Annotated in this window: 65 protein-coding genes (1 of these 65 running past the window's edge); 2 read left to right on the plus strand and 63 right to left on the minus strand. The window is 27.5% G+C overall.

Annotated elements, in window-relative coordinates:
- Positions 1-218: 218 nt before the first annotated feature.
- From I4V51_RS07325 to I4V51_RS07355, 7 genes are all read right to left on the minus strand, one after another.
- Complete coding sequence (locus I4V51_RS07325) at positions 219-842, minus strand: hypothetical protein (protein ID WP_195987676.1); 624 nt, start codon at positions 840-842, stop codon at positions 219-221.
- Positions 843-936: 94 nt separating this feature from the next.
- Positions 937-2,151 carry a D-alanyl-D-alanine carboxypeptidase family protein gene (locus tag I4V51_RS07330; protein WP_195987677.1) on the minus strand — a complete coding sequence of 405 codons (1,215 nt, stop codon included), beginning with the start codon at positions 2,149-2,151 and terminating at the stop codon, positions 937-939.
- Positions 2,152-2,323: 172 nt separating this feature from the next.
- Positions 2,324-3,628 (minus strand): pyrimidine-nucleoside phosphorylase, encoded by a 1,305-nt coding sequence (locus I4V51_RS07335; protein ID WP_195987678.1) that lies wholly within the window; start codon positions 3,626-3,628, stop codon positions 2,324-2,326.
- Between the two features lie 18 nt (positions 3,629-3,646).
- Positions 3,647-4,819, minus strand: coding sequence for a phosphopentomutase (locus tag I4V51_RS07340; protein WP_195987679.1), 1,173 nt, complete (start codon positions 4,817-4,819; stop codon positions 3,647-3,649).
- Positions 4,820-4,862: 43 nt separating this feature from the next.
- Positions 4,863-5,741 carry a tyrosine-type recombinase/integrase gene (locus I4V51_RS07345; protein ID WP_195987680.1) on the minus strand — a complete coding sequence of 293 codons (879 nt, stop codon included), beginning with the start codon at positions 5,739-5,741 and terminating at the stop codon, positions 4,863-4,865.
- 74 nt (positions 5,742-5,815) lie between these two features.
- The gene (spoIIM, locus tag I4V51_RS07350) at positions 5,816-6,451 is read right to left on the minus strand and encodes a stage II sporulation protein M (RefSeq protein ID WP_195987681.1); all 636 of its coding nucleotides are present in this window, start codon (positions 6,449-6,451) and stop codon (positions 5,816-5,818) included.
- A gap of 85 nt (positions 6,452-6,536) precedes the next feature.
- The gene (locus I4V51_RS07355; protein WP_195987682.1) at positions 6,537-7,205 is read right to left on the minus strand and encodes an HD domain-containing protein; all 669 of its coding nucleotides are present in this window, start codon (positions 7,203-7,205) and stop codon (positions 6,537-6,539) included.
- A gap of 168 nt (positions 7,206-7,373) precedes the next feature.
- On the opposite strand from I4V51_RS07355, the gene I4V51_RS07360 reads away from it, so the two are divergent.
- Positions 7,374-7,709 (plus strand): DUF1622 domain-containing protein, encoded by a 336-nt coding sequence (locus I4V51_RS07360; RefSeq protein WP_243281438.1) that lies wholly within the window; start codon positions 7,374-7,376, stop codon positions 7,707-7,709.
- A gap of 40 nt (positions 7,710-7,749) precedes the next feature.
- Here the strand turns inward: I4V51_RS07360 and I4V51_RS07365 are convergent, their stop codons facing one another.
- The 41 genes from I4V51_RS07365 to dapF form a co-directional block, all read right to left on the minus strand.
- Entirely contained in the window at positions 7,750-9,756 is a 2,007-nt protein-coding gene (locus I4V51_RS07365) for a hypothetical protein (RefSeq protein WP_195987683.1), read from the minus strand.
- A gap of 273 nt (positions 9,757-10,029) precedes the next feature.
- Positions 10,030-10,227 carry a hypothetical protein gene (locus tag I4V51_RS07370; protein ID WP_195987684.1) on the minus strand — a complete coding sequence of 66 codons (198 nt, stop codon included), beginning with the start codon at positions 10,225-10,227 and terminating at the stop codon, positions 10,030-10,032.
- A gap of 135 nt (positions 10,228-10,362) precedes the next feature.
- Positions 10,363-12,144 (minus strand): HAMP domain-containing sensor histidine kinase, encoded by a 1,782-nt coding sequence (locus tag I4V51_RS07375; protein ID WP_195987685.1) that lies wholly within the window; start codon positions 12,142-12,144, stop codon positions 10,363-10,365.
- Positions 12,131-12,820, minus strand: coding sequence for a response regulator transcription factor (locus tag I4V51_RS07380; RefSeq protein WP_195987686.1), 690 nt, complete (start codon positions 12,818-12,820; stop codon positions 12,131-12,133). The genes I4V51_RS07375 and I4V51_RS07380 overlap by 14 nt, the downstream gene beginning before the upstream one ends.
- A 123-nt stretch (positions 12,821-12,943) precedes the next feature.
- Positions 12,944-14,800: an ABC transporter ATP-binding protein gene (locus I4V51_RS07385; RefSeq protein ID WP_195987687.1), complete on the minus strand. Its 1,857-nt coding sequence runs from the start codon at positions 14,798-14,800 to the stop codon at positions 12,944-12,946.
- A complete protein-coding gene (locus I4V51_RS07390; RefSeq protein ID WP_195987688.1) occupies positions 14,800-16,776 on the minus strand; it encodes an ABC transporter ATP-binding protein/permease in 1,977 nt (658 codons plus the stop codon). Before I4V51_RS07390 ends, I4V51_RS07385 begins: the two co-directional genes overlap by 1 nt.
- Positions 16,777-16,814: 38 nt before the next feature.
- The gene (locus I4V51_RS07395; RefSeq protein ID WP_195987689.1) at positions 16,815-17,180 is read right to left on the minus strand and encodes a hypothetical protein; all 366 of its coding nucleotides are present in this window, start codon (positions 17,178-17,180) and stop codon (positions 16,815-16,817) included.
- Positions 17,181-17,905: 725 nt separating this feature from the next.
- The gene (spo0A, locus tag I4V51_RS07400; protein WP_195987690.1) at positions 17,906-18,724 is read right to left on the minus strand and encodes a sporulation transcription factor Spo0A; all 819 of its coding nucleotides are present in this window, start codon (positions 18,722-18,724) and stop codon (positions 17,906-17,908) included.
- Between the two features lie 314 nt (positions 18,725-19,038).
- Positions 19,039-20,229 (minus strand): SpoIVB peptidase, encoded by a 1,191-nt coding sequence (spoIVB, locus tag I4V51_RS07405; protein ID WP_195987691.1) that lies wholly within the window; start codon positions 20,227-20,229, stop codon positions 19,039-19,041.
- Positions 20,230-20,412: 183 nt separating this feature from the next.
- Positions 20,413-22,107, minus strand: a complete 1,695-nt coding sequence (gene recN, locus I4V51_RS07410) for a DNA repair protein RecN (RefSeq protein WP_195987692.1) — start codon at positions 22,105-22,107, stop codon at positions 20,413-20,415.
- 21 nt (positions 22,108-22,128) lie between these two features.
- Positions 22,129-22,578, minus strand: coding sequence for an arginine repressor (locus I4V51_RS07415; RefSeq protein WP_195987693.1), 450 nt, complete (start codon positions 22,576-22,578; stop codon positions 22,129-22,131).
- 99 nt (positions 22,579-22,677) lie between these two features.
- Positions 22,678-23,508: an NAD(+)/NADH kinase gene (locus I4V51_RS07420; RefSeq protein WP_195987694.1), complete on the minus strand. Its 831-nt coding sequence runs from the start codon at positions 23,506-23,508 to the stop codon at positions 22,678-22,680.
- A 41-nt stretch (positions 23,509-23,549) separates the two neighbouring features.
- Entirely contained in the window at positions 23,550-24,359 is an 810-nt protein-coding gene (locus I4V51_RS07425) for a TlyA family RNA methyltransferase (RefSeq protein WP_195987695.1), read from the minus strand.
- Between the two features lie 11 nt (positions 24,360-24,370).
- Complete coding sequence (gene dxs / locus I4V51_RS07430; protein WP_195987696.1) at positions 24,371-26,230, minus strand: 1-deoxy-D-xylulose-5-phosphate synthase; 1,860 nt, start codon at positions 26,228-26,230, stop codon at positions 24,371-24,373.
- Between the two features lie 17 nt (positions 26,231-26,247).
- Positions 26,248-27,117, minus strand: a complete 870-nt coding sequence (locus I4V51_RS07435; protein WP_195987697.1) for a polyprenyl synthetase family protein — start codon at positions 27,115-27,117, stop codon at positions 26,248-26,250.
- A complete protein-coding gene (gene xseB / locus I4V51_RS07440) occupies positions 27,107-27,322 on the minus strand; it encodes an exodeoxyribonuclease VII small subunit (RefSeq protein WP_195987698.1) in 216 nt (71 codons plus the stop codon). Before xseB ends, I4V51_RS07435 begins: the two co-directional genes overlap by 11 nt.
- The gene (gene xseA, locus I4V51_RS07445) at positions 27,300-28,535 is read right to left on the minus strand and encodes an exodeoxyribonuclease VII large subunit (protein WP_195987810.1); all 1,236 of its coding nucleotides are present in this window, start codon (positions 28,533-28,535) and stop codon (positions 27,300-27,302) included. Before xseA ends, xseB begins: the two co-directional genes overlap by 23 nt.
- A complete protein-coding gene (locus I4V51_RS07450) occupies positions 28,525-29,379 on the minus strand; it encodes a tetrahydrofolate dehydrogenase/cyclohydrolase catalytic domain-containing protein (RefSeq protein WP_195987699.1) in 855 nt (284 codons plus the stop codon). The genes xseA and I4V51_RS07450 overlap by 11 nt, the downstream gene beginning before the upstream one ends.
- A gap of 40 nt (positions 29,380-29,419) precedes the next feature.
- A complete protein-coding gene (nusB, locus tag I4V51_RS07455; RefSeq protein WP_195987700.1) occupies positions 29,420-29,824 on the minus strand; it encodes a transcription antitermination factor NusB in 405 nt (134 codons plus the stop codon).
- 351 nt (positions 29,825-30,175) lie between these two features.
- Entirely contained in the window at positions 30,176-30,565 is a 390-nt protein-coding gene (locus I4V51_RS07460) for an Asp23/Gls24 family envelope stress response protein (RefSeq protein WP_195987701.1), read from the minus strand.
- An 83-nt stretch (positions 30,566-30,648) separates the two neighbouring features.
- Complete coding sequence (locus I4V51_RS07465; RefSeq protein ID WP_195987702.1) at positions 30,649-31,176, minus strand: SpoIIIAH-like family protein; 528 nt, start codon at positions 31,174-31,176, stop codon at positions 30,649-30,651.
- Positions 31,177-31,214: 38 nt separating this feature from the next.
- Positions 31,215-31,832 (minus strand): stage III sporulation protein AG, encoded by a 618-nt coding sequence (spoIIIAG, locus tag I4V51_RS07470; RefSeq protein WP_195987703.1) that lies wholly within the window; start codon positions 31,830-31,832, stop codon positions 31,215-31,217.
- Positions 31,833-31,858: 26 nt separating this feature from the next.
- Positions 31,859-32,443: a stage III sporulation protein AF gene (spoIIIAF, locus tag I4V51_RS07475; protein WP_195987704.1), complete on the minus strand. Its 585-nt coding sequence runs from the start codon at positions 32,441-32,443 to the stop codon at positions 31,859-31,861.
- A gap of 4 nt (positions 32,444-32,447) precedes the next feature.
- Entirely contained in the window at positions 32,448-33,641 is a 1,194-nt protein-coding gene (gene spoIIIAE / locus I4V51_RS07480; RefSeq protein WP_195987705.1) for a stage III sporulation protein AE, read from the minus strand.
- An 8-nt stretch (positions 33,642-33,649) separates the two neighbouring features.
- Positions 33,650-34,033: a stage III sporulation protein AD gene (gene spoIIIAD, locus I4V51_RS07485; protein ID WP_195987706.1), complete on the minus strand. Its 384-nt coding sequence runs from the start codon at positions 34,031-34,033 to the stop codon at positions 33,650-33,652.
- 9 nt (positions 34,034-34,042) lie between these two features.
- Complete coding sequence (spoIIIAC, locus tag I4V51_RS07490) at positions 34,043-34,240, minus strand: stage III sporulation protein AC (RefSeq protein ID WP_195987707.1); 198 nt, start codon at positions 34,238-34,240, stop codon at positions 34,043-34,045.
- Positions 34,241-34,258: 18 nt separating this feature from the next.
- A complete protein-coding gene (gene spoIIIAB / locus I4V51_RS07495; RefSeq protein WP_195987708.1) occupies positions 34,259-34,777 on the minus strand; it encodes a stage III sporulation protein SpoIIIAB in 519 nt (172 codons plus the stop codon).
- A complete protein-coding gene (gene spoIIIAA / locus I4V51_RS07500; protein WP_195987709.1) occupies positions 34,762-35,685 on the minus strand; it encodes a stage III sporulation protein AA in 924 nt (307 codons plus the stop codon). Before spoIIIAA ends, spoIIIAB begins: the two co-directional genes overlap by 16 nt.
- A gap of 249 nt (positions 35,686-35,934) precedes the next feature.
- Complete coding sequence (locus tag I4V51_RS07505) at positions 35,935-36,300, minus strand: CD1247 N-terminal domain-containing protein (RefSeq protein WP_195987710.1); 366 nt, start codon at positions 36,298-36,300, stop codon at positions 35,935-35,937.
- Positions 36,301-36,493: 193 nt separating this feature from the next.
- Complete coding sequence (gene efp / locus I4V51_RS07510) at positions 36,494-37,051, minus strand: elongation factor P (protein ID WP_195987711.1); 558 nt, start codon at positions 37,049-37,051, stop codon at positions 36,494-36,496.
- A gap of 164 nt (positions 37,052-37,215) precedes the next feature.
- Positions 37,216-37,587: a hypothetical protein gene (locus I4V51_RS07515; protein ID WP_195987712.1), complete on the minus strand. Its 372-nt coding sequence runs from the start codon at positions 37,585-37,587 to the stop codon at positions 37,216-37,218.
- Positions 37,580-37,972, minus strand: coding sequence for a hypothetical protein (locus I4V51_RS07520; protein WP_195987713.1), 393 nt, complete (start codon positions 37,970-37,972; stop codon positions 37,580-37,582). The genes I4V51_RS07515 and I4V51_RS07520 overlap by 8 nt, the downstream gene beginning before the upstream one ends.
- Entirely contained in the window at positions 37,950-38,582 is a 633-nt protein-coding gene (locus I4V51_RS07525; RefSeq protein WP_195987714.1) for a hypothetical protein, read from the minus strand. Before I4V51_RS07525 ends, I4V51_RS07520 begins: the two co-directional genes overlap by 23 nt.
- Before the next feature lie 13 nt (positions 38,583-38,595).
- On the minus strand, positions 38,596-39,039 hold the full coding sequence (locus I4V51_RS07530) for a hypothetical protein (RefSeq protein WP_195987715.1): 444 nt from the start codon (positions 39,037-39,039) through the stop codon (positions 38,596-38,598).
- Positions 39,036-39,527 carry a prepilin-type N-terminal cleavage/methylation domain-containing protein gene (locus I4V51_RS07535; protein WP_195987716.1) on the minus strand — a complete coding sequence of 164 codons (492 nt, stop codon included), beginning with the start codon at positions 39,525-39,527 and terminating at the stop codon, positions 39,036-39,038. The genes I4V51_RS07530 and I4V51_RS07535 overlap by 4 nt, the downstream gene beginning before the upstream one ends.
- Positions 39,520-39,948, minus strand: coding sequence for a hypothetical protein (locus tag I4V51_RS07540; protein ID WP_195987717.1), 429 nt, complete (start codon positions 39,946-39,948; stop codon positions 39,520-39,522). The genes I4V51_RS07535 and I4V51_RS07540 overlap by 8 nt, the downstream gene beginning before the upstream one ends.
- 9 nt (positions 39,949-39,957) lie before the next feature.
- Positions 39,958-40,395: a type II secretion system protein gene (locus tag I4V51_RS07545; RefSeq protein WP_195987718.1), complete on the minus strand. Its 438-nt coding sequence runs from the start codon at positions 40,393-40,395 to the stop codon at positions 39,958-39,960.
- A 9-nt stretch (positions 40,396-40,404) separates the two neighbouring features.
- Positions 40,405-41,430, minus strand: coding sequence for a type II secretion system F family protein (locus I4V51_RS07550; protein ID WP_195987719.1), 1,026 nt, complete (start codon positions 41,428-41,430; stop codon positions 40,405-40,407).
- Complete coding sequence (locus I4V51_RS07555) at positions 41,414-42,796, minus strand: GspE/PulE family protein (protein ID WP_347708648.1); 1,383 nt, start codon at positions 42,794-42,796, stop codon at positions 41,414-41,416. The genes I4V51_RS07550 and I4V51_RS07555 overlap by 17 nt, the downstream gene beginning before the upstream one ends.
- 148 nt (positions 42,797-42,944) lie before the next feature.
- A complete protein-coding gene (locus I4V51_RS07560; protein WP_195987720.1) occupies positions 42,945-43,940 on the minus strand; it encodes a hypothetical protein in 996 nt (331 codons plus the stop codon).
- 19 nt (positions 43,941-43,959) lie between these two features.
- Positions 43,960-44,781, minus strand: coding sequence for a diaminopimelate epimerase (dapF, locus tag I4V51_RS07565; protein WP_195987721.1), 822 nt, complete (start codon positions 44,779-44,781; stop codon positions 43,960-43,962).
- A 90-nt stretch (positions 44,782-44,871) separates the two neighbouring features.
- On the opposite strand from dapF, the gene I4V51_RS07570 reads away from it, so the two are divergent.
- On the plus strand, positions 44,872-46,611 hold the full coding sequence (locus tag I4V51_RS07570; RefSeq protein ID WP_195987722.1) for an NFACT RNA binding domain-containing protein: 1,740 nt from the start codon (positions 44,872-44,874) through the stop codon (positions 46,609-46,611).
- A gap of 79 nt (positions 46,612-46,690) precedes the next feature.
- Here I4V51_RS07570 and I4V51_RS07575 read toward each other — a convergent pair whose 3' ends face one another.
- The 15 genes from I4V51_RS07575 to murF form a co-directional block, all read right to left on the minus strand.
- Positions 46,691-47,848 (minus strand): class I SAM-dependent RNA methyltransferase, encoded by a 1,158-nt coding sequence (locus I4V51_RS07575; protein ID WP_195987723.1) that lies wholly within the window; start codon positions 47,846-47,848, stop codon positions 46,691-46,693.
- A gap of 16 nt (positions 47,849-47,864) precedes the next feature.
- A complete protein-coding gene (pyrR, locus tag I4V51_RS07580; RefSeq protein ID WP_195987724.1) occupies positions 47,865-48,401 on the minus strand; it encodes a bifunctional pyr operon transcriptional regulator/uracil phosphoribosyltransferase PyrR in 537 nt (178 codons plus the stop codon).
- 13 nt (positions 48,402-48,414) lie between these two features.
- A complete protein-coding gene (locus I4V51_RS07585; RefSeq protein WP_195987725.1) occupies positions 48,415-49,329 on the minus strand; it encodes an RluA family pseudouridine synthase in 915 nt (304 codons plus the stop codon).
- Positions 49,330-49,459: 130 nt separating this feature from the next.
- On the minus strand, positions 49,460-50,062 hold the full coding sequence (locus I4V51_RS07590; protein ID WP_195987726.1) for a DivIVA domain-containing protein: 603 nt from the start codon (positions 50,060-50,062) through the stop codon (positions 49,460-49,462).
- A 14-nt stretch (positions 50,063-50,076) separates the two neighbouring features.
- The gene (locus I4V51_RS07595) at positions 50,077-50,844 is read right to left on the minus strand and encodes a YlmH/Sll1252 family protein (protein WP_195987727.1); all 768 of its coding nucleotides are present in this window, start codon (positions 50,842-50,844) and stop codon (positions 50,077-50,079) included.
- Position 50,845: 1 nt separating this feature from the next.
- Entirely contained in the window at positions 50,846-51,106 is a 261-nt protein-coding gene (locus I4V51_RS21140) for a YggT family protein (protein ID WP_195987728.1), read from the minus strand.
- Between the two features lie 3 nt (positions 51,107-51,109).
- Complete coding sequence (gene sepF / locus I4V51_RS07605; RefSeq protein ID WP_195987729.1) at positions 51,110-51,559, minus strand: cell division protein SepF; 450 nt, start codon at positions 51,557-51,559, stop codon at positions 51,110-51,112.
- 14 nt (positions 51,560-51,573) lie between these two features.
- Positions 51,574-52,230, minus strand: a complete 657-nt coding sequence (locus I4V51_RS07610) for a YggS family pyridoxal phosphate-dependent enzyme (protein ID WP_195987812.1) — start codon at positions 52,228-52,230, stop codon at positions 51,574-51,576.
- A 127-nt stretch (positions 52,231-52,357) separates the two neighbouring features.
- A complete protein-coding gene (locus I4V51_RS21490) occupies positions 52,358-53,107 on the minus strand; it encodes a DUF881 domain-containing protein (RefSeq protein ID WP_195987730.1) in 750 nt (249 codons plus the stop codon).
- 1 nt (position 53,108) lies between these two features.
- Complete coding sequence (locus I4V51_RS07620; protein WP_195987731.1) at positions 53,109-53,459, minus strand: small basic family protein; 351 nt, start codon at positions 53,457-53,459, stop codon at positions 53,109-53,111.
- Positions 53,460-53,472: 13 nt separating this feature from the next.
- Positions 53,473-54,192, minus strand: a complete 720-nt coding sequence (locus I4V51_RS07625; RefSeq protein ID WP_195987732.1) for a DUF881 domain-containing protein — start codon at positions 54,190-54,192, stop codon at positions 53,473-53,475.
- Between the two features lie 31 nt (positions 54,193-54,223).
- The gene (locus tag I4V51_RS07630) at positions 54,224-55,048 is read right to left on the minus strand and encodes an FtsQ-type POTRA domain-containing protein (protein WP_195987733.1); all 825 of its coding nucleotides are present in this window, start codon (positions 55,046-55,048) and stop codon (positions 54,224-54,226) included.
- Positions 55,049-55,194: 146 nt separating this feature from the next.
- On the minus strand, positions 55,195-56,319 hold the full coding sequence (gene spoVE, locus I4V51_RS07635) for a stage V sporulation protein E (RefSeq protein ID WP_195987734.1): 1,125 nt from the start codon (positions 56,317-56,319) through the stop codon (positions 55,195-55,197).
- 22 nt (positions 56,320-56,341) lie between these two features.
- Complete coding sequence (gene mraY / locus I4V51_RS07640; RefSeq protein WP_195987735.1) at positions 56,342-57,328, minus strand: phospho-N-acetylmuramoyl-pentapeptide-transferase; 987 nt, start codon at positions 57,326-57,328, stop codon at positions 56,342-56,344.
- 40 nt (positions 57,329-57,368) lie between these two features.
- Positions 57,369-57,671, minus strand: the 3' portion of a protein-coding gene (gene murF, locus I4V51_RS07645; RefSeq protein WP_195987813.1) for a UDP-N-acetylmuramoyl-tripeptide--D-alanyl-D-alanine ligase. Its footprint extends 1,056 nt past the window's final position; the window shows 303 of its 1,359 coding nt (coding positions 1,057-1,359); its start codon lies off the right edge, out of view; the stop codon is at positions 57,369-57,371.

Raw genomic sequence — 57,671 nt, forward strand, 5'->3', positions numbered from 1 at the left:
CGATCTTATACTACGATATTTTTCTTTTTTAATAATCAATAATATTAAAGAAATAATTATTGGAAAAATGATTAAAAATAAAACTTTACCCATTGAACCACCTTCATTAAATATTTATTTGATTAAAATTTATATTTTCATTATAGCCTTTTCTACATATTTTAGCACATCTTTCAATATCATTTTTTATACAAAAAAGGAGCTATTTTTTATAGCTCCTATAATATTGATCCATATAATCTATCATCTTTTGTATATACTGTAATAGTAAAAGTACCTAATGGTCTAAAATTACCGTTAGTAGCTGATAAATATCCTCTAAACTCTAATGTTACTCTATCTTCTAACTTCTCTTGTAAAATTACTTTATCTACTTTAAAATAAACAGGATCATTTTCTCCTACTCCAAATTGCTCACCTAAAAAATATGCATTTTCCATACAATCTTCTTTTGCTTCTCCTGAAATAAGTTGAACCTCTTCACTTGTACTATCCCAGTCACTTACTATAAAATCATATACTCCTGGATTCTTACCTAAATATTCTGTTAGCAAATTTAATCCAAAATCTACTTCTTTATATTCACCTTCAACATATGGAATATCCCCATAATCATGATATATTAAATCTCCATCGTTTAGTGCATTTATATCTTTAGTAGATTCATATATTTTCCCCATCGCAGTAAATTGAGTATATACTTTAGGTTCTTCTACTGCCTCTTCTCCTTGTACAACTTCATTATTTGTATTTTCATTGCTATTTACATTACTATTATTATTAATTGAACAACCAGTTAATAATCCTAACATAATAATAGCGCATATTATTTTTTTCTTCAAAACACTCACCTTCCCACATTTACATTTTAATATAAAAAAAGAGATTAATCCATTATTAAAATGTTTTAATCTCTTTAAAAGATGTTAATTTTCTTTAAACACCTTTTTTAAATAAGTTTTTCATATTATCCTTTAAGTTATCTATGAAGCCACCCTTTTCTACATCTCTATCACAGTATAATTCAACTTCTCCAACCTTTTGATCATCTAGATATACTTCACATTTTCCTACTACTTCCCCTTCGGTGTAGCTATCCTTCATTTCATCTAGTATTATTTTGTTTATTGGTTCTCCATCGCTGCCTTTTAATGTAACTATAACTAAATCATCCTTTGCTTTTGCTACAAAGAATCTATCATTACTCTTACCTAAATAAACTGTTTCTACATCATCATCTTTATTGAATAACTTCTTTCCTTCATATTTAGAAAAACCATAATTCATAAGCATACTTGCATCACGATTTCTAACTTTATATGTTGGAGCTCCCATTATTACTGCAAGCATTCTAACATTATTTCTAACAGCAGTTGCGCTTATACAATACTTAGCTTCTTGTGTAAATCCTGTTTTTAATCCATCACAACCATCAAAAAAACGAACTAACTTATTGTGATTTACTAATTCTATTGGACTCTTTCTTCCTTCAGATATAGTTTCCATATATGTTCCACTATATTTTAATATTGTAGGATGTTTTAATAATTCCAATGACATTATAGAAATATCTCTTGCAGTTGTTACATGCCCTTCCTCTGGTAAACCATTACAGTTTTTGAAATTTGTATTAGTCATACCTAATTCTTTAGCACGCTCGTTCATAACTTTTACAAACTCATCAGTAGAGCCAGCTAAAAATTCTGCCATAGCTACAGCCGCATCATTTCCTGAAGCAATAGCTATGCCTTTTAATAATTCTTCTACTGTTCTAACTTCTCCAATATCAAGAAGCATAGTGCTTCCACCCATTTTCTTTGCATTTTCACTACAAACAACCTTGTCATCTAAAGTTATTTTTCCACTATCTACTGCTTCCATTGCAAGTAGCATAGTCATTATTTTAGTTACAGATGCTGGTGCAAATTTTTCATCTGGGTTTTTTTCATATAATACTGTACCACTTATAGGCTCGATAAGTAATGCAGATTTTGCATCTACATTCATTCCTTCCTCTAAGCATGCAGTATAGATTTCATTTGGATATCCTTCATCAGTATTTTCCTTAACTGCAGCAATTGGGATAACTGTATTTAAACATAATAAACATAAAAGAATAATAGAGATTTTGTTAAATATTTTCTTTTTCATTTGTTCTCCTCCTTTTACGCTTATTATTTCCTAAAAATAAAAAAATATGATAAAAAGAAATTTACATTCTTTTTATCATATTTTATAACTATTAAAATATCCTATAATTTATCAGAATCAAGGTATACTCTTCCAAGATCCTGATTTCTAAAATAAAAACAATTAATAAAAACTATCTCACTATATCATATATTAATGGAATATTTAAATCATAACTATCTTCGATAACTATATTTTCTAAGATGCTTTTTCTAGCCTTTTCAATTTTCTCTTCACTATTTGAATGTATGTATGCTAGAACATCTCCTTTATTAACTTTTTCGCCTCTCTTTTTATTTAACACTATTCCTACTGCTAAATCAATTTCACTTTCCTTAGTTGCACGACCTGCTCCTAATTCCATAGCTATAAGTCCAAATGCCTCAGCATTAATTTTTGTGATATAACCATCTACAGGTGAAGTAACTTTTTCTATATATTTTGCTTGTGGGAACTTGCTATAGTCATCAATTGGAGAAACATCTCCTCCTTGTGCCTTAACAAAATCTTTAAGCTTTTCTAAGCCTTTTCCATTTTCTATATTTTCCATAAGCATTTTTCTTGCTTCTTCAATACTTTCTGCTTTTTTAGCACAAAGTAACATATTTGAACCAATTGTTAATGTTAATTCTAGAAGATCTTTAGGTCCATTCCCTTTTAATAACTCTATTGCTTCTTTAACTTCTAAGCTATTTCCTATAGCATATCCTAAAGGTTGATCCATATCAGATATAACTCCAATAGTTTCTCTTCCTAAATGCTTTCCGATATCAACCATTTCTTGTGCTAATTCTTTAGCTGTTTCTGGTGTTTTCATAAATGCACCATCGCCAACTTTAACATCTAAAACTATTGCATCTGCACCTGAAGCTAATTTTTTACTCATTATACTCGATGCTATTAAAGACATATTATCTACTGTAGCAGTAACATCCCTTAATGCATATAGCTTCTTATCTGCTGGAACTAAGTTTCCACTTTGCCCCATTATAGCAATATTGATTTTATTAACATTTTCCATGAACTTTTCTTCTGTTAGCTCAACTGAAAAACCTTCAAATGTCTCTAGCTTATCAATAGTTCCTCCAGTATGACCAAGGCCTCTTCCTGACATTTTAGCAACTGGAATTCCTAATGATGCAACTAAAGGTGTTAAACAAATTGAAGTTTTATCTCCAACTCCACCTGTAGAATGTTTATCTACCTTTATTCCATTTATATTACTTAAATCTATTTTATCTCCTGATTCAACCATTGCATTAGTTAAATCTGCTGTTTCTCTCTTATTCATCTTATTAAAGAAAATTGCCATAAGCATAGCTGATGCTTGATAATCAGGAATTTCTCCTTTAGTAAATCCATCAACAAAAAAGTTAATTTCTTCTGTTGTTAGTTCTTCACCTTTTCTTTTCTTCATTATTAAATCATACATTCTCATAAGTCTTTCCTCCTCTAGCTATCTAACTATATCCTTCAAGAAACTTTTACCTACTAATTCATTTTCTACGTTAAAGAAATCTAATATAGTTTTTCCTATATCAGCAAATGTTTCTCTTGTACCAATATTAACTCCTGACTTAACATTTTTACCATATACAAGAACTGGTATGTGTTCTCTTGAGTGATCTGTACTGCTAGTAGTTGGATCGCAGCCGTGGTCTGCTGTAATTATAAGGATATCTTCCTCGCCCATTTTCCCATAGATTTCTTGTAATCTATTATCAAAATCTTCAAGTGCTTTTCCGTATCCTTGTGGGTCATTTCTGTGTCCATATAACATATCAAAGTCAACTAAATTTGTAAAGATAAGTCCTTCTTTTACAGTGTCCATGTATTCTAAAGTCTTATCTACACCATCCATATTGCTCTTAGTATGAACTGCACTTGTAATACCCTTTTGATTATAAATGTCTTCTATCTTACCAACAGCTGCAACTTCATAATTTGCATCTTTTAAATATTCAAGCATAGTTTTATTAAATGGATCTAATGCATAATCCCTTCTGTTAGAAGTTCTTTTAAAGTTTGGAGCTTCGCCAATAAAAGGTCTTGCAATAACTCTTCCTACTGCCCATTTATCAACAAGCATTTCTCTTGCTATTTCACACATTTTATATAATCTTTCTAATGGAATTACATCTTCATGTGCTGCAATTTGAAATACACTATCTGCTGAAGTATATATTATAGGATATCCTGTTTTTACATGTTCTTCTCCCAAATCCTCAATTATTTGAGTTCCTGAAGCTACTATATTACCTAAAATACCTTCAACATTTGCTCTCTTTTTAAACTCATTTATTATATCATCAGAGAATCCTTCTGGATAAGTATTTAAAGGTTCTTCAAGTATAACTCCACTTATCTCCCAATGCCCTGTTACAGTATCTTTTCCTTTAGATGCTTCTTCACATCTACCAAAAGCTCCTATAGCTTCATCACATTTTTTAGGAGCAGTTACACCTTCAATATTACCTATTCCTAATTTCTCTAATTCATTTATTTTAAGACCTTTACAAGTCCTATATACATTGTCTAATGTATGACTTCCTTCATCGCCATAACTTCTGGCATCTTTTAATTCTCCAACTCCAACACTATCTAATACTATTAATATAGCTTTCTTCATATTGTTTTCTCCTTTCGTATATAAAGCCCCTTTTTCAAAGCTCTTAAGCTCTTGGATGGGAGTTCTTATAAACTAAGTTTATTTTATCATTATTTATTATTTCATAGTAAGTATCCATATAGGTTAATACTTGATTTCCTAAAAGTTTTTGTACTGCTCTTACATTTGCACCATTTTGTAATAAATGTACAGCAAAAGAATGTCTAAAGGTATTTAAATTAACATCCTTATTTATTCCAGCTTTATGAGAATATTCTTTTACTATTCTCCAAACTCCTTGTCTAGTTAATTGATTTCCATTTAAATTCACAAATAAATTTGGTACTCCAGCTGAAGCAATTATATCTCTTATACCTAAATATTCTTTTAATGCTGATTCCGCACTTCTTCCTATTGGTATAAGTCTTTCATAATTTTTATTATCATGACATCTAACATAAAGTAAATCAAGGTTTACATCTTCTACTGATAAGTTAATTATTTCAGATACTTTCATACCAGTTGCATACATTAACTCTAATAAAGCATTGTCTCTTATCCCCTTATTACAGTCCTTATCAACAATTTTAATTATCTTATCCACTTCTTCGACAGTTAATATCTCTGGAAGCTTTTTAGATTGATCCGTACTCTTATAATATATCTTTGGTATATCTCTAATTATTTTTTGATCTTTTAAATAATTATAAAAACTTCTTAGACTAATTACTATTCTACTTATAGATCTTTCAGATTTTCCTTCTTCTAAAAGATGATCTATATAATTTTTAACAGTCTCATTATCAGTTTCGTCTAAATATATATCTTTACTATTTAGATATTTAATATATAAATTTACATCAGTTACATAAGCATAAACAGTATTATCACTTTTATGGCTTTGAAGTAATGATTCCCTATATTCATTTACTATCTCTTTCATAATTCTCCCCATTCCCACCTTATTTATTATTATTCGACACTTGCTTTTAATTTCCTTTTATAATTATCTATTTATTAAACAACTTTATAAACATTTGTTACTACGAACTTAATAATATTTGGACAAATATATGCTTCAATAAAAGTACCGATAATAAATACACATGCAAATACCCCTATCTTTAAAATTAGTTCTCTCTCTACTATTGTATTTACTTTACCTTTATTAAAGAACCTATCTTTAAGTTTTGTTGAAGAAAATTCAATTCCAACTATACTTAATGCAATAAAACAAGGAATATAAATAATATTCTGTGGTATTGTAGAGGCTAAAGCAAGCCATAATCCTTTCCCTTCAAAAGTTGAAATCAGAAAACTAAAGGTATATCCTAATGTAAATCCTTTTACAAGATCTACTAGTAAAATTACTGGTGTCCCAAATACGGTAAAGGACAAAGCTATTATTATTGTTATAAGTACTAAATTTTTCTTGAGTACATTTAATAATAAAACCTTATTATTTACTGGATCCTTAACAATACTTTCTGTAAATGTAGAAAAATAGCTTGTAAGATCAGTTACATCATTTGCATTCATATATTTTACTATATATGTACCCAATGCTATTCCAACACAGAAAAATATAAAAACCATTAAATAAAAAAATTTATTTTCCTTTTTATTTAAGTTTAATTTACTTATAATATTCACTGAAAACACCTCCATATTGTTATATCTTAATAATATGATGGGATTTTCAAGTATATTCATAAGTGAATATATGTAAATTATATTTTTATATATATTTTTTAATCTTTTCAATTTTTTCTTTAATTTCTTTTAAATCCAAACTATAATTTATCTCTAATATTTCTATAACCTTTTTAATATCTTCAATTTCATTTAGTTTTTTTTCTTTTTCAACTTGACCTCTTCCTAATCTATCACTTACAAACATTAAAATCATATCATTTAAATCTACCTCCTTTACTAAATTTTCTGTTTTAGCAAAAGGTAAGTTTTTAATTATATAAAGATGATGCATATGATACTTTACTAAATTTAATATTCTCTCTTTTTCATCATTTTTATAATCATAATATGTTAATATTTTATCTGCTATTTTTTCTCCTTCAGTATCATGATTGTAAGATATAAGCCTGCCTTGTTTATTTCTTTTAGTTGTTGTACTTTTACCTAAATCATGTAATAAAGCACCTAGCATAAACGTTCCCTTATCATTTGCAAAATCTTTAATTTTAGCTGCAGTATCAACTACTTGCTTTAAGTGATTCCATACATTTCCCTCTGGATGAAACTCTTTATTTTGCTCTATTGTCTCTAAAGTTGTTAATATTTCTAATGGTGTATTTTTAAGTGACTCTTTTATTTCCTCTAAATAAATTGATGGTCTTTCATAAATTAAAAGTTCATTTTGTATTTCTCTTAGTTTATTTTTCTCCATACTTCTCTCCTTTTTAACATTCTTTACTCTTAGTTTTCCTATATTTAATTATTTTAAAACAACATAATTATTCCTATTATTATATTAATATTAATTATCTAAAGATGTAATAATATATTTATTTTTAGGGTAATTTATATATATTATTTAGTTGAGGTGGTTTATATTTTGGAAGATTTATTTAATAAATTTTTACCTATACTTATTCATTTATTTGAACTTATGGGAATTTTAATATTAACTTTAGGAGTTTTTACAGCCTTTTTTCACTATATTCAGAAAAGATTTTTTAAGAAAGAGGTTAATATTAAATATGAATTTGCAGATATTATGATTACAACCTTAGATTTTAAATTAGCTGCTGAAATATTAAAAACTGTTACTATAAAAAGTATGGATGAACTTGTAATATTAGCTTCAGTTTTTATTATTAGAATAATTATGACATTTGTATTAGAAAAAGAAATGAAAATTGAGGAAAAAAAAGAAGACACCTCTCGTTAATATTAAATTGAGTAGGTGTCTAAAAAAATTCATTATATATCTATTTTTTTATTCCAAATAAATTTATCCCTCTTAATACGTTTGTACTACCTGAAAATACTAGTTCTACAGGTACATTATTCATAAGTGGAACTGTAAAATATTTTTCTCCTAAGCTATAGCTTCCATCTGTTGCTGTAAAAGCATAAGTACCTTCAGTAGCATAAAAATATACATACCCATCATTATCTGTCTTTGTATCAAGTCTAAGAGCACTATTTTTTCCTATTATTAAAGTTATAGGATTATTAGAATACGGTTGTCCCTTTAATAAAATTTTAATTTTAACAAGTACAGGATTATTCACGTTTTTAAAATTTGGATTTGAAAGTACTACATCCATAGGTCCATTAGGGCAGTGTCCACCTTTTCCAATGTCCTGTGGAGTATCTGGTACAATGCCTCCACCATTTACAGCTAATATCATTCCCCATCCTACTACAATTACAAGACCCCCACAGCCATAATCCCCACCGCCTATTCCTGCTCCATAATCTCCACCAGTAGCATCTATATTTATAGCTCCTACAACTCCTATACTGCTTGCATCTCCATTGAATCCACCACCAATTCCAGCTCCCTGATCTCCACCTCTGGCTTTTACATTTCCTGTTCCATATATTGTTATATTTCCAGCATCTCCTCCTATAATTCCATTACCACAACCTCCACCAATTCCAGCTCCTTGCTTTCCTCCCGTTGCAACTATCGTTCCTGGTGATGTAATATTTATAAATATACTTCCAGTTGTACCTAGATTTCCAGCTCCAATTCCAGCTCCACCATAACCTTGTCCAACCCCTGGATTTTCTCCACCTATTGCCTCTATTTTACCTGTTCCAATTATGCTTATATTTCCTGAATTTCCACCATAGGTTCCATTACTCGAACCAGAACCTATTCCTGCTCCAGCTCCATTAAAATTAACAGTTGTTGCCTTTATTAATCCAGGCTCTTCAATATTTATTGATATGGTTGTACTATTTCCGAAATTACCACTACCTATTCCTGCTGCACCTCTTCCTCCTATAGCTGTTATTAATCCTGTTCCACTTATACTTATATTCCTAGAATCTCCACCATAGGTTTCATTGCCATCTCCACCACCTATTCCAGCTCCACCATTTCCTGAAAATGTTCCAAAGTCACCACCAGTTGCTGTTATCTTTCCTGGATTGACTATTGATATTGTAATATTTAATGATTTACCTAAGTAACCACCACCTATTCCTGCTGCACCACCGCCACCTTTAGCAACTATCTTAGGAGAACCAGTTATAATAATATTTTCACTTCTTCCATTTTGTCCACCTCCTATTCCAGCTCCAAATCCATTATTTATTGCATTAACTTCAACAGTACCTTGAATTGTTATATTTTCAGCCACTCCCAAACTTCCTGAACCTATTGCAGCTCCATCTGCATCACTTGTAGCTGTAATTATTCCGTTTCCTTTTATTATTATATATCCCGAATTCCCGCCTATCACTTCATCGTCTACATATATGCCACCACCTCCACCTATTGCAGCGGCACTATATCCTGCTATTATATCTAAAGTCCCTTCTCCATCAATGGTTATATTACCTCCATTTTCTGCATAATTTCCACCTATTCCTGCTCCTGAATGATACCCTTGACATTTCAACTTAGAACTGGAATCCTGTGCTATTACTGTAAGTTTTGTTCCTTTTACTACCCTAATAGCATAATTTTTATTTGTCTCACCACTTGCACCTGAATTATTAATTATAACATTGTTTCCTGAATATATTAGCTTATTGTCTTGTAAATTATTATTTCCAAAGTCAATACATGCCTCTTGGTTTATTACATTTCCAAAATTCAAACCATTTATATTCATAGTAAGTGGTGTGGTTCTATTTGATTCTACTGTTATTGTTCCATATGCATCACTACCACCACTATTATCTACTATATTAGCTACCGTTTCTGTTATTGGAATAAATATATTATTTAATCCTGCATTTACTGTATAATTAGCCATAACTTCCTCTTAAAAATTCTTATTGATATATACTATTAATTTACTTATTTAGAAGTGTTATTTTTACTTATTTATTGATAGTAATTATATAAAAACATTTAAATTTTAATCTTTTTTACTACTTTTTATGCGTTTTTAGTGACTTTTTGACCACTTTTTTAATTCTCCTTTTAGTAATATAAAAAACTCTTATATGTACATCTAAATACAAGTAAGAGTTTTTATTTTCTAAATAATATATATGTAATAAAAGAATTCATTAAATTATATTTTCTACGTTTCTTTATTTTTTACTATAGATAATATAACTGCTCCTAATATACCAATAACTCCACCAAGTGCAAAAAATAAAATTATATTCTCACATATAGCACCTACTATTATTCCTATCCCAACTCCAAATGCTATTCCCTTAGTCAAATATTCATAATCATTTTCAGATAAAATTATATTTTCCCATAACTTTCTCATCTTCATAAAACCTCTCATAGTATTTATATTACTTTCTTATTAACATTTCTGATAATAGATTTTGAGAGTACATATTTATATTACAGCTTAAAGTCATTATTTAATTACTTTGATCACTATTTTAAATTAATTTACTCAATATGCCATACATTTTTGTATTGTAAAGTAAAACTTTACGCTGTTTTCTGTACTTTCTACTCCAAAATTACTATGATGTACTTCTAATATCCTTTTTACTATTGATAAACCAAGCCCTGTTCCTCCGAACCTTTTATTTCTTGATTGTTCTTTCCTATAAAATGGGTCCCATATCTTTTCTATCTCTTCTTTTGTTAATGTAACTCCAAAGTTCTCTATTTCAAATACACATTGGTCTTCTTCATTCAATTTTATTAATACATTTATTTTTCCACCATCTGGAGTATATTTAATTGCATTAGTTAAAAGATTAGTTACTACTTGATTTATTCTCTTTTCATCTCCAAAGGCTATTATTTCATCAAAATCATTACAATTTATAATTAAATTTTTCTCTTGAATCATCGATTTTAGCTTATCTTTTTCCTTTAAAAAAATGCTACCTAAATCAAAAGGTTCTTTATTTAAAATAAATGAATTAGATTCTAACTTTGATATCTCTAACATTTCCTTTACGAGCTCATTCATCTTATTTGTTTCTTCTAGGATATCTTCATACATATCTTCAGTATACATTCCGCTTTTAACACCATTTATACTTCCCTGTATTATAGTTATAGGTGTCTTAAGCTCATGAGAAATATTAGCTATAAGCTCCTTGCGTTTTTCTTCCTGAATATTCTTTATACCCATCTCTTTCTTAAGTTTTCCGTTTGCTTCTTGCAATTCACTTAAGCTTTTTTCTAAATTACTTGAAATTAAATTTAAAGAATTTCCTAACACCCCCATTTCATCTTCACTTTTAACATTATATTTATATTGAAAATCACATTCTGATATCTTCCTTGCTATATTACTCATCTCTACTAAAGGCTTAGTCATGAATCTAGAGTAAACTAATGAAACACTTATAACTACTAAAAATGCTACTGTAAAAATTATTAAATAGTAACTATTCATAGTCCCAAACACATCATTAACTTCAGTTAAAGGAGTTATAGCAATTAAATATCCATTTGATATTTTTTCACTAACAAGTAATATTTCACCTATGTTATTTAATGCATTAGCTTTAGTTGTATATTTACTCTTTGAAAATATGTTACTCCTAACTTCATAATCTAAAAATAAATCTGCATTACTTAAAATATAATATGAATTATCTTCAGGTATAACATACTCAATACTACCCTCAATATAATTATCTTCACCTATAGGTACTTCATAAGAAGGTAATGCCAAAATAGATTTTTGTGTATCTAATGTTTGACTTGGTATAATATTATAATATGGGGAAATAGTATTTCCATTTATCATAATAGATTCTGCAAAAAGGTATCCAAATTCATTTATTACACCATAAACTTGAACTGTATCTCCCTTTTTTATTTTAATTTTTGGAAACTGATCTCCTAATATAACTTTATACTCTTTATTATTTTCATAATCTTTAATTACAATTTGCCTTTGTCCCATATAAGTTTCTAAGGAAAATCCCTTTGTCAAACTTAAATCTCTATAAGATAAAGCTATATTATCACTTTTTTTCGTATCATTGATAAAATTTATAATCGCTTCATTTGTTCTAGGTATACTTAAAAATTCTTTAAAGCTACTTAATGATTTTTCTAATTTATTTTCTTTTTTCCCTATATAGTATTTTTCAAAATATAAAGCTTGAAATATCAATTGTGATCCTACAATACAAATTAAAATAACTAGATTCATTAAGAAAAATTTAGATGCAATACTTTTATTTATAACCTTAGTCAACTTCAAATTTATATCCAACTCCAAATACAGTTTTTATACAATAAGATTTATGCTTCAAACTCTTTCTAAGCTTCTTTATTTGTGCATCTACTACTCTAGTATTTCCGAAATAATCATATCCCCATTTAGCCTCTAAAAGTTTTTCTCTAGATATAACAATATTTTTATTTTCCATAAGATACTCTAGAATATCAAATTGTTTAGGCTCCAACTCGATTATTTCTCCATCTATATATGATTCCATCTTAAGCTTATCAATTTTTATTCCATTATAATCTAATATATTTTCTTTTATATTACTTTTAGTACTTTCTATTAAATCTATTCTATTTAATAATACTTTAGATTTTGCAACCAATATCTCCAAGTTAAAAGGCTTTGTAACATAATCATCTACCTTTAATTCATATCCCATTAAAATATCCTCATCGTCGCTTCTAGCTGTTAACATAATAACAGGCACATTAGATTTTTTTCTAATTCGTCTAAGAACTGTAAATCCATCTAACTTTGGTAACATAACATCTAAAATAACTAAATCTATATGGTAATTAAACTTTTCTACTGCTTCCATACCGTCAGAAGCACTTATTACACTAAAATCATTAAACTTAAAATAGTCACAAACCATCTTATTTATCTTTTCTTCATCCTCTACTACCAATACAATTTTATTCTTCATAATCCACCTCTTACAGTTCTCTATACTACGACTAAGTTAAAAAGTTTGCTTTCAGCAAAAATGAAAATATTACTTTATTCAACACTAAAAATACACTATCTAATTTTCACCTTTTGTGTTTACTTAAATTCTTAAGGCTTTTGCTGGCTCTGTCTTTATTAATTTAATATTTATTAAATTAGATAATCCCATAGTTAAAATAATATTTATTACTATTAATATCACAAATGATATTATATTTAATGATAAACCATAACCAAACTGCACTTTATATAATAATTCTAATAAAACTATAAATATAAATGATATTATTGTTGAAAGAGTTGCAAAATATATACTCTCCTTAAACATAATTCTATTTATATTTATCATCTTATATCCTAATGCTCCAAGAAGACCTACTTCCAAATATCTTTCTATAGAAACCTTATACAACATAACTGAACTTATTGCCATTGCTACTATTAAAATTATATAAGATAAAGCTGTATATAGTTTCATTAATTTAACAAAAGAATTTTGGAATGAATCAACTTCTTCTGCTCTTGTGTATACACCAATTCCAGAATCCTTTAACTCTTTATCTATCTTTGATATTTCTTCAAAGTTTTTTATATCAAAGGATATTGCTGCTACATTATCTTTATCGATATTAGTATTATTATAAATTTCCTTTTCAATATCTCTACTAATTATAAAATCTTGATATTGTGAATTAGTTAAACCACAAACCTTTAGTTTTACTTCTTCTATTTTACCATTTTTATCTGTATATTTAAGTTTTACTTCTTTACCTAATAGAGATTTTACATCTTGTGCTAACCTATTTGCTATATTTATTGCAATTGCTATTTCATTTTCTGTAGCTTTTGGCATTACTCCATATGCTAAGCTTTCTTTTGATAATACTGTAGGTATCTTATTTCCAATATTGATAGTATTATCACCATTTACTAACGTTATATTTCCCAAATCATATTGATAATATATACTTTCTATATCATTTCTACCTTTTAATATACTTAATATTTCTTCTGGAGTCTTCTCTGTCTTTTTATCTACAGGAGCTTGACCTATGTTATAAAAAAAATTCTTAGTTTTAAATTCTTCTATAACCCTTCTTGTTATTTTTTTCGAAGACAGTGCACCTACAAAGGCTGCAGATCCAAAAGCTATTATAAGTGCCGCTATTATAAACTTTAAAAAATGTATTTTAAAATTCTTTAAACTTAGGTTAGTTGAAACTTTCTTTGATAGTTTAGGCTCCTCTGACTTCTTTTTTTCATCTTCTCTTGTAACTGCAACTTCTTTACTATTTTCTACTGTTTTTTTTGTAACTATATTATAATCCTTAAGTTCTATAATCTCATCTGCATATTCAGCTACTTCTTCATCATGAGTTATTATAATAACTGTTTTCTCCTTAGCTATATCCTTTAGTATACTCATTATAGCTTTTGTAGCTTCGCTATCTAAAGCTCCTGTTGGCTCATCAGCTAATATTATTTTAGGATTATTCACTAAAGCTCTAGCTATTGCAACTCTTTGTTTCTGACCTCCACTTAGTGTTTCAACCTTCTGATTTCTTTTATCTTCAATACCTAGAGAGCTTAATAACTCTAAAGCCCTCTTTATCTTGTCTCCTTCAGTATCATTACTATTAAGATGAATTCCCATAAGCACATTTTCAAAAGCAGTATATCCCTTTAACAAATTGTAATTTTGAAATATAAAACCTATATTATTAAATCTATACTCACAAAGCTTGTCTAGAGATAAATCACTTAACTTTAGACCTTCAACTTCTATTTCTCCAGTATATTCAGTATCAAATCCTGCAATTAAATTTAATAGTGTAGTTTTCCCTGAGCCACTCGCCCCCAAAAAACAAGTTAATTTATTTTCTTTAAAATTATAGTTAACATCTTTATAGATTTCTATATCCTTAAAGCTTTTATTTAAATTTTTTAAACTAATCATTATCTATCACCACTCATTAAATTATTTGTTATATTAATATTAGCTGTTATAAATGCTGATATTATTCCCATAACTAATCCTAATACTAAAACTACAGCTAAACCTAATATTGTAGAATTAAAACCTGATACCGCCATATCTAAGATTGATTTTGACATATTATTTATAACTGGTAATGCAATTAAAAAAATAATAGCTGAGACTATTGAAATTAATAAATACTCCATAATATTAAGATTTATTATACTTCCCTTTGAATATCCATTTATCTTTAATATTGCAAACTCTGATTTTCTTAGATATCCATTTATTATAGTAACTGCTAATGTAACTACTATAGCTATAGCAGCTATTATTATAGTAAGTGAGCTTGATTGTTCTTTAGTTGAATCACTTATCCTTAATATATCTTGTACTGTTTCAAACTCTCCCATAGGAGTTAGTCCATCTTTATTTAGTTCTTCAACTATATCCATAATATCCTTAATATCCTTAACTCTTATAGTAAATGAAATATTATCTGAATTCTTTTTATTTTGTTCTCTAATTTCTCTAACAATATCTAAACTATATACAAATGAATCTTCTAATTCATCTATACTTTTTTCACCATATGGACTTACATATTCTACAGATGTATCTACTACTCCAACTACCAGTACATTTTCAAGCTTAATATCTACTAATTTAGGCTCACCTGTTGTCCAATCATATCCTTCTCCTAAAATTGAAATATTTTTCCCTATAATATCTTCTGGTTTTAAATTCAAATTTTTAACAAACAAATTACTTACTGCAACTTCTCTACCTTCTTCATTTGGCATTCTTCCTTCTATTACATTATTTACCCAAAGTGAAGTATTACTATTTTTAACACTATAATCTGTAATAACATCATCTATAGTAACTTTCATATTACTAATTATATCTAAAGGAATAAGATATTCTATTCTTTTATCATTCTTATATTTTTTTAATACTTGAGATACATCTTGCTCTATATCGAGTTTAGGTTGTATCTCACCCTCTTCATTCTCAATAGACGTTCCTCCCGCAGATACTACCTTAGTAATCAAACTTATATCTCTTAATGTATCTCCTTTCTCTTCTATAAGTTTATTTAAAATTTCTTGTTGTTCATTTACTACTGTGCCACTTAAACTTAATAATAAGAAATATGAAGCTAGCATTAATATAAGTGATGTTAAAACAAACTTCGTGAATAATCCTTTAAAATTCTTAACTCCTTGAGCAGCAGCTCTTCCTATTGATAGTGATGGTTTTACTTTTCTTATCTTTTCTAAAGACTCTTTTACCTTATTACCATCAGAAAGCTGACTTATTGTTCCATCTTTTAATAAAAAACAATTGCTATCCTCTGTTACTAAAGATTTATCATGAGTAACTACTATTACAGTTCTTTCTTTAGCTATTTTACTTAATGCATTCATCATTAAGTTAGATGTTTTTTTATCTAATGCGCCTGTAGGTTCGTCTGCAATTATTATTTCAGGGTCCTTCACTAGAGCTCTAGCAATAGCTACCCTTTGCTTTTGACCACCTGATAATGTAGATACGCTTTTCTTAGCTAATTTTTCAATTGATAATCTTATTAATATATTAGCTACCTTTCTTTCTTTTTCATCACTACTTAAATTTTCTAATTCTAGTACAACCTTTATATTATCCTCTACAGACAAGTGATTTATAAGCTGGAAGTTTTGCCATATAAAACCTACAGAGTTGTAATAATACGAATTCATCTCCTCATCATTAAAATTTTTAATAATTTTACCATTATAAGCTACTACTCCTTCATAATCATTATCCATACCACTTATTATTTTTAACAAAGTAGATTTTCCACTTCCTGAAGGTCCAACTATAAAATTTAATCCTCCTTTAATCTCTATATTTAAATTTTTTAATACTTGTACATTATCAAATCTTTTGCTAATATTTTTTAAAGTTATCATTATAATCTTTCTCCTTATATCTTTTATATGTTAACTCTCTATTCAAATTTCAATGCTGGCGTTGCTTCTTCACCAAACATCTCTTTTTCTTTATCATCATTTTTTTCTTTATTCTTATCATCTTCTTTTTCATGTACTTCATAAGAATTAAGCTCTTTATCATTCTTATCTTCAAACTTTATTCTATTATTATTGCTACATCCAATAGTAAATACTGATATAGAGATACTTGCTATCAAAGCAATCATAAATTTATTTTTTATTTTAACCTTTTTATTCGATGCACTTATAAACTCTTCTACAGTTATTTTATAATCTTGATCACTTATTTCCTCTCCAATTAAGCTCTTTGCATCTAATCTTCTCTCATCTTGTTCTTCAAACCTATCATTTTTGTTCCACATATTTTCCATCTCCTCTTTTATTTTTCTAATCTACAATTTATTAATTAGAAGTTCTATTAAAGAAATCTTATAAAATTGTAATTGTAATAGTATGGATTTCTTTAATATTATTAAAATTAAGTAATACTTCTTAAAACTAACTTTTTTCTTCTAATTATTTCTTGATAAACATATTATTTCATCAAATTATGATATATAAATGAATATTTTATGACTTTATTATGACTATCAAAATGTTAAATTAAAACTTACTTATAAAAAACATAAACACCTAGGAATTTTAAAATTACATAGATTTATCAGTATGAAAAAAATACAAAATTGGAGGTTATAGCAATTGAATTAAACTCTAGCTTAGTAGAAAGCTTCTCATCAATTTCTTTAGATAGGTTAAAAGAATTTAAAATTTTTTAGACTTAAAGTCAAATAGGAGAATCATTTTGACATTATTATTAGGAATATTAGTTCTGATAGGAATGTTAATAACATTAAAAGTAGAATCTCTATAAATAACATTTTGGTATTATTAAATTGGTATGTTTTTAGTTAGTATTGCAAAAAAAAGACACTTCTAAATTTGTTACTTAATAAGCAACAAATAGAATGTGTCTTTAATATTTTTAATTTAGTTTGTAGCTATAAAAATATGTTTGTAGCTATGCTTTATCTAATTGATAATTTATAACTCACTTGTTAAAACCTTGACATTTCTAGCTTATAACCAATTAAGATACTTTATTCTTTAATCTTAGCTTGTCTGCAATGATTGCAATGAATTCACTATTAGTAGGCTTGCCTTTATCATTGTGAACTGTGTATCCAAATAGCTTGTTAATTGCTTCAATTTGTCCTCTTCCCCAAGCAACTTCTATAGCATGTCTGATTGCTCTTTCAACTCTTGAAGCTGTAGTATTGTACTTCTTAGCTATTGAAGGATATAATTCTTTAGTTACAGCTGATAATAATTCCATATCATTAACAACCATTGTTATAGCCTCTCTTAAATACATATACCCTTTAATATGTGCTGGAACACCTATTTCATGAATTATGTTTGTAATTTCAGTTTCTAAATCAACAGGACCTCTAGTATTTGTATTTATTATTTCGCTTGTTGTCATTGCCACTTGTTTTTTAACAGGTTCATTATCCACTGCTAAAGTATCATTAAACATATCTCTTATACGTTTAGTGAAAATATCCATATCAAATGGTTTTACAACATAATAATCTGCACCTAAAGTTATAGCTCTTTGTGTTATCTTATCTTGTCCAACTGCAGATAATACAACTATTCTAGGGAATTTTTCTAAATTCATTGAATTTAATTTTTCTAAAACTCCTAATCCATCTAAATGAGGCATTATAATGTCTAAAACTACTAAATCAGGTTGTTTTTCCTCAATTAGTGTTAAAGCTTCTCTACCGTCCTTGGCAATTCCTGTTACTACGATGTCTCTTTGATTTAAAAGATAATCATTTAAAATACTGCAAAATTCTTTGTTATCATCAGCAATAATTACTGAAATCTTATTTCCATCCATCTTTTCTCTCCCTTTCTACCCACTAGAATATCTTATTTGAAAATTTTACATTTCCAATTTCCCACATAACTTATTTATTACGGTTACATTTTATATTTAAATTAAGTTATATTTAGTTGTTTTTTAACTTCATTGATTATATTATAACATAAATTTTAAAATAATAATAGTTTATTTTACATTATTTTGAAATTTTTTTAGGAAAATGTTAAGAAATTTTGTGTTGATTAATGTATAAGTTTTAAAACAACAAGATATAGCATTTTTTCCATGTTATTTTAGCTATATCTTGTTGATAATTTTCTAAATTTATTTTAATTTATAATCCCTGCTTCTTCAAGCATCCATTCGATATATATTCCATATCCAATATCAGGCTTATTAATTAAAACGTGAGTAACAGCACCGACAATTTTTCCATTTTGTATTATTGGACTACCACTCATTCCTTGAACTATTCCTCCTGTTTTACTTAGAAGTTCTTCATCTGTAACTCTAATTATCATACTCTTAGGTCCACACTTATCTTGTTGTAGTAACTTAACAATTTCTATGTCATATTCTTTTGGACCTTCTTCTCCTACAGTAGTTATTATAGTAGCAGGTCCTTCTACAACTTCATTTCTAAACCCTACAGACATTGGCTCACTAAAATTAGGATTTACTAAAGGTTTATTAGTACTTCCAAATATTCCTGAAGAAGAATTACTTTGAATTGTTCCTATAGCACTTTTCTCATTTACAAATAATCCCCTTAATTCACCAGGAACACCTTTTTCACCTTTACGCACACTTAATATTGATGCTGATAATAAATCGCCATCTTTAATTGTAAATGTAGTATTAGTATCTCCATCTGTAATAGGATGACCTAGTGCACCAAATGTATCGCTACCTTCATGATAGAAAGTTAATGTTCCTATACCTGCTGTTGAGTCTCTAACCCAAAGACCTAGTTTATAATTTTCACCTTCTTTAACAAGTTCAATATCTTTATTAAACTTACATCCTTGACGCATAAACTCTACATTTACTACGCTACTATCGCACTCTTTTATTAAAGTTCCTAATTGTTTAGATCCTTGAATTTCTTTTCCATCCACTTTAAGTAATACATCTCCTAATTGTAATCCTGCTACTTTTGCTGGACTACTTTCAGTTCCACCTCTAGTTTCAACTTCAGAAAAACCAACAACCAACACACCTTCAGTAGATAACTTTATTCCTACACTTGTTCCACCAGGATATAATTTTATATCATCTAGCTTCTGTACTGCAACTGATTTTATTGGAATCAGTCCTAAAAAATCAATGTTTACTTTATCCTTTGATAGTTTTACAGTATTAAGTACACCTTGATTATTAACAGATATATCTGATACTTCCATACTATCATTGATATATATTTTTTCTGGCAATTTCAAAACACTAAAATATGCTATTAATGCCAAAATAGCTATTGGAGCAGTAATCATACTAAAATACTTTAATATTTTTTTTAACATTTTATCTCCTCCCTTGCTTCTGACATTAATTTTCCCTGTATCGTTTTTTTATATGCTGTATTAACATTGTTAACACAGTCAAAAATTATTAAGTAAATACATTTTGTATAAAAAAAATAAAACCATGTTAATTTACCATGATTTTATTCTTTACCGTATTGCCTAGGCTTATGTATAATTTTCTTAAATATTTTTCATTTCTTTCTTTTTTATTTCGGCAAATTTCACCATTTCTGATGCATTTTCGATAGTAACATCACTTATTTCATCTCCACCAACCATTTTAGCAATCTCTCTAATTTTATCTTCTCTTGTTAACATTCTTATTCCTGTAAATGTCTTTCCATCCACAACATGTTTAGATACAAAATAATGATTATCAGAAAGTGCTGCAATTTGTGGTAAATGAGTTATACATAATACTTGATGCTTTATTGAAACTTCATACATTTTTTCTCCAACACGTTTTCCAATAGTTCCACTAATACCAGTGTCTATTTCATCAAAAATAAGCGTTGGTATTTTATCTTTATCTACAAAAACACATTTTAAAGCAAGCATTATTCTTGATAATTCACCACCTGATAATACCTTTTCTAATGGTTTTAAAGGTTCACCTGGATTTGCTGAAACTAAGAATTGAACTTCATCATAACCTCTTGAATTCATTTCATCAGTTAAATTAACTTCAATTTTTATTATTGCTTTTTCAAGTCCAACATAAGATAATTCTTTCTTAATATTAACTTCTAATATTTCAGCAGCCTCAACTCTTAATTCATGAAGTTTTTTACCTATTACTTTCATTTTTTCTTCTATAATAATAAGTTCTTCTTTTAACTTATTTATTATTTCTTCAGAGTTTATTAACTCATTATATTTTTCTTTTAAATTTTTTAAATTATCTAAAATCTCTTGTATTGAGTTTCCATATTTTTTCTTATATAAACTTATAGTATATATTCTTTCATTTATTTGTGCCAATCTATCTTCGTCATATTGTATTTCACTACCTATATCACGTATTTCTCTTGTCACTTCTTCTAAACTATAAAATGCTTCTTCTATTTGTGTTTTCTTTTCTCTTATTATTTCAGAGTGGTTTTCAACTAATGATAGTTCAGAAATAACTTTTGATAATCCTTCTAATACTGAAATCCCTTCATTAGATGAATTTAAATATCCATAAGATTTTACTAAACTATTTGATATTTTTTCAGCATTTGATAACATATTGAATTCATCTTTTAAATCTTCTTCTTCATTAACCTTTAAATTAGCCTTTTCTATATCTTCTATTTGAAATTTAATATAATCTGCTAATTTTTCTCCATTTTCATTTCCTGATAACTTATTTATCTTTTCAACATTTTCTAAATAAGTACTTCTTAATTTATCATATTCTTCAAGTAAGTCTTTTATTTTATCATAATAAAATTCATCAACATATAAAATATGAGTACCTTTATTTAATAAATTTTGATTTTGATGCTGACCATGAATATCTAATAGCTTTTCTCTTATCTTTTTTAATTGTGATAATACAATACTTCTATTATTAACTTTTATTAAGCTTTTACCATGTAATGTAGTTTCTCTACGTATTATTAGCATTTCATCCTTCTCTATACCTAATTCTTCTAATACGTCGTAAATTTCATCATTTTCAATTGAAAATACTGCTTCTACTATTGTTTTATCTTCTCCATATCTTATTTGATCCTTAGAAAATTTCCCACCTAATACATAGTCTATAGTATCTATAAGTATTGATTTACCTGCACCAGTTTCTCCTGATAATATATTAAATCCTGCACCAAACTCAACTGATAACTCTTGAATTAATGCGAAATTTTTAATACTTAATTCAATTAGCATTATACCCCACCTTTATAAACTCTAAGAAATCATCTTTCTTACTTTAGAAATTAGCTCTATAGCTTTTTCATCAGTTCTAACTAATACAAAAATAGTATTATCACCGGCTATTGTTCCAGCAACATCATTTGTATATAATGTATCAATTGCCTCTGCAGCAGCTGATGCAGCACCTGTTAATGTTTTTATAACAACAAATTTATCAACTTGCTCTACATCTATTGCTGCATTTTTTAAAATGCTATAAAGCTTATCATTTATATCACGCTCTTCCTTTGTTGCAGATATATATTTATATTTTCCTGATTCACCTTGAATTTTTACTAATTTCAATAATTTTATATCTCTAGATACCGTTGCTTGAGTTACATCATACCCTGCATATTTAAGCGCTTCTGCTAATTCTTCTTGTGTTTCTATATCATTATCATTAATAATTTCTAATATTTTACTATGTCTTTTTGACTTCATTTTTATCACCTTCTCAATTTGTTAATTAATGTACAATCATTAGTACAGGAATCCTATTTTATATCAAAGTTCTATTTAATTTAATTTAAAAATATTTTTTTAGTTATTTAATATTTTTTTTCTCAAAACATTAAAATAATCATAATTATCAAACAATAAAATTTTTGCAACATCTTTAGCCTTTTTAATTATTATAGATGTATTATCTTTAATTTTTCTAGCTTCTTGGCCATCAAATGTTAAATAAATTTCTCCATTATAATTTTCAGCATTAATTAAAATCTCACTACTACTTTTTAATACAATTGGCTGCATTCCTCTAGTATGAGGGCAAATAGGAGTTAATGTTATGACTTCAACATCTGGATATACAAAAGGTCCTCCTGCAGAAAATGAATATGCTGTAGACCCTGTAGGAGTTGAAACTATTAATCCATCTCCTTTAAAAGTATAATATAATTTTTTATCTATATACACTTCAAACTTTGCCATTCTTGACAATGTTCCCCTTGCTATTACAACATCATTTAAAGCTTTACTATTAATATCCTTACTTTCATCATCACTTTTACATTCTAAAAGAATTCTATTTTGAATATGATACTGTCCATTTTTTATCTTATTTAAAGCTTCGTCTAAATCTTGTATTTCTATACTTGACAAAAATCCTAAATTTCCTATATTTATTCCTAAAATAGGAACATCATATTTCCCATTAATATCTCTAGCTATACCCAGTAAAGTTCCGTCTCCCCCTAAAACTATAAGTAAATCTAAATTATTATCAAATTTATACTTATTTATTTCATAACTATTAAGTACAGTTACTTTAGAGTTTTTAAATATATTTGTAATTTTTTCAATAACTAAAGATAATATTTTTCCTTCAATATCTTTTGACGGATTCAATGCAATTACAATATTTTTCATATTATCTCCCTTTACTATACTTATATACCTATAGCCAGCTTTTAAAGCTGGCTATGAGATTCATTTACAATATCTTCAATTTGACTTAACTCGAAATTCCCCTCTTTTTCTTTATCCTTAGTAAAGTAAACAAGATATTCTCTATTTCCTTCTGGACCCTTAATTGGTGAGTAGCTTAATCCTAGTACATTTAATTGATTTTCTATTAAGAAGTTTATTATTCTATCGATAACCTCTAAATGTACTTCCTTATCTCTTACAACACCTTTCTTTCCAACTTTATCCCTTCCTGCTTCAAACTGTGGCTTTATTAACGCAACAACTTCACCTTTATCTCCTAGTAATGCCTTTACTGCAGGCATTATAGTTCTTAATGAAATAAATGATACATCTATTGATGCAAAATCTAAAGCTACACCAATGTCTTCTGGAGTAACATATCTAATATTAGTTTTCTCCATACAAACAACTCTTTCATCAGTTCTAAGCTTCCAAGCAAATTGCCCATATCCTACATCTACTGCAAAAACTTTAGATGCATTATTTTGAAGCATACAGTCTGTAAATCCACCTGTTGATGCTCCTATATCCATACAAACCTTATCTGTAAGATCAATTCCAAAAGTCTTCATTGCTTTTTCTAACTTTAAGCCTCCACGACTTACATATTTAAGTTTTTCCCCCTTAAATACTATATCAGCATCAACTTTAATTTTCTCTCCAGCCTTATCCACTCTTTGCCCATCAACAAATATAAGTCCTGCCATAATATTAGTTTTTGCTTTTTCTCTTGATTCACAAATTCCTTTTTCAACTAATAATATATCTAATCTTTCTTTCTTAGATGCCATATTTTTCTCCTTTATCCTAAAATGTTTATAACACATTTTTCTATAGCTTCTGCATCAAGCCCTGCATCTCTATATAGTAAATTAACATCACCATGTGGAACAAATTCATTATTAAATCCTAAACACTTAAATTTCCCATTAAAATTAAGCTTATTTAATTCCATTAATACATAGCTTCCAAATCCACCATTAATAACGTTATCTTCAATAGTTATAATGCTATATCCTTCATTAATCAGCTCTCTTAACATCTCAGTATCTATAGGTTTTACAAAAGTTGCTCCTATAATAGTAGGATTAATTCCCTTATTGACTAATAATTTTCTTGCAATCATAGCATGTTGTACCATCTTTCCTACTGCTATTATAGCGACTTTCTCTCCATTGATTATCTTTTCCCATTTTCCGTATTTTATTTCACTTATTGCAGATATATCTTCACAGCAATCAGCACCTCTTGGATATCTTATTGCAATAGGTCCATTTTGTTTTACAGCCCAATTTAACATTATAGCTAACTCTTCTAAATGCTTTGGTGCTAAAACTGTCATATTAGGTATTGCAGATAAATAAGATAAATCAAATACCCCTTGATGAGTTTCTCCATCATCACCTACAATTCCTGCTCTATCAATTGCAAAAACCACTGGTAAATTTTGAATACAAACATCATGTATAATTTGATCAAAAGCTCTTTGTAAAAATGTTGAATATACTGCAAAAACAGGTCTCAATCCAGCACTTGCCATACCAGCTGCAAGTGTAGTAGCATGTTCTTCTGCTATTCCAACATCAAAAAATCTATTACTATACTTTTTAGCAAACTCCTTTAAGCCTGTACCATCTGGCATGGCCGCAGTTATTGCAACTATATCACTATTTTTTTCTGCTAGCTCTAACATAGTATCTCCAAATACTTTAGAATATGTCTTTTTTGCTGGAATATAACTTTCACCACTTTCTAAATCAAATGGTGAAACTCCATGAAATTTATTTGGATTTTTTTCTGCAAATTCATAACCCTTTCCTTTTTGCGTTACTGTATGAATTATTACAGGTCCATTAATTTCTTTAGCCTTACTAAATACTTCATTCATTAATTCAATATCATGACCATCTATAGGTCCAATATATTTTACACCCATATTTTCAAATAACATTGATGGTACTAATAAATGTTTTAAACTGTCTTTTACTCTATGTAAATATTGGACTACTGTTTTACCAGCATTGCTATTACTTAAAGTAGAATTTATGTCTTCTTTTAATTTATTATAGCTATGGTCTAATCTTAATTTATTTAAATGATTAGATAATCCACCTACATTTTTAGAAATTGACATCTGATTATCATTTAAAACTATAATCATATTAGTTTTATTAAAACCAACATCATTAAGTGCTTCTAATGCCATACCTCCAGTTAATGCACCATCACCTATAACGGCAATAACATTATAATCTTCATGCTTAATATCTCTTGCTCTTGCTATGCCTAAAGCTGCTGATATTGATGTGCTACTATGACCAACACCAAATGAATCATACTTACTTTCACTTATCTTTGGAAATCCACATAAACCATTATATTTTCTCAATGTATCAAATTTTTCTTTACGTCCTGTTAATATCTTGTGAACGTAAGTTTGATGTCCAACATCCCATATTATTTTATCTCTTTCAAAGTTAAATGTTTTATATAAACTAAGTGTTAATTCAACAACACCTAAATTTGAAGATAAATGTCCTCCAGTTTTGGATACCTTTTCTATTAAAAATTCTCGTATTTCATCACTAAGCTTATAGAGTTCCTTATTAGTCAAAGTTTGCACATCTCGTGGATAATTTATATCCTCTAATAATTTTGACATATTTATCATTCCTTCATTTAGTTTTCTCTGTCTAAAAGTTCCTTAGTTAAAACCTTTAAAGCTTCAGTATCTACAGATAAACTATCTAATATCTCAATGCTTTCTTTTGTTAGCCTCTCGCATTCCTTAATGCAATACTCTAACCCATGCATTGTAATAAAGTTAGTTTTATTGCTTTCCTCATCACTCAAGACATTTTTTCCTAATTTTTCTGTGCTTCCTATAACATCTAAAATATCATCTTTTATTTGAAACGCTAAGCCTAAATTTTCACCAAACTTATCTAATTTAATAATATCTTCTTTTGATGCATCTCCAAGTATTGCCCCTGCTAATATAGAAACTTTAATAAGCGCCCCTGTCTTTTTCATATGCATATATTTAAGTTCATTTTCACTTATTTTTTTACCTTCATTAATTATATCTACTACTTGCCCGCCTATCATACCTTCTGGTCCTGCTGCAGATGCAATCATTTCTGCTGCCACTAATGCGTTTTTATCATTTTTCAAAGCAAACTTCATCATTAAATTCATAGCTTCATTTAAAAGCGCATCTCCCGCTAATACTGCTATATTTTCACCATATACTTTATGATTAGTAGGCTTTCCTCTTCTAAGATCATCATTATCCATACATGGTAAATCATCATGTATTAATGAATATGTATGAATCATTTCAATAGCTGAAGAAAATTCTAATATTTCTCTCCAGTTTTCTTTATACATACTATACGTTAAAAGCATTAATATAGGTCTTATTCTCTTACCTCCAATATTAATACTGTAGCTTGCTGAATCATAAATAACTTTATTGTAGTTCCCCTTATTCTTAAAATAATTTGCTAAAAATTTATTTATATCATTTTTCATTTCATTAAATATCATTTTCTTTCACCACTTCAGCATTTTCTTTAATTGTTAAGAATTTGCCCTCTAACGCATCTAATGTCTTATATAATTTATTAACGATTTTGCTTCCCTTTTCATATTCTTTCATAGCATCTTCTAAACTTAACTCTTCATTTTCTAATGTAGACAAAATAACTTCTAAATTATTTAACATATCATTATAGCTTTCCTTCTTTGCCATGACAAAATCCTCCTTTTTCTGTAGGAGTAAAATTTCCTTTTACATACCCATCTTCCATAGAAATTTTTATTTCGGTATCACCTTCAAAAAACTCTTTACTTTTAACTAATTTGCCATTTCCATCCTCTATTATAGCATAACCTTTTGCTAAAATATTTAAAGGATTATGGGCATTTAATATATTATTTAACGAGAATATCTTCTCTTTATTGCTCTTTATCTTAAACTCTAATATCTTTTCTATTTTTTCCTTTAAATTATCAATCTCTAAATATGCATTTACAATTCTATTGCTTGGTGAATTTAAACTTAAAATTTTCTCTAAACTTTTAACCTTTTGATTTTCTTCTTTAAGTCTATCACCTATTATAGTACTTAATCTATCTTCATAGTTACTAATCTGCTTATATTGATCTACTTCTAAAGGTACAACTACTTCAGCTGCTTGTGACGGAGTGGCTGCTCTAAAATCTGCTACAAAATCTGATATAGTAAAGTCAACTTCATGACCAACGGCTGATACAATAGGTATTGATGATTTAAAAATAACATATGCTAATGGCTCTTCGTTAAAGTTCCATAGTTCTTCCATGGATCCTCCACCTCTACCTATTATAATAACATCTACATTTTTCTTTTTATTAAAATACTCTATACCTTCAATTATAGTTTTATATGCTCCCTCCCCCTGTACTAAGGCAGGATAAAGAATAATATCAACTTTTGAATTTCTTCTTCTTATAACATTAATTATATCATGTATAGCAGCACCAGTTTCTGCCGTTACAATGCCTATCTTATATGGATTTTTAGGAAGGGGTTTTTTAAACTCTTCTTCAAAATACCCCTCCCTACTTAACTTTTCCTTTAACTTTTCAAATTTTATGTGAAGTTCCCCTAGACCTTCTTGTTCTATCCTATCACAATATATCTGAAATGTTCCATTTGCAGTATATACAGACGCTCTTCCTGATACTATTACAGCCATTCCTTCTTGTAATACTATATCTAAATCAAAGCTTTTACTTTTGAACATAATACAATTAATCTTACTATTCTCATCTTTTAATGAAAAATAAATATGCCCACTAGAATGATATTTTAAATTTGAAATTTCTCCTCTTACAGAAAGGTTATTTAATATGAAATCATTATCTAATACCTTTTTTATATAATTATTAACTTCTGATACTGTTAAAGTTTTAATTTTCATTTTCATACTTTTCTAAAGCCTCACATACATTCTTCATTAAAAGAGTTGTTGTAAGAGCCCCAACACCACCTGGAACAGGTGTAACAAAAGCAGCTTTATTTATAACTTTTTCAAAATCAACGTCACCAGTAATTTTTCCTTCTACAGAATTAGTTCCTACATCAATAACTATTGCACCATCTTTTACATAGCTATCATCTATAAACTTTGCTTTTCCTATAGCAACAATTAAAATATCTGCTCTCTTACATACTTCTTTTAATTCTTTAGTCCTTGAATGGCAAATTGTAACTGTACAATTTTCTTTAAGCATTAATGCTGATGCTGGCTTACCTACTATATTACTTCTTCCAACAACAACAACTTCCATTCCCTCTAAGTTTATATCTAAGCTCTTTAATATTGTTAATACTGATTTAGGAGTACATGGCATAAAAGTATCTTCTCCCATATACAATTTACCTTGATTAACAAATGTTAAGCAATCTATATCCTTCTCTGGAGATATTGATGATATTATTTTCTTTTCATCCATGTTTTTAGGTAAAGGTAACTGAAGTATTATTCCATTAATACTATTATCATTATTTAATTCTTCTATTTTTTTTACTAATTCAATTTCTGTTACTTCTTCACTTAAATGAATTCTCTCAAACTCTAATCCTAGTGAAACTGCCACCTTTTCTTGATTATTTAAATAAAATAATGATCCTCCATCATTCCCAACTAATATAGATGCAACCTTAGGAGTATTTATTCCTTTTAACTTTCTACTTTCTACAAAGTTTTTTATATCTTCCTTAACTCCTAAAGCTATAACTTTACCATCTATTCTATCACCCATGTTTTTGCCCCCTCTAACTCTCTCGAAAATAATTTTTCGTTTATAAACTTTTTAAGACTTTATCTAATACTCCGTTAACAAATGAACAGCTCTTTTCATCTGAATATTTTTTAGTTAATTCAACTGCCTCATTTATTGCTACGCTACCTGGAACATCCTCAACAAAAAGCATTTCTCCTACTGCTAATCTTAATATTGTAATGTTAACTTTAGAAATTCTATCTAATTTCCAATTTACTAAAGCATCTACTATCTTACCATTAATAACTTCTAAGTTATCAGTAACTGTTTTTACAACATTTTTTATATATTCTACGTCTATAGTATTTAAATCCATCTCATAATCTTCGATAAAATTTTCTATTGTTTCCTCATAACTATTTTTGCTAAGTTCCATGCTAAAAAGCAACTCCATTGCTTTTTCTCTTGATTTCTGTCTTTTCATAACTTCCTCCTGAGTATATATAATATACATTAATCTCTTTATTTGTATTATAAACTTATATTACATTAATTAAACATATGTATATTACAATATTATCTTATTTATGTCCATAAAAAATAACTTTTATGGCTCAACTTTTACTATTATAAATAATTTTTATAAAATTTACTATCTAAAAATTTTATTTGATAGTTAGTAGTTGTAAAATTTTCACCTATTTTAAGATGAAATACAACAAAAAATGGCCCCTAGATAAGAATTCCAACCTTCATCTTAAGAATTCAGTTTATGTAAACATTATATTTTTTCTATTACAATGAGAAACCCTCTGTTTAACAGAGGGTTTTTTTACTAAACTTCTAATGTTTCCTGTTGCTCCTGCTTTGGAACAAATATGTTTTGAACATTGACATTAACTTTGTCAACCTTTAATCCAGTCATAGCTTCAACAGTCTTTTTTACATTTTCTTGAACTGCACTTACTACCTCTGGAATTTTCATACCATACTCTACAGCTACATTTAATTCAATTATAGCCTTATCCTCTTCTAATGTAACTTTTACACTCTTCCCACTAGAAGACTTTTTACCTTTTAATATTTGTGATATGTTACTTGAAACTCCATGTGGAACTTCAACGATTCCTTGAATTTCATCTGCTGCTATTTCCGCTATAACACTTACTACCTCATCAGAAATTTTAACAATTCCTATAGTAGATTCATTGTTTACATTTTCCATGCCTTAACCTCCTTAAGGTTTATTATATAAACCTACTTTTCCTTATGTTTATTATAGCAAAAGAGCCTTTATATTACAACGAATTATTTCATTGATGTTATATCTACATCATTTAATGTAGTAATATCTTCAACAACTTTCTTAATTGAAGCTGAATTTTCTTCAGTTAAAACATCTTCTACTTTAACATAAACCTTAACTGTTTTATTCTCATTAATCATACAAAGAGCATCTTCATAACCTTTATTTCTAATTTCTGATTCAACCCTACTTTCTTGATCTTTCATCTTAGCCTTTTCAACTAATGCATTATTTGCTATATCCTTTGATTCTTGTGATGCATTAGCATCCTCTGTAATAGCCTTCATATCATCTACATACTTTTCATCTTGTTGCTCTTTAGTTAATCTCATGCTATAAAAATATTCTGTTGTACTTAAAGTTTCTTCTGTTGCTGAATCTGTTTTAGTATTGTCAGTATTTTGTTTTAATACAGCCTCTAAGCTTGTTGGATCGTTATATCCATTTTCATTTAGCTTCATAGATAGCACTCCAACACATACTATTAAAGCCATAAGTGTAAAAATAATCCCAAATTGTTTTTTTGTCATTTTTAATTCCTCCCATTCTTTTTATATAACATTATATGCTAGCTACCCATAGGATATACATTAACCTTATCTAAACTTAAATTATAGAAGCTTGATACAGCTTTTTGTATATCATAAGTTATCTTATTGCTCTTTGCTCCTTCTGCAACGATTATTATACCTGTAATCTGAGGCTTATAAGTTTTCGTTATAAAAGGTTCACTTGTATTTGAATCATTTTGCATTACAACTGTTGCACCCTCTGTTTCTTGCTTTGTTATCCTTGTTCCTCCATTATTATCTTCCTCTTGTGTTTCAGATGTTTGAGTATTTGAGTTTGTAGCTGGTACTAATACTTCACTGCTTTCAAAATAAATCTCAACTTCAACCTCACCCACGCCATCTATTTTAGAAAGTATACTTTTTAATTCTTGCTTTTTTTGTGTTTCATAATCTAATAGTTCTTTAGATGTTGTAATACCTTCATCTCCAGCAACTTCCTGTGCTCCACTAGGTGTGTTATCAACATTCCCCTTACTTAATCCAGCATCATCTCCCATAAAATTACTTACCGCTAGCCATAAAAATATAATTACAAGTAATACTATTAAGCAGTTAACAAACTTTTTATTTTGCATTAGTTTATTCATTTCACCATTAAATTTATCTTTATCCATACCTCTCTTCACCCTCCTATCTTTTTCTATTTTCCCATACTATATAACTTTATTTTTTCTGGTGGTATTTTAAAAACTTCTGATAAATAATTTTTTATTTCCTCTGCGTTTTCTACTTTTCCATCATTAGATACTGCTTCTTCACTTTCCTCATCTATATTAATTTTAATGCTGTCAACTATTTTTATTCCATTTTCCTTTACACCAACTTCTAGACTCTCTATGCTATATGTCATACTCTGTAAATTTATTTCACATTCAACATTAGATTTAAAATCTTTATTTGAAAATTCTTCCTTAAGTAAGCTATCACAATTGCTATTTAAATTATTTTTAAAAGATTCTATTTGATTTTTGCTTACATCCTTTTCATTTTCACTAGTAGTTCCTTCATAAAACATGCTTTCATAATTCTTTATTGTATTTACTAACTCTTGTTCTCCACCAGTAAAAAATTTTATAATTGGATTTATCATTACTGAAATCAATATAAGACCTAATACAAATTTTATATACTTCTTCATTGAATTATCTGGAGAAATTATATCTACTGCAGTCATAAATATCATAGTTGCAACTAATGTTATAACAAAATTATTTATATACTCCATCACCTTAACCTCCTATAACAAATTTACCTGCAGATATCATAATTGATATAAGAATAAAGAACATTATACTTACACTTACTACACAGGACATTATAAGCACTAATGATTCTCCTGCTGCAGCTATAGAGCTAGTAATTCTTTTATCTGTTATAGGTTCAAGTAATGCTGCTGAAAGCTTAAATATAAGTGATGATAATATTAATTTAATAATAGGATATAAAATTATTAATATTATAACTATTAATCCAATAGATCCAATGGCATTTTTTATAATCAATGAATATCCTGCTACAGATGCTATAGCATCTGAAAATGACTTTCCTACTATTGGTATAAAATTATCAACAGCAAATTTAGTTGTCTTTAAAGTAACTGCATCTATTGTTGAAGAGGTTATACCTCTAATTGTTAATACACCAATAAAAATTGTAAGAATAATTCCCTGAAGCCATACAGTAGATTTTTTTACCATTCCACATAAATTGGATAGTTTTGCTTCAGTTGAGATATTATTTGTAAACTGCAATACAAATGTTATTAATATTAATGGTATTATTACATTTATATATATTTTAGGAATTAATATTGTAGCTCCAAGTATTATTGGATCCATTGTAGCTGCTTGAGTTAATCCTCCAGCTGCTGCTAGCATCAATACTAATACTGGTAAAACCTTATCCATAAAATCTGCTATTTGAACAATGACATCCTTTGCTAGTGATATTGATATAATGAAAGTTTTTGATAGTAATATTATTAAAATTGCATAACAAGCATAAAAAGCTACTTGTGATACTCCCTCACTAGAAAAAGAAGATTGTATATTTTTAAACAATGAACATATTATTCCTATTGCAACAATTGAAAATGCTAATGCTAACACGGTTTTTACTTCTCTAAAAAACAAACTTATTACAGCATTTAAAACTGTTGAAAATGATATATTTCCTTCTCCTGTTTCTATATAACTTTGTATATAACTTATAGGGTCTAGTTCATTAACAAGTTCTACATCACTTTTCATTGTGTTTATATAATCATATAAGCTGTTAAGCTTTGATTCTACCTCTTCATCATTGGTTACAGTAGTAAGTTCTTCTGCATAAACAACTTTATTGGGAACTATAGAAATTCCACTAACTGTTAGAATACTGATAATTGTCAAAGACCAAATTATCTTTAAAATATAGTTTCTCATTTTCTCACCTACAATATCTGAAGAATTGAATTCAATACAGCCATTAAGATTGGAATAGCTAGTCCTAATATCATAATTTTCCCTGCAAATTCAACCTTAGTACCTATACTTCCTGCACCAGAATCCTTACATATTTCGCTGCAAAATGATGTTATATAAGCTATTGCAAGAATTTTTAATACAATACCAATATATACAGTGTCTATATTAGCTTTATTTGCAATTTCTTTAATAAAATCTATTACATCTCCTAACTGTCCTATCATATAAAGGAATATTCCTATTCCAGCTGCGAGAACTACAAACAATCCAACTTCTGATTTCTTATCTTTCAATAAAAGGAATATGAATAACGCAGTAAAAGCAAAAAATGCAACTTTAATTATCTCCATAAAGCCCACCTAAAAAGTAAACATAGTTTTCACAGTATCAAAAAGATTTGATATCATTCCGATAATAGTAATTAATATAATAACCATTCCTGCTAAATTAGCTAATACTGCAATTTCATCTTTCCCATTTCCTTTTAATACTTTTTCAATAACCATAAGTAAAATTCCCATTGCACCGATTTTAAATAATAAACTTACATCAAACATAATAAATTATATCCCCCCTTAGATAAAAAATATTGCTAGCATCGCACCAATAGACAATCCCAACGTTCTATATAATTTAATATTTTCTTTTTCAAACCTTCTAGCTTCCTTATAATTTACATCTATATTATCTAATGCTACTTTAAATATTTTGTCTTGTCCTGTTACTCCAGATGAACCAAGAGTTTTAAAAAAATCACTTATAATTTTATGATCATCTACACTTAAATTTACTTTTTCTGCTATTTTTGTATAAGCACTTTCAAAGCTCTCATATATGCTCCCCGTATAACCATTGTCAAGTGTAAATGCCATATCAGTAAATATCTCTGAAACTGGCTCTGAAACCTTTTTGCTAATTTCTAATAAGGCTTCTGGCAATGGAGTATTAGAATATATAATCTCATTACTTAACAATAATAAACTTTTTTGAAACTCCTTTAAATGTATACTTCTTCTTTTGTAATTTTCTCCATAAAAATAACCTACAAATGTACAAATTAGAAACATTAAAAAAATCATTACATTTCTAAGCATTGTAATTCCTTCCCCCTATTTACCTTATAAACTTTTTCTATAGTTCCAGCCCCCCTTCGATTGCTTAAGACTATAACTCTTTCTAGCACACAATTATCTATTAATTCTTTGAAAACTTTTCTATTATAAATATCATCTATATCATAACCATGTACTGTAACTATAATATTAACTCCTGAATTAAAAGCCATATTCAGTGCTTCTAAATCACCTTCTGTTCCTATTTCATCACATATTAATACTTCTGGAGAAAGACTTCTTATAGCCATAATCATTCCTGACTTCTTTAAACAATTATCTAAAATATCAGTTCTAATTCCTACATTCATTTGAGGAATCCCATTATAACAAGCAGCAATTTCACTTCTTTCATCTACTATTGTTACTTTTTTTCCTTTTAAATTTATTTGATACATTCCATTTGATAAATTTTTTGCTATATCTCGTAATATTGTTGTTTTCCCACATTTAGGAGGAGATACTATTAATGTATTATATACTCTATTATCATTTGTAATAAATCTCATTACTTTATTAGATGAACCTATAACCTCTTTACATATTCTTATATTCAATGATGAGATATTCTTTATAGTTCTAACTTCACCTTTTGATATTACGCACTCTCCAGCAAGTCCAACTCTATGTCCTCCTTTTAATGTAATATATCCTTGCTTAATCTCTTCTTCAAATGCATACAATGAATAATTAGAAATTTTAGTTATCATATACCTTAAATCTTCTCTCGTAGGAATATAATCTAACACTTTTTCTTGAAATGATAAATTTAATATTATTGGCTTTCCAACTTTAATTCTTATTTCCTGTATTCCATCCGCCATTAAAAATTCCTTGATACTATTTCCTATAGTTTCCGGAAGTATTTTATAAATTTCCTCGTATCTCATATCATCACTTCCTTAATTACCTTTCTCTTTAATTTTTATTTCACATAATAGCTAATTATTCATACTATAAAAAAAATATGTAAATTATTTCTTTAAAACATATGTAAAATAAATATCTATAATAATATATTTACTTAACTACTTATAAATTCCATAAATTTAATTAAAAAAACACAAGTTATTGTAAACTAGTTACAATAACTTGTGTTTTTGAAAATAAGTATATTTTATAAAAAAAATATATATGTATTATTCCTTAGCTATACCTCCACAAAATGGACAAGGAATAGCATTATTATTCTTTAATGCTTGCTGTTCTACAAATAAAGGTTTGCTACATTTTTCACATTGGATCTCAATATATTCATCTTCTAATTCATTTAAATCATCAAATGATACTTCCTCAAATAGTTCCTCTTGTATATCTGTTAAATCATTATCTATATATTCTATATTTTCTTCTAAATATTCTTGTCTTGAATTTAACTCCTCAACTTGTGAAGACAACTCTAACAATATATCACTTAAAGAATTAAATATATCAGCATATTTTTCATCTTTTATCTCATTTATTTTGGTTTTAACTTTATCTATTTTAGTATATATTTCTCTCATACTTTCACTTCCTTTGAAGAAATTATTTTATATATATAATTATACCCTTATTTAATAACTAAATCAAAGATTGATATCAAACACACTGCTCATTTCAATCGTAGGTGTAAGCTCGAATAACTAAATCAAAGATTTAGATTCTCGCTTATAAAAAAACAAATGCTAAGTTAAAAACCTAGCATTTACTTTAAGACTAAACTCTTTCCATGTATTCCCCAGTTCTAGTGTCTACTCTTATAGTATCACCTTCGTTAACGAACATTGGTACATTAACAACTGCTCCAGTTTCTAATGTAGCTGGTTTCATAGCGTTTGTAGCTGTGTTACCTTTTATTCCTGGGTCAGCTTGAGTTATTAATAATTCAACAAAGTTTGGTGCTTCAACTGAGAATGCATCACCTTTGTAGAATTTGATTACTGCAAACATATTTTCTTTGATGAACTTTATAGCATCTTCAACTTTTTCATAGTTTAATGGAATTTGCTCATAAGTTTCTTGATCCATGAAGTAGTATAACTCTCCATCAGAATAAAGATATTGCATTTCTTTTCTTTCGATTACTGCTTCTTGTAATTTTGTAGTTGGGTTGAAAGTAGTATCTGTAACCCCACCTGAAATAACGTTTCTTAACTTAGTTCTAACGAAAGCAGCTCCTTTACCTGGTTTAACGTGTAAAAAGTCTATTACTGTAAACACTTGTCCTTCATGCTCAAAAGTAGTACCTTTTCTTAAATCACCTGCTGATATCATAAAAAATTCCCTCCAAATCAATTGAATTCATAGTTATTATGACCTTTATTTTTAACAAATAATCATAATTATATATGTCGTTTAGTGACACAACAAAAATATTCTATCAAAATTACTAAAGAAATGCAATTATTTCATCAAGAACATGAAAATTTTTAATAAAATTAACTATATAACTCCAATATTACTGTTAAAATATTATCTTTTCCACTAATATCATAATTGTATATTTCAAATTTTTCCAAATTATTCATTAATTCTTCTATTTTTTCATTCTTCCCATTTATCATTATTTTAACAGACCATTTTTCACCTAAATCTTCTACTTCTAATATTTCAATATCTTCATCTATATTTATGTTATTATTTATCTCATTAAACGTTAATTTTCCCGAACTAACACACTTTACTGTTTCTATATTTTCTACTTTATTCTCTGTATTAAAATAATAAAACATAATTCCAATTTGAATAATAGTTATAACAACTAATATTTGTTGTTTGTACTGACTTAAATCTATATTTAATCTATTCATATGATATGTTCACTACCCTTTTATCATCATAATTAGTAACCTTTTTAATTTTTGCACCTAACTTTTCTATTTCTTTAATATTTTTATCTTTTTCATATGTTATTTCAGCAGTATTATTTAAAACTCTAAAATTAATGCTATCTTCATCATATAAACTTATCCATTTTAATATTTCTTCTTTTTCAATATAATTTTTATTAGCCTCTGGAATATATTCTTTTTCATCTCTTTGTTTATATATACTTTCAAGATTAAAAAGCAATAAAATTATATTTAATAACATTAATAACTTATATCCCTTTTTATTTTCTTCACTTTCTTTAGATTGTATTTTTTCAACAAACTCTTTAGGAATAAAATCTCTATACTTTAAATACTTTTTCATTTATTATTTCTCCTATGTCAAAGGATATAATATGTAGTCTATCTCTTAGCTCTTCCGGAATAATATTTTCATCTTTTTTACTGGTAATTAAAATATCTCCCTTTTTAATATTGCTTAATTCATTATAGAAATTAAAATCAACCTTATTTTTTATTAGACTTTTAACGATAAAATTTTTTTCTACATTTATTAAATATATAAGTTCCCTTAACTCAATTATTATAATGTAATCTTTTATCTTTTTTATTTTGGCTTCTACTATGCTCTTAATATAAAATTGAATTGGTTTTACTTTAATAACTTTTGCTTCAATAATTAGATTTTTTACTTTTCTTCCATTACCCATTGAATACAAATATAATTTTTTTCTTTTTTTGTCATGTTCATAATGAATTAAAATATCATTCTCATCACCATATTCCTCTTTTACTATTTTACCAACAATAGACTCCTTAACTTTCCTTATATTTTCGAACTCTTTAATTAATATATTTTCTTCAAAAATAAATAAATCAATTTCTTTTTTCACAACATTTTTAATTGTAATTTCATCATATAGTTTATTTTTAAATATAAAATCATCCTTAGTAGAAACTATAATATCTTTCATATTATTCTCCTTACTATACCATATAAAATATTTTATATAACTTAGGCCTAAAAATAATTTCTACCTCTTCCTTATCATTTTTAATAAATAAAATATCAATCTCTCTTATACTCTCTACTTTACCAGTAAATCTCTCTTTTAAATAAAGTTTTCCTTCTTCTATAATAAACCTAAAATTTTCATTTTTACTAAAAACATATTCATAGTTAATATTTAAGTCTTCCTTATATCCATATATAAAACCCTCTACTTCTTCATTATTCCCTATTAAACTTACTACCTCATTTAATAAACCATACTCTAAATCATTTACATAAAAAATATCTTCTTTTATTTCATAAAGATCGTACTTACTTAAATTAGATATTATAATCTTAGAATTATAAATTATTAATATAGTTAAAATATTTAATAATATTAATACCTCTAGCATTATTACACCTTGCTTCTTTCTCATATACACCGTCCTCTTGATTTAGATGATGTATTTTCTATATAATAGTAAATCAAATTTTTCTTACGTATAACCTGAAAATTTTTAATCTTATCTAATAGTGTATTATCTCCAACAGAAACTATTTCTCCATTATAATTTAAAGTTCTAACAACAATTCTCTCATCTTTTAAGTAAATTATTTTAATAGAAATTTCTCCATTTATATCTTTGAAAGTTACTACTATATTATCTGACTTAATATCATTAGTTAATTTATCTGTAAACACCTTATTTTCTTCCATAGAAACTATTCCATTGCTATTGCATATAGTATCTATATTTAGTAATGCATTATCAAACTTATCTTCACTGTAACACATATTAATATTAATAAAATAATCTTTTATAGTTTCATAAGAAAGGGTTAATGTTACTCCTCCTAATAAAAGCACTATTGCTAAAATTATAACTACTTCAATCAATGTATATCCCTTTTTATATTTACTCATAGTAATCCATCCACCTATATTTACTAAACCTTCTATCTAAACTATCATCTTTAGTATCTAAGATAAGTTCTATTTTAATATCTATTTTATTGGGATCTTCTGTTGAAATTGCTTTAATTATTATTTCATCACCTTTTGGCATTTCTCCTAAATCCCATCTTGATAAATCAAATATAAAGTCATCATAAACTTCTAATCTTAAATCTGAAGTATTTGTTAAAGCTAATATATCTTCCATTGTCATATTATATTTTACTTCTTGCATTATACAATAAATAATTCTATTTCCTTCTTCTATTTCCTTACGTCTAAAAGAGCTTTTTATATTTTCACCTATCAATAATGCCACTATTAAAAACATTGATAAAATAATATTAACTCCTACTATAGTTTCTATAAAAATACTTCCTTTCTTTTTCACTTTTATACTTTATTCTCCTTCATAAGCATTAACTGTATCTATTCCAGTAGCAATTGTAACCCTATATACATTTCCATCTTTATCTATTATTCTTATAGTATCTGATTTTATATGCCCTAATTTATTTATATCTAAGCGATTATTGCTAGTAAATTTAAACCCATCTTGTAATGATATACTCTTTACTACAGTACCCTTTTCTGATGTATCTTTAAAAATTATTTTTCCTTCATTATTATTAATTTCAATTTCTCCATAACTTTCATTATGTTTACAATAATACTTACTATAACTAATTAAATTGCTTATCTCTGTCATAATCCCCTTTCCTTTAATCCTACTTGTAATATCTTTATAAGATTTAGCTATATTCAATGTTGGCAGAATTAATATTGTAATTATTGCTAATACCAAAATAACCTCTATCAATGTATATCCTTTTTTCACTTTTACTCCTTATATCAAAACAATATCTAAAAGTGGCATTATAAATTTAATAATAAAGCTTACAATTATTATGCCTATAAACAATATCAAAAAAGGTTGTATTAATTGTGTTAACTTATTTATTTTAGTAGTTAAAATTTTAAAAACCTCTTCCTCTAATAACTTAAATCTTTTATCTAATGAACCACTCTCTTCTCCTAATTTTATATGAGCTAATGTATATTTAGAAAACATTTGTGTTTCAATCATTGATTGTGATAACATTTTCCCTATTGTAATATCATTATTTATTTTTTTAATATTTCTATTTATGGTTTTTCCAAGCTCACTTTCACAACAGTACTGTAACCCTATTGCAATATTAATTCCACTATTAATCACTACTGACATTAGAACAATAGCTATATATTCATTAACTAATTTATATATAGGTATTCTTTCAATTAACACTCTAAAATATTGCTTTAAAAAGTTTTTAGCAATAAAATAAGGAATTATTATACTTATAATAGTTAATTGAGTAATTACTAATATGGGATTATTAAAAAACTTATCTTTAAATAATATTATATTAGAATATTGAATTGGCACTTCTTTACCCATTGATTCATATATATTACTCATATTAGGAATAAAGAAAAATAAAACAAAAAGTCCTAAAAGTCCTAGTGCTCCTAATAAAATCATAGGATATGTTAATGCTCCTATAATTGCTTTCTTTACATAAAATATTTTACTGTAAAATAGCTCTAACCCTTTTAATACATAAACTATCTTCCCTGTTCTTTCACCTATATCTACCATAGAGTTAAAAAAACTTGGAATAAGGTATCCTCCTTTTTTAAATCCCTCATATAAGCTTGCACCTTCTCGAATATCCTTTTCCATAATTTTTAGTAATTGTTTATATTCTTTCTTTAAAGGCAACTCATCTATCAAAGTTAATATATTTAATAAAGAAATACCTTCATCATATAGATTACCTATATTTCCTGCTATAAGAGCTAAATCTCTATAACTATGTTTCTTTTTCATAATTAATATTAATTCCCTCCATTTCTATAAAACTTTCATAATCCTCTAGAGATATATCTCCCGTCTTTAATAAATCGTTCAAATTATCTATCATTTCAACATTTGATAATATATGAGTATCATTATAAATATTTTTAATATTATTTTTCATTTCATTATCAATTATATGTATAGCAACTACTAGCGCTCTTCCTTTATATCCAGTATAATTACATTCTCTACAACCACCCCTTTTAAAAGCACTTATATTTTCTTTACAAATAATTCTTTCTCCTATTTTACTCTTACACTTTTTACATAATAATCTAATAAGTCTCTGTGATATTATTCCAACTAGAGAGTCTCTTATTAAGTACTTCTCCACCCCCATGTCTTCTAATCTAAAATACACCTCTCTTGGATCACGAGTATGAATAGTGGAATAAACCTTATGACCTGTTAACGATGCCCTTACTGCCATTTCTGCGGTTTCTTCATCCCTAATTTCTCCTAACATCACAATATCAGGATCTTGCCTTAATAAACTTCTGAGGCCCTCTGCAAAACCAATATTTAATGTTTTATTTAAATTCATTTGATTTATACCTGGTATTACTGCTTCAATTGGATCTTCTAAGCTAGATATATTTACTTCATCTTTGTTTAGTTCCTGAAGCATACAATAAAGTGTTGTAGATTTACCTGAACCAGTTGGTCCATTTACTATAGTTAATCCAGTATTAACTTTCATGATATATTTTAGTTTCTTTTTTTGCTTATCTGTTAAGTTTAATTTATCTATGGAATAATCAAACACATTTCCATATAACACTCTTATAACTATCTTTTCCCCATAGACAATTGGTATTATCGATACTCTTAAATCATAATCCTTATCCTCATATCTAAATGTTATTTTCCCATCCTGTGGTTTTCTCTTTTCTGTTATATCTAAGTTAGAACTTATTTTTATTTTAGATAAAATAGATATATACTCCTTATTTTCAAATATAAACATACTTCTTAATAATCCATCAACCCTAAATCTAACTAGTATAGAATCTTTATAAGGCTCAAAGTGTATATCTGAAGCTTTTAGCTCTATAGCTTTCTTAAAAACTTCATAATCAGCATCTTTCTTATACCCTAAATATGATATTTTAACTAAATATTCTAGTTCCTCCTCGCTTATAGTTACTATTTCAACTTTCTTTCTAAATATAAACTCAAATTCATCTATTATCTCCTTACTATATTTACTTGCATAAATATAAACTTTTAACTTATCCTCTTTAAAAGGAAATGATTTTATCTTTTTTGCTTTTTGTTCACTTATCTTTCGCACAACCGCAATATCCATATTTTTAATTAATTCAGTTTTTATCACCTTTAAATCACCATTAATAAAACTTTCCATCGCCTTTGCTTTTATACGTTTTTTTATTTTACTTCCTTAACTTTTGTAACTTTTAACAAAATTCAAGGAATTTTTCTTGAAAATAAAAAAAGAACTTAGAAATTCTTCTAAATTCTTCTTAATTAATATTTATAAAATTACAACTTTTTATAGTATCAGAAACCAAAATCACACTGCCATCTGAATATTTATATAAATGTTCTGGCTGTCCCTTTGAAGTACTTCCAATAAATAATATTTCTCCAGATTCATTAACTGATAATCCTTTTTCTGAATAAATGATACTTGGAAAGTCAAATAATAGTCTTTTTATTTCACCATTATTAAGCTCATAAATGGAATAACTATTATTCTTTACTCTTCCTAATAAATATAACTTACCATCGACAGATTCTATATCATTTATATCAATTACTTCCTTTGAAATTTCTTTTACAGTTCCATTTATATTAATTATATTAAGAACTGTATCTTCTCCATAATGTTCTTCAACTAAAGCTAATCCATCATCTATATGTTTTAAAAATTTAACGTATCCGTTGTTTATTCTATAAAGATTTTCTTCACTATTTGTTTTTACATCATAAGTAAAAATACCATTAATTTTTTTATCAGTATCAACTCCATAATAGGCTAATTTTTCATCTGTTATCCAATCTATAAACTGTCCAGAAATTACAGCCTTATTATCTAAAAGTATCTCTTTATTATTTTTTAAATCCATAACTGCCGGTTCTAAATATTCATCATTTATAAAATAAAAAACATAATTTCCTTCTGGTGAAATTTTCAAACTTGATATTTTATTATGATCTATCTTTATATCACTAGAGTTATAATGTATATAAAAACTATTATCCTTATAAAAAGTATATGTATTAGATTCTATATTATAGTTATTTATTACTTTATCTTCTGTATTTACCTCTTCATAACTATTTTCAGAGTTAAAATTGAAGGTTTCATAATCGGTGCTTTCATCCACAAACGCACCTTTATTTAAGTTTATTTTACTTTCTTCTTCTATGCTTTTTTTACTGCAGCCTAGAAAAAATACAGTAGTAATCATAAGCTGAATTACAATCATTCTTCTTTTAAATTTTCTTTTCGCCATTTACTCTTTTCCTTCTTTTTTAGTACGCTTCACCACTACAAATAAACTCTGCATCTCCAATCATATAAATTGAAGTACCCTCTATCTCTATTCTTAATTTTCCTCCTGGAACTGTGACATTAACTTTATCCTTTGTTAACTTCAGTTTATTGCATATTACAACTGATGCTGAACATCCTGTTCCACATGAATAAGTTGCTCCTGCTCCCCTTTCCCATGTTCTAACTAAAATATTTTCATCATCAATTACTTTAACAAAATTAACATTAGTACCTTCTTCAAAAAGTTCATATTTCTCTATATATTTACCTTCAGTAACATCATAGTTATCATCATCCACAAAAATAATAGTATGAGGAACTCCTACTAATATAGACGAAGCCTTATAATTTTTTCCATTAACAATAATTTCTTCATCTATTAGTTTATCTTTATTTTTTAAAGGTATCAATGCCCCATCAAAAGATATTTCACCCATATATACTTTTACTGTTTCTACTTTTTTATTATTACTTACTTTAAGTTCTAATTTTTTAACTCCATCTCCAGTTTCTACAGTAATTATTTCTTTATTTATAATATTATTTTCAAAAACATATTTTCCAAAACATCTAATGGCATTTCCACACATATTAGCTCCAGATCCATCACTATTTACTATAACCATTTTTACATCAGCTACATCTGATTTTCTAACTAATACTATCCCATCTGCTCCAATACCAAATCTTCTATGACAAAGCTTTTTAGCTAAATTACTTTCTTGTCCAACATATTTATTATCTAAATCTAATAAAAAAATAAAATCATTCCCTGTACCATGCATTTTTATAAATTCCATAATTTTCTCCTCCATAATTACAACCGTTTTACTAATACATAAATTAATGATATACTTACTTTAATTAATACTAAAGAAAGGATGACATTTATGGCAATAGACGGTATCTACTTATATAGTTTAGTCCAAGATTTAAAAAAATCAATAATAAATTCTAAAATTGATAAAATAAATCAGCCTGAAAAGGATGAAATAATAATAACCTTAAGAAAAGAACGAAAAAATTTAAAACTTTTAATATCTGCATCTCCTAAATATCCAAGATTTAACTTAACTACAGTTGTTAAAGCTAACCCTCTTCAAGCACCTATGTTTACCATGGTTCTTAGAAAATATTTAATAGGTGGTAAAATTATAGATATTGTTCAACAAGAAGGTGATAGACTAGTTAAGTTTCTAATCGAGGCTTCTGATGAACTAGGTTTTAATAGTGTTTATACATTAATCGTTGAAATAATGGGAAGACATAGTAATATTACTCTTGTTAGAGAAAGAGATAATAAAATAATGGAATGTATAAAACATATAGCTCCCTCTATGAATAGTTATAGAGTTTTATATCCTGGAATAACTTATAAATATCCCCCAGAATCACCAAAGATTAATCCGTTCTCTTTTAATGATACCACTTTACAAGAGTTTGTGGATAATAATTCAATAATTTTTAACAAAAATTTCTTTGTTTCTTGCTTTACTGGCATAAGCAAACCATTATCAGAGCATTTATTTATTGAATATAACAAAAAACATTCAGATTTCTCTATAAATAACATTTCTACCTTTGTTAATAATTTTATAAATACACTTTTAGATAATGAGTGTTTTAAAATATATAAAGATAATAATGGAAATTATATAGATTTTTATGTTACTTCTCTTATTCAATTAGAAGAAGAGTATTCTGCTGAAGTTTTAGAAGATATTCATGAATTAATGGATAAGTATTTTTTAGAAAAAGATAAACAAGAACGTATTAAAGGCCGTTCTGTAAACCTTCAAAAACTTGTTACTACAAATATTGAAAGATGTATAAAAAAAGAAACTAAATTAAATGATCTTTTAAAAAAATGTGAAGATAAAGATGATTTTAAAATTAAAGGTGATTTATTAACATCATATATATATAGTATAAAAAAAGGTGATAAGGACTTTACTACTGTTAATTTCTTCAGTGAGAATGGTGAAGAAATTACAATTCCTTTAGATGAAAATAAAACACCTTCTGAAAACATACAAAGCTACTATAAAAAATATAATAAATTAAAAAAATCTGAAGAATCTGCTCTAGAACAGCTTGAGAAAAATGATGAAGAGTTACAATATCTATATTCTGTATTAACTAATATTGAAAATTGTGAAAGCTATACAGAAATTGATGATATAAAAGAAGAATTAATTTCTACTGGATACGTAAGAAAAAGAAAGTCTAATGGCAAGAATTCAAAAAAATCTAAAGCATCTAAACCACTACATTTTGTGTCATCAGATGGAATAGATATTTTTGTAGGTAAAAATAATATTCAAAATGATTATCTATCTTTAAAATTTGCCAACAAAAACTTTATGTGGCTTCATACAAAAAATATACCTGGGTCTCATGTTATTATATGCTCAAATGATGTTCCAGACAAAACTCTTATTGAAGGTGCTACCTTAGCAGCTCATTATAGTAAAGCTAAAGATTCTTCAAAGGTTCCAGTTGATTATACTTTAGTTAAAAACCTTAAAAAGCCAAATGGTGCAAATCCAGGAATGGTTATATATCATACTAATTACACGATGTATGCAGAACCTTCTGATATTAATAACTTAAATATCGAAAAGAAATAACCACAGATTGGTAATAATAAAAATTAAGGTTTATCAAAATTAATAAAAAGGGAGTTTATCAAAACTCCCTTTTTATTATCTAAATATGATTTACAACCATATCTCCATGATTTTTTATTTTTTCGTTATCAAAATATTGATAGTAATAACATTTTAATTTACCATTATAAAGCTTTCTATTCTTAGTAGCTTTTCTTCCAAATGGTGTTTCAAAACCTTCATATGAAGTTAACACATTAAAATCCCAAGTGTCTAATTTTCTCTTATTCATTCCTAAGTACTTATAAAGTTCTTCAACTTCCTTCTTTTCTCCTAGTCTTTCACCATATGGAGGATTAGTTATAATAAATGCATTCTTTTCACTGCTTGAGAATTCTTTAAAGTCTCTCTTTTGGAATTCAATATATTTAGCAACTCCTGCTTTTTGAGAGTTACTTCTTGCTATTTTAAGCATTCTTCCATCTATATCATAACCTATAATCTTTATATCTTTATTCTTTATAGATCTTTCTGCCCCCTCTTTAACTTGCTCATAAATATCAGAGCCTATTGTTGGCCATGTTTCTGATACAAAGTTTCTGAAAAGTCCTGGAGCTATATTTTGCATTATCATTGCTGCTTCTATTAATATAGTTCCTGAACCACAGAAAGGATCAACTAAAGTATAATCTTCTTTCCATCTAGAAATTAAAACTAAAGCTGCAGCTAAAGTTTCTTTTAATGGAGCTATACCTGCTTCTTCTCTATAACCTCTTTTATGAAGCCCTACACCACTTGTATCAATAGATAAAGTTACTACGTCTTTTAAAATTGATACTTCTATTTTATAAACTGGTCCATCTTCACTAAAATGACTTATTCCATAATCTTCACTCATACTTGTTACTATTGCTTTTTTAACAATTGATTGACAATCTGGAACACTAAAAAGAGTTGACTTAACTGATTTACCTACTACATGCATTACTCCATCTTGAGGAATAATTTCACTCCATTTTACCTTTTTAGTTCCTTGGAAAAGCTCCTCAAAGCTTCTTGCCTCGAATTCTGCCATTTTTATAAATACTCTATCTGCTGTTCTTAAATGTACATTAGCAATGGCAATATCCATCTCATCACCTTCAAAATGTACTTTCCCATTTTCCACTTTTAAATCTTCATACCCTAAAGCCTTAAGCTCTTTTGCTGTAATTCCTTCTAATCCAAAAGTAGTTGTTGCTACTAAATTATATTCCATTGTTTACTGTCTCCTTTTATGATTCGTATATTTTAACTGAATCATTTCCGTCTATTTCATTTATTTCTACTGCAACTATTTCATTTTTTGATGTTGGTATATTTTTACCAACATAATCAGCTCTTATTGGAAGTTCTTTATGTCCTCTATCTATAAGCACTGCAAGTTGTATAGATAATGGTCTTCCTCCATCTATAATAGCTTCAATAGCAGCTCTAACTGTTCTACAAGTAAATAATACATCATCTACCAATATAACTTTTTTACCTTTTACTTCAACACCTAAATCAACACAATTTAATTCAGGACTTTCTTTAATTTCTGTTATATCATCTCTATAAAGACTTATATCAACATATCCTACGTCTACAGAAATACCTTCTATCTTTTCAATATTTTCTGCAATTCTTTTTGCTAATGGATATCCTCTTCTTTTTATTCCAATTAATACTATATCTTCAACACCTTTATTTTTTTCAATAATTTCATGTGAAATTCTAATTAAACTTCTTCTAATAGCATTATCATCTAATAAGTTAGCTTTTAACTTCATAAAAATAAACTCCTTATATCTTTCTCAATTTCTCTAGTAACTCTTTAAAATAGTTAGGCAACTCTGATGTAAATTCCATATACTCTTTAGTTCTAGGATGTATAAACCCTAATGTTTTAGCATGAAGCGCTTGACCTTCTATATTAAACTTTTGTCTTTTATAACCATAAACTAAGTCTCCAACTAAAGGATGTCCTATAGAAGCCATATGTACCCTAATTTGATGTGTTCTACCTGTTTCTAAAGTACATTTAACAAGGGATACACCTTTATTATATTGTTCTAATACTTCATAATGTGTTACTGCTCTTTTACCATCTGAATTAATTGCCATTTTTATTCTTTCTTTTTTATCTCTACTAATAGGTTTATCAACAGTTCCACTTATTGTGCTAAACTTACCTTCAACTAAAGCATAATATTCTCTCTTTATTGAATGTTCTTTAAATTGAACTGCTAAATCATTATGAGCTTCATCATTTTTAGCAATTACAAGTATTCCTGAAGTATCCTTATCTATTCTATGTACAATTCCAGGTCTTATAACACCATTAATACCTGATAAATCACTACAATGATATAATATACCATTTACTAAAGTTCCAGTATAATTGCCTGGTGCAGGATGAACTACTATACCTTTTTCTTTATTAACAACTAATACATCTTCATCTTCATAAATAATATCTAAATTCATTTCTTCTGCTGAAACATTCAATTCAACAGGCTCTGGTACTTCTACTTCAATAAAATCATTTCTTTTAAGCTTATAATTACTCTTAATCACCTTACCATTAGCTTTAACTTTTTCTTCATCTATTAAACCTTGAACAAAAGATCTTGACTTTCCTTCTATCATTACTGATAAATATTTATCTATTCTTTGACCTTCTTCTTCAACATTAATATTAAAATTTAAATTTTCCATATTTTTTACTCCGTCTATTTATATTCTGTAGACATTATAATATATAAATAAAGCATTCTCAATAGTAGTAGTAATTATAAAGTCAAATAAATTAACTAAAGGAGACCAAAATTTCGGTCTCCTATATGTATTAGTTATTTGAATAGAATTTTTTTACAGCATTTATATCATCATTAAGGTCTTCAACTTTAAACTCTTCTTTTTCATCCGAATTATAAATCTCAATTTCCTTTTCATGTAATTCATACTGTTCAACTGGTTGAGCTACATTATAATTTTTTGTTAAATCTTTTTCTAATTCATCGAAAGTTTGAAGCTGAGTATTCATGAAACCTCTAAATTTAGCTCTAAATTTTATAAACTCTTCTTTTACTCTCTCATACTCATCGTTTATAGCTACAACATCACCATGTGCCTTATCTAATATTCTTTGAGCTGTTTCATTAGCATTTCCAATAATTAATTCTGCTTGCTTCTCTGAGCTTTCCTTAGCCTGATCTGCAGCATTTTGTGCTAATAGCAAAGTATTTTGTATTGTTGCTTCTAATTTTTCATAATGTTCAAGTTTTTCATTTATCCTACTTAAACTTTCTTTTAATCTAGCATTTTCTTTATAAATTTCTTCATAGTTTTCAACAACTTCATCTAAGAATTCATCTACTTCTTCAACTGAATAACCTCTTATTCCCTTTTTAAATTCTTTATTGTTTATATCTATAGGAGTTAATTTCATTCCATCCACCTCTTCTATATAAATTTGTTCATTTTGACTTTATATCTTCCACTTTTTGTATTCCCAACAATTTCCCCTATTATAAATTTTCCTACTCCAGAAATCGTTATTCTTTGGCCATCTTTTATTTCTCTACTTTTATCTATAGACTTAGAATAGTCTATTAGTACTTTACCGCTATCAATAATATCAACAGCTTTCCCTCTAGATATATTAGCCAATTTAGAAACTATATTATCTAATCGTAATGAAGGAACTATTATTACACCTTCTAAGAAATTACTTCTAGGTAAATTCTCTTCATCAACCTCTTCTGTTGATACTGGTGCTCTTCCTACACTTCTTAACTCATATAAAATATAGTCTGCTACTTCTTCATATATGGGAACTATTGCAAAATCATCAATTACCCGTAAATCTCCAAGCTTTTCTCTTTCTATTCCTAATGCCATAATAGAACCTAAATAATCCTTATGTGAAAGATTACTAAACTTAGACTTATTACTAATCTTAATAATTCTATATGGAAAAGAACTAGAATAAATATTATTAAACGCTAGTATCCTTCTATCACACTCTTCAAAAGCACCTTTTGCCTCTACTAAAAAATCATTAGCATTAAAATTTTTAGTAAAATACATCCAAATATTTGGCTTACAAAAAAACTTGGTGAAGGTTGGTATGCCCTTATTATAAGCTAGGTTCATACATTGATAAACTTTTATAACATCTTCAGTATCTTCTTTTGAAAAATTTTTTAAAACCTCTTCTTTTGATAACATTTTATAATAATATACCGCTAATAAAATTTATTGCTATTATAGCTAATAGTGGTGCAAAATCTATCATCATATTCCCAAAAAATCTTTCTTGGAGCCTTCTAAAAGGCTCCAAGATTGGATAATTAAAAGATACTAAAACTCTATAAAAACTACTTTCTTTAATACTAGGTATATAAGAAAGTATTACTTCTGCTAAAATACTTATGTCTAATAAACTAAATAATAAATATAAAAAACTTCTTATGATTCCTATTGGAATCACCTCCTATTTATTCCAATTAAATAGTGCTTTTGAGCTTATTTCACTTCTTAATTCATTGCTAACTTCTACGTTAGATGGTGATAATAAATACACTCTTTGTTCAACTTCTTGAAGTTGAGCTCCTAATACACAACATGCTCCACTAATAAAATCCACTAGTCTTTGAGCTATTTTTGTTTCCATTGCAGTAGTATTTACTACAACTATTTTTCTATTTTTTATAGCATCAGCTATTTCTCTTGCTTCGTCGTATGAACCTGGTTTAACAACCATAACCTTAGCTGTTGCTGAGTTATGAATATTAACTACCTTATTTCCTCTTTGTTTTGAAATTATAGGTTCCACTTCTTCAACCTCTTCTTCTTCTTCAACTTCATCTAAATCTTCGAAGTCTTCGTCATCATATTCTCCTAAACCTATTATTTCCTTAAATTTTCCAAACATATTACTCATTTTATTCCATCCTCCTATTTTTCCCTTAATCCAAATATTCCAGAACCAATTCTAACTAAATTAGTACCTTCTTGAATTGCAATTTTATAATCATTGGTCATTCCCATAGATAAAATTTCCATAGATATATTTTTAAATTTTCTTTGCTTCAATTCATCAAAAATTGTCTTTGTTTTACTAAAATAATATCTATTTTCTTTCTCATTTCCTTTAGGTATGATTACCATAATTCCTTTAACCTTTACATATTTACACTCTTCAACAGCAGAAATCATATTTTCTAATTCTTCTTCATATATTCCACTTTTGCTTTCTTCTTTACCTATATTTATTTGAATAAGCACATTAGCACATGAATCATTCTTTCCAAACTCAGTCTCTATTTTCTCTAATAGTTTCATACTTGATAAAGAATGTATTAAGTAAACATTATTAACTAAATATTTTACTTTATTAGTTTGAAGCTTACCTATAAAATGCCATCTTATATCTTTTGGTAATACTTCCTTTTTAGAGATTAGCTCCTGAACCTTATTCTCTCCAAAGTCTCTTTGTCCAATATTGTATGACTCAATTATCATTTCTACTGGCTTAGTCTTAGACACTGCTACTAAAGTAACATCATTAGGTATCTCATTTAAAATTTTTACTGTTTTTTCTGCAATACTAATATTGATCCCTCCTTTGAAAGAGTTAATTCTCTACATAGATTATTATTCTTCAAAAGTATAAATTTCCCTTCTTAATCTCCATTTAATTATAACATTTTTCTAGAAATTTTTTAATACTTTTTTTAATTTAATTATCTGCTCTCTCCATAAATTTGGGTTTTATAGATTTTTTAGCCTCTGGAATAGTAATTTCATTAAATTTTTCTATAGTTATATTTAATTTTCTGATTAATAATTGATTTATATGACTTCCTTCTGCAAGTAAAGATGCTTCTAATTGATCTGGATCTCCTATAGCATAAAATTTAAAAGGGCTTCCTTCCATCTCATTACCATTTTCCTCAAATCTTATAAATGCCCATGCACAAACAAGCCCTGTAGTATTTAAAATTCTATAATTATTTATGGCTATTCCTTCTGCACCTGCAGTTCTTAAATCATTTAAAACCATTGCAGCATCTGCTGAATGTAATGTTCTTCTATCTACTTCCAGTTGATCATCTTTATGTATATCATATTCTCCATCATAAATAGTTAAAATTATTCCTGGCCCCTTTGTTTCAACTGTACCTGCAAGATCAGAATAAGATGATAATTGTTCTTTCATATGTTCAATTACTTTTTCATTATTTTCATTGTCATCATCATAATCACTAATGTTAAGACTAGAAATTTTTTTAGCCAATTCATAATTATCATCACTTAATGCTGTTATATCATTATACAATTTATTACGTTCCTCTATAGCATCCTTATACTCATTAGCATTCATATTAAGGAAACCAGTTGTTTCATTTATTCCAATGTTAGTTACAATTAAAAATCCAAGTGTTATGGAAGCAATTAAAATAAAAAACATATTTCTATGATTTTTCACTTCAATCACCCCTCTGTTTATTTTTATATTTTTCTAATAAAATTCTTCTAATAGTTCCAAAGTTATCAAATATTCTTCCACCAAACACAATTACAGCGGCAATATATATAGGAATTCCTAATTTATCACCTAAATAAGCAAGAGCAGCTGCAAGTAATGCATTCCCAAAGAAACCTGATATAAATATATCCGGCTTAAAATTTTTGTTAAGCGTTGCTCTAAATGCACCAAATACTGAATCCAAACATGCCAGTATAGCAACAGACATATAAGGAGAAAATTTTTCTGGTATATTTACATCAAATATTAATCCTAAAAGTACCCCTAATAATAAACCAATAAATGCTATCATAAATATTCCTCCCTTATTGAACTGGCTTTATATATTCATATCTTAGAGACTGTGTTGTTTTAACTATTGTTATGTCATCCATTTGCTTAATATCATTATTATAGCTTTTTAAAGCTCCATAATCTAAAACTCCTGGAAAATTCACTGCAAGATTTAATTTGCTTTTATCCCCTATAGCTTTTATAACAACTTCACTATTAGGATCTACTCTACCTGCAGATCCAATAGAAATTGAGCTTCCGGCCATTTTCATTCCTGTTTGTGGTGTAATTCTCATTTCATTTATTGAAATAGCCTCAGCACCTGCATACCATAAAGAATTAATTATGTTTATAATTTCTTCCTCACTAACAGTATTTACTGTTTGAGTTCCATTTGCGCCAAATACTGAGTTTTTAAGAGTCAATGTTATAACAATCCCTGGCCCTTTAACATCTAAAAGACCTATTTGCATTCTTGCATTATCAAGTTGCTTTTTTATCTCCCCTTCAATTTCCCCTTCTTTTGCAGCCGCATCTTCAAGTTTCTTTAACTCTTCTGATAGAATTTCATTATTCTTTTGCAAGTCCTCTTTTTCTTTTTTTAACGTTTCTATTTCTGACAATATATCAGCACTATCGTAGTCTATGTTGCCACTATTAGCTACACTTAACTGTTTAAATTGATATGTCAATAAAAACCCTAGAAATGCACAGACAACCGCAACAACTACTTGAGATAATACCTTTTTCATATTCACCCTCCTATTTCTACTGTGCTACATCTTATTGCTCTGAAGTGTTTTCTATTGTACCATGTTCTTCAGATGTTCCTTCTTCTATATTAGTTTCTTCTTTAACTTCTTCAACCTTTATTACTGGTGCTCCATTAAAACTAACATTTATATACCCTTTGGCAATTTTTATATTATCATCTAACATAATTCTATATACATTTTCCATCTTATTGTGTATATCACTATCATCACCAAATAATATTTCTACACCTCCTATATATCCTATAATATTAACAATATTACTTATATCTAAACTTGAAAGATATATCGCTTCTCTATTTTTAGAAATATAAGGATAGAATGTCTTTAAAATATGCTTATATGAATTAAATTCATCAACTCTACTTTCATCATCTTTAGCTGAAAGGTCAATACCTTTAATCTCGACTAAATTTCTACCATCAATATTATCTGTTTCTTCTAAAACTTCTAAATCATTATTAATAATTAATAACTCTACTCCATTATTAATATAATATACCGGTGCTTCCTCTGTAATATTAATCTCTAATGTATTAATACCTTTCCTTTTTACTTCAACAGTACTTACATATCTATTACTCAAAACCTCCTTCTTTATCTCTTTTTGATTTACTGTAAATATATTTAATCCAATTCTATCACTAACTTCACTTAAGAGAACATCATTGGAAATTGTGACATTCCCTTTAAAAATAATAGATTTAATATTAAATATAGGAGCTTTAGTAAGAAATATAAATACACCCACAACAACAACAATTGTCATTAATGATATCTTTTTTATTAATTTTTTTCTCTTTTTAGCTTTTATAAACTTTTTTACATCTCTCATTAGTTACCTTATTCCTTTTTAATTTCTATCTTTTACTATAATTTTATCATAAAACTTGTAATTTTTTATAATTATTTTACATTATTCTTTTTATATTGTACACAAAAATTAAGAGCCCCTTTAATAAGAAGCTCTTAAAACTATTATTAATCTATTTTCTTTTCAACCTGTCTTGATATATTTAACAATATTCCCATTGCCGTCAAGTTTATTACCAGAGATGTTCCACCATAGCTAATAAACGGCATTGGTACTCCTGTAACTGGCATAGATCCAGTAACAACGGCAATATTTATAATAGCTTGAACTGCTATAATTGAAGTAATACCCATTGCTAAAAGCTTTCCATAAGTATCCTTTGCATTCATAGCAACTCTAACACCTCTCCATATAAATATTAAGAATAAAGTTATAATAACCAAACAACCAATTAATCCAACTTCTTCTCCTATTATAGAAAATATAAAGTCATTATGTGGTTCTGGCATATATAAAGTCTTTTGTCTTGACTGACCAAGTCCAAGACCAGTAAGCCCACCTGAACCTAACGCTAAGAAAGATTGAATTAATTGATATCCAGCATCAGCTGCATCCTTCCATGGATCAATAAAGTTTAACATTCTTTCTCTTCTATAGTCCGAACTAAAAATAAAGAATATTGCTAATGTTAACATCGCTGGCATAATAATTCCAAACAAATGTTTAATCTTACCCCCTGCTACAAATAGCATTAAAAAAGTAACTATCATTATAATAGATGCAATACTCATATTGTGCTCAGCTAAAATAAGAGCAGCAAAGAAACCTGATACACATAAATATGGTACTAATCCATGCCAAAAATCTTTAACTTTATCTCCCTTAATATCTATACTAAATGCTAAAAACATAACAACTGCATATTTTGTTAATTCTGATGGTTGAAAAGATAATGGACCTAATGAAATCCATCTTTTTGCACCATTAATTGCCGGAAAGAAAAATACAGCAATTAATAATGGTATTGTTAATAAAAGTAACTTAGGTGTTATCTTTTTTAACTTATGATAGTCTATAGACATCATTACAGTCATTGATATTACACCTATTATTGCCCAAATCAATTGTCTTTTAAAGAAATACATACTATCGTTATTATGAAACATAGCATAAAAAGAACTTGTTGAGTATACCATAACAACACCTATTGATAGTAGTATACATAAGGTATAAAATATACCATAATCAATTTGCCCCATTTCTTTTTTCACTTTGGGCTTATAAAAACTCATAGACATTCCTCCAATTTAATTACTAAATTGCAAAAAACCCTATTATACATAAAATCACTGTTATCACTGAAAATACTGTAACTATTTTTACTTCATTCCATCCACATTGTTCAAAATGATGGTGAATTGGAGCCATTTTAAATACTCTTTTTCCTGTTAACTTGAAGGAAGTAACTTGTATTATTACAGATAAAGCTTCTACAACGTAAATTCCTCCAACTATTACTATTATTAATGGATTACCACTTATTATAGCTATAGTAGTAATAGCTCCACCAATAGCTAAAGAGCCTGTATCTCCCATAAACACTTTTGCAGGATATGCATTAAATTTTAGGAATCCAATTAAACCTGCTATTAATGCTACTGAAAATACAGTTAGTGAATAATCTTTAAGTATAAATGTTAAAACTCCGAAAAATGTTAAAACTAAAACTGATACTGTAGATGCTAATCCATCTAATCCATCTGTTAAATTAACAGCATTTGTCATAGCTGCATAAACAAATATAACAAATGGAACATATAACACACCTAAAGGAAGCTTAAAGCTAGTAAATGGTATCACAATATCATGTGGTAAATTAACATAGCTATAATAACCAAATGCTCCTGATACTATTAGTAAAAGAATCATCTTCTGCCATGCCTTTAGTCCTTCACTTTGCTTTTTTAATATCTTTAAGATATCATCTAGGAATCCAATAAATCCAAATGCAATAAGTGAATATAATGCTACCATTCCTTTTTCACTAAAGCTATCACTCATGATAAGCATAACTATTGCAGTTGAAAGAATAAACATTATTCCACCCATTGTAGGCGTTCCTGCTTTCTTTAAATGACTCTTAGGTCCTTCTTCTCTAATGTTTTGACCAAATTTTAATCTTCTTAAAAGTGGTATTGTAATTGGGCCAAGTATTAAGGCTATAATAACCCCTATTACAAAAGTTAATATTAATATTTTTGTTATCTCTCCTGGTAATATGTTCATAGTACTATCCCCCATATTTTACTGCTATAATTAGCAGTTCACCTCCTTCGTTGAATTACATCTCTTCTAACTTTTTAACAACATCTTCTAGTTTAACACCTCTAGATGCCTTAATTAATACTACGTCATCTAGCTTAACAATATTTTCTAATTCTTTTATGCATTCCTCTTTAGTATTATACATGATTATATTATCATTATCGAATCCATCTTTGAAGTTTTTTATGTATCCACCTATAACTATTAAAGTATCAACTTTATCCTTCGCATATTTTCCTACTTCATAATGAGCCTTTTCAGATTCATCACCTAACTCGTACATATCTCCTAGAATAGCAACTCTTCTTCCACTTTTATA

Source organism: Clostridium sp. D53t1_180928_C8, assembly GCF_015667795.1.
Taxonomy (GTDB): domain Bacteria; phylum Bacillota; class Clostridia; order Clostridiales; family Clostridiaceae; genus Clostridium.

Bases quoted from the DNA above. Each gene is read 5' to 3' on its own strand.
- I4V51_RS07330 (WP_195987677.1), bottom strand. From the start codon at position 2,151: ATGAAAAAGAAAATATTTAACAAAATCTCTATTATTCTTTTATGTTTA.
- I4V51_RS07590 (WP_195987726.1), bottom strand. From the start codon at position 50,062: ATGAAATTAACTCCTATAGATATAAACAATAAAGAATTTAAAAAGGGA.
- I4V51_RS07525 (WP_195987714.1), bottom strand. From the start codon at position 38,582: ATGAAAGATATTATAGTTTCTACTAAGGATGATTTTATATTTAAAAAT.
- mraY (WP_195987735.1), bottom strand. From the start codon at position 57,328: ATGGGGGATAGTACTATGAACATATTACCAGGAGAGATAACAAAAATA.
- I4V51_RS07415 (WP_195987693.1), bottom strand. From the start codon at position 22,578: ATGAAGTCAAAAAGACATAGTAAAATATTAGAAATTATTAATGATAAT.
- spoIIIAF (WP_195987704.1), bottom strand. From the start codon at position 32,443: ATGGAGTATATAAATAATTTTGTTATAACATTAGTTGCAACTATGATA.
- I4V51_RS07535 (WP_195987716.1), bottom strand. From the start codon at position 39,527: ATGAGTAAATATAAAAAGGGATATACATTGATTGAAGTAGTTATAATT.
- I4V51_RS07420 (WP_195987694.1), bottom strand. From the start codon at position 23,508: ATGAAAAATATTGTAATTGCATTGAATCCGTCAAAAGATATTGAAGGA.
- I4V51_RS07560 (WP_195987720.1), bottom strand. From the start codon at position 43,940: ATGGCGAAAAGAAAATTTAAAAGAAGAATGATTGTAATTCAGCTTATG.
- I4V51_RS07630 (WP_195987733.1), bottom strand. From the start codon at position 55,048: ATGAGAGATGTAAAAAAGTTTATAAAAGCTAAAAAGAGAAAAAAATTA.
- I4V51_RS07460 (WP_195987701.1), bottom strand. From the start codon at position 30,565: ATGGAAAATGTAAACAATGAATCTACTATAGGAATTGTTAAAATTTCT.
- I4V51_RS07335 (WP_195987678.1), bottom strand. From the start codon at position 3,628: ATGAGAATGTATGATTTAATAATGAAGAAAAGAAAAGGTGAAGAACTA.
- I4V51_RS07530 (WP_195987715.1), bottom strand. From the start codon at position 39,039: ATGAGAAAGAAGCAAGGTGTAATAATGCTAGAGGTATTAATATTATTA.
- I4V51_RS07620 (WP_195987731.1), bottom strand. From the start codon at position 53,459: ATGATAGCATTTATTGGTTTATTATTAGGGGTACTTTTAGGATTAATA.
- spoIIIAE (WP_195987705.1), bottom strand. From the start codon at position 33,641: ATGAGAAACTATATTTTAAAGATAATTTGGTCTTTGACAATTATCAGT.
- I4V51_RS07585 (WP_195987725.1), bottom strand. From the start codon at position 49,329: ATGGAAAATTTAAATTTTAATATTAATGTTGAAGAAGAAGGTCAAAGA.
- I4V51_RS07380 (WP_195987686.1), bottom strand. From the start codon at position 12,820: ATGAAGAATAAAATTGTATTGGTAGTAGAGGATGAAGAAAAGATAAAT.
- spoIIIAD (WP_195987706.1), bottom strand. From the start codon at position 34,033: ATGGAGATAATTAAAGTTGCATTTTTTGCTTTTACTGCGTTATTCATA.
- I4V51_RS07595 (WP_195987727.1), bottom strand. From the start codon at position 50,844: ATGTTATCAAAAGAAGAGGTTTTAAAAAATTTTTCAAAAGAAGATACT.
- I4V51_RS07575 (WP_195987723.1), bottom strand. From the start codon at position 47,848: ATGGAATATAATTTAGTAGCAACAACTACTTTTGGATTAGAAGGAATT.
- spoIIIAB (WP_195987708.1), bottom strand. From the start codon at position 34,777: ATGCTTAGAAATGTAATGATTTTTTTAATGTTTCTAATTTGTACATTT.
- I4V51_RS07515 (WP_195987712.1), bottom strand. From the start codon at position 37,587: ATGAATAGATTAAATATAGATTTAAGTCAGTACAAACAACAAATATTA.
- I4V51_RS07370 (WP_195987684.1), bottom strand. From the start codon at position 10,227: ATGAGAAAGTTATGGGAAAATATAATTTTATCTGAAAATGATTATGAA.
- dxs (WP_195987696.1), bottom strand. From the start codon at position 26,230: ATGTCAAAATTATTAGAGGATATAAATTATCCACGAGATGTGCAAACT.
- spoIVB (WP_195987691.1), bottom strand. From the start codon at position 20,229: ATGTTAAAAAAAATATTAAAGTATTTTAGTATGATTACTGCTCCAATA.
- spoIIIAA (WP_195987709.1), bottom strand. From the start codon at position 35,685: ATGAGATACGAGGAAATTTATAAAATACTTCCGGAAACTATAGGAAAT.
- I4V51_RS07465 (WP_195987702.1), bottom strand. From the start codon at position 31,176: ATGACAAAAAAACAATTTGGGATTATTTTTACACTTATGGCTTTAATA.
- I4V51_RS07520 (WP_195987713.1), bottom strand. From the start codon at position 37,972: ATGAAAAAGTATTTAAAGTATAGAGATTTTATTCCTAAAGAGTTTGTT.
- dapF (WP_195987721.1), bottom strand. From the start codon at position 44,781: ATGGAATTTATAAAAATGCATGGTACAGGGAATGATTTTATTTTTTTA.
- spo0A (WP_195987690.1), bottom strand. From the start codon at position 18,724: ATGGATGGAAATAAGATTTCAGTAATTATTGCTGATGATAACAAAGAA.
- I4V51_RS07435 (WP_195987697.1), bottom strand. From the start codon at position 27,117: ATGATATTTAATGAAATGAAAAATGATATAAATAAATTTTTAGCAAAT.
- efp (WP_195987711.1), bottom strand. From the start codon at position 37,051: ATGATATCAGCAGGTGATTTAAGAAAAGGTACTACTTTTGAGCATGAA.
- I4V51_RS07570 (WP_195987722.1), top strand. From the start codon at position 44,872: ATGGCAATAGACGGTATCTACTTATATAGTTTAGTCCAAGATTTAAAA.
- spoIIIAG (WP_195987703.1), bottom strand. From the start codon at position 31,832: ATGGATAAAGATAAATTTAATGGTGAAATGAATAAACTAATGCAAAAT.
- I4V51_RS07390 (WP_195987688.1), bottom strand. From the start codon at position 16,776: ATGATAACTTTAAAAAATATTAGCAAAAGATTTGATAATGTACAAGTA.
- I4V51_RS07355 (WP_195987682.1), bottom strand. From the start codon at position 7,205: ATGGAGAAAAATAAACTAAGAGAAATACAAAATGAACTTTTAATTTAT.
- sepF (WP_195987729.1), bottom strand. From the start codon at position 51,559: ATGAGTAATATGTTTGGAAAATTTAAGGAAATAATAGGTTTAGGAGAA.
- spoVE (WP_195987734.1), bottom strand. From the start codon at position 56,319: ATGAGTTTTTATAAGCCCAAAGTGAAAAAAGAAATGGGGCAAATTGAT.
- I4V51_RS07385 (WP_195987687.1), bottom strand. From the start codon at position 14,800: ATGATTAGTTTAAAAAATTTAAATAAAAGCTTTAAGGATATAGAAATC.
- I4V51_RS07340 (WP_195987679.1), bottom strand. From the start codon at position 4,819: ATGAAGAAAGCTATATTAATAGTATTAGATAGTGTTGGAGTTGGAGAA.
- I4V51_RS07550 (WP_195987719.1), bottom strand. From the start codon at position 41,430: ATGAAAAAGAAACATAGTTATAGAGATTTAGCTCTTATAGCAGGAAAT.
- I4V51_RS07450 (WP_195987699.1), bottom strand. From the start codon at position 29,379: ATGGGTGATAGAATAGATGGTAAAGTTATAGCTTTAGGAGTTAAGGAA.
- recN (WP_195987692.1), bottom strand. From the start codon at position 22,107: ATGCTAATTGAATTAAGTATTAAAAATTTCGCATTAATTCAAGAGTTA.
- spoIIIAC (WP_195987707.1), bottom strand. From the start codon at position 34,240: ATGTTTGATGTAAGTTTATTATTTAAAATCGGTGCAATGGGAATTTTA.
- xseB (WP_195987698.1), bottom strand. From the start codon at position 27,322: ATGGCAAAGAAGGAAAGCTATAATGATATGTTAAATAATTTAGAAGTT.
- nusB (WP_195987700.1), bottom strand. From the start codon at position 29,824: ATGAAAAGACAGAAATCAAGAGAAAAAGCAATGGAGTTGCTTTTTAGC.
- xseA (WP_195987810.1), bottom strand. From the start codon at position 28,535: ATGAAAATTAAAACTTTAACAGTATCAGAAGTTAATAATTATATAAAA.
- I4V51_RS07505 (WP_195987710.1), bottom strand. From the start codon at position 36,300: ATGAGAGAAATATATACTAAAATAGATAAAGTTAAAACCAAAATAAAT.
- I4V51_RS07425 (WP_195987695.1), bottom strand. From the start codon at position 24,359: ATGGCATCTAAGAAAGAAAGATTAGATATATTATTAGTTGAAAAAGGA.
- pyrR (WP_195987724.1), bottom strand. From the start codon at position 48,401: ATGAAGTTAAAAGCTAACTTATTAGATGATAATGCTATTAGAAGAAGT.
- I4V51_RS07395 (WP_195987689.1), bottom strand. From the start codon at position 17,180: ATGTGGAACAAAAATGATAGGTTTGAAGAACAAGATGAGAGAAGATTA.
- I4V51_RS07625 (WP_195987732.1), bottom strand. From the start codon at position 54,192: ATGAAAAAGGTATTATCTCAAGTAGTTGTTGCGGTTGTCTGTGCATTT.
- I4V51_RS07345 (WP_195987680.1), bottom strand. From the start codon at position 5,741: ATGAAAGAGATAGTAAATGAATATAGGGAATCATTACTTCAAAGCCAT.
- I4V51_RS07365 (WP_195987683.1), bottom strand. From the start codon at position 9,756: ATGGCTAATTATACAGTAAATGCAGGATTAAATAATATATTTATTCCA.